Source organism: Paenibacillus sp. 01T424 (genome assembly GCF_056398745.1).
Window position 1 is genome coordinate 57,672 of record NZ_JBFTPZ010000015.1, and the last position, 57,671, is coordinate 115,342.

The window sequence follows — 57,671 nt, forward strand, 5'->3', positions numbered from 1 at the left end:
AAAAGCAGCAGCAGCGGCTGTGCTCGATAAGCTTGGTCCATGCGATATATTAATTAATGGTGCAGGCGGCAATCATCCTAGCGCGAATACGACGAACGAGACCTTTAAGCCAGAGCATCTTCACGCAGAAAATACAACGACGCTGTTTAATTTGAGCATTGAAGGATTCCGCAGCGTCATGGATCTCAACTTTATCGGCACACTTATTCCAACGCAAATCTTTACAGAGCAAATGCTTGGCCGTCAGGGCGCAACGATCATAAATATTTCATCGATGAGCGCTCCATCGCCGATGACCAAGGTACCCGCCTATAGTGCAGCCAAAGCAGCTATCGTCAATTTCACGCAGTGGCTGGCCGTTCATCTAGCTGAATCCGGCATTCGAGTTAACGCTATTGCTCCTGGGTTTTTCCTGACTGAGCAAAACAGAAAGCTGCTATTGGACGAGGATGGTCATTTAACCGAACGCTCGGGCAAAATTATTTCCCATACTCCGATGCGCCGTTTCGGCAAACCCGAAGATTTGCTGGGCACTCTATTATGGCTCGCTGACGAGACAACGGCAGGTTTTGTCACTGGTACAACGATTCCAGTTGATGGCGGTTTTTTAGCGTATTCAGGTGTTTAGTTTTTCATAAAAAAATAGCAGGCTGCCTAATGGACTTATCGTCTGGGGCAGCCTGTTAATCTTTCTCCATACATTTGCTTAGAAAATTCAGCTTAATCAAGGGTATATTCAAGCGCTGGCATAAGCAAGGTCAAAAGCTGCTGCTGCTGTAAAATCCAGCTCCGTAAGGCCGCCATCATGCCATGTCGTCATTCGGAGCGTTACCATTTTATAATCGATAGCTATGAATGGATGGTGGTTCAGACGCTCGGATGCTTGCGCTACCTCGTTTACGAAAGCGATAGCGCTTGGAAAAGATTTAAAGCGATATTTTTTGATTATCCATTTACCATCCTCCCGCTTCCATCCTTCACATGCCGCCAAGCTTTTTTCGATTTCGGGCTCCGTTAGCTTCATACATTCCCCACCTTCGTTTCATTATGGCCTTACTCCTTTGTAAGGCCTATCTTATTTCATCATGTTATAGCAAGGAAAAGGATTGAACAAGTTTGGCCACACGAATTAATGAACATATTGCACTTGCGAACCCCTGCTATTAATTTGAGAGAGCTGCAGCAAGAAAAACGCCGCCCAGGGAGCTGGACAGCGTTATTTATTAAGGCTTATGCTGTTAATTGGATGAACAATACTTGTGCCCCTTAACACTACAGCTTTGGGCAGTTGGTGCAGTATTCTTTGTCGCTTGTGACCTCATAATAGAAGCAGCAGGTTTTGCGAACCCGCATAGGTGTATTAGAAACGGATGAGCAGGTCGGTTCGATATAAAAGCGGCTTAGCGGATTTTGTTTTTCCCCAAATAAAGCACCAGGAGCCTGATGAATCACATACTGAAAGTCTGCTCGGGCTCGGGATTGCTCTTGCTGTTCACCCGTTAATCCGATTCGTTTCTCGTAGAGCGAGAATATACGAACCGCAACATTTTCCCATAATATCGGTTTTGGCACGTTCGCTGCTCTAGACATGACCGCAACTAATTTTCCTAAATTCTCAGCAAAAAGAGCTTGCATAACTGTATTGCGCCAAACATGCCGCTCGCTGGCTTCAGGCATTGCAGCATCACTATCGGCAAGACTGACATGCTCCAGCCAAGAGTGGCCCGGTGACGATCCAAGAATACAATTACTTGCAGATAAATTCAGTCCCTTGTTGTAAACTGTCATGGCGTACAGCAGCGGTGCTGTAGTTAAGAAGGCATACCTTTTAAAAAACTGCGATGCTGTGACCATCCTCGATGGGGAGTGTAGAATGACGGTCAGCCTGTCCAAATAGTCGGAGCACATCTCCATGTCGAGCAAATCCAAAGCCCTCACCGATCCGACGGAGCGGGTTCCATCATATTCACACAAGCCAAAATGTTGGCTCAAATAATCCCTCTCATTCTGCGCGAGCTGCGACTGCTTGTTCATACACAATCCCCCTCTGGCATTTTCGTTCAAAAAGGTTTTAATTGAGCGCCTCCGCGATCTGATCAACAATCAAATTGATGGCAATCGGTCCATAATAACCAATCCACTGCGCTGTGTTTTCCTCATATACCCGATTTTCCTTAACCGCACTCATGCTTTTCCAGATCGATGTGTTCTGAAATTCAGTCGTTAGCTCCAAATTCGTTTCATCCTGAAGTAAAAATAAATGATCGGCAGCCAGCTCTGGGATAACTTCAAGAGAAATCATCATGCTTGAATCCTTGCTGTTAACTGCCATTTTAGGTGGAGTCAGACCTAGATCGTCATACAAAATCTGTGAAGTTCGATGGGATGTCGTTTGGAGACGAATCATTTCATCTCTAGGCCTAATCAAGGCAACCGTTTGTCCCTTCATTTTATCTGCCAATGCTGCTTTCAGATCGCTTATCTTTTGCTTGTAACCATCAACCAGCGCCTGCGCCTCTTGCGGCTTATTCAAGATTTGCCCAAATTTCAAAAGTACGGTCCGCCAGTCCTCATTGCGCTCTAGTGTGATCGTCGGTGCGATTTTAAGTAAATCTTCGTAAATATCATCATGGAATTCTGTTGCAATGATGAGATCCGGCTCTATCGCAATGATTCCTTCCAAATTCGGTTCTACATACGTCCCAAGTAACGGGATATTGCCCATCTTATCGCCCAGATAGGGAGGAAGTCCGTTGTCGGTTTCGGCTATTACGCTGCCCGCCGGCTGAAAGCCCAGCGCCAGCATTTGATCCGCGTACTGGACGTCCAACACGACAATTTTCTTAGGTACGCTCTCGAGTGTTAATTCACCCTTCAAATGTTTGATCGTGACTGGTGCTGCAAGGGCCGGTTCTGTTACGGAGCCGCTGTTAGCGGACTCACCATTTTGGGCTTGAGGCTGATTTGTCGTTCCTCCCCCAGCATTGCTGCTGCCATTGTTTGAACTGTCTGAGCATGCGCCCAGAATCATAACCAAACTTACTAACAGGCTAATGGTCCAAATCCATTTGATTTTTGAATACATATGTATAATCTCTCCCCTTTTTCTTGTTGAGAATGACAATCATCTTCACTTACAACACTATAACGACTCCCTCTGTTATCTTCAATGGATATTTGCGCCACTGCCCATGGATTGTGGCGACAAAAAAACACCGTTGCTCGAATACGTTGATTCGGATGCAACCGTGTTTATATAAGAAATGGAAATCGAAGCGCTAGTCATGCTTCACTATTTTAATTATTTGGCGTTTAAGAAAACCTCCGCCACTTGATCGACCACCTGGTTCATCGCGATTGGGCCGTAATAGGCAATCCATATGCTCGATTTGGCGTGGTAAACATGCTGCTGCTGCACGGCACGAAGGTTTTTCCATGTCGCAGTGGTCTGAAGCTCTTCCGACCAAGCTTTATATTTGTTGTCGGTCAATACGAAATAATGGTCAACATCCAGCTCCGGCAGCCCTTCCAAAGCTATTAAAGAGCTGGTCCTTTTGCGGTCAACCGCTAGCTTCGGCGGTTGAAGCCCCAGATCGCTGTATAGAATGGCTGCCGTACGATGAGCGCTTGTGTGCAGCCTAATGATATTATCCCGTGGACGAATCATCATAACTGACTGCCCATGCAGCTTGTTTGCCAGTGCCGATTTCAGCCCGCTTATTTTGTGCTTATACTGCTGTAAGACCTGCTCTGCCTCAAGCTTCTTGCCCGTTATTCGTCCGATGGTTCGCAAGGTTTCTCTCCAATCGCGATTTCGCTCTAGCATGATGGTCGGCGCAATATGCGTGAGGCTTCTATAAATATTCTGGTGGAACTCAGTGCAGATGATCAGATCGGGCTCTAAAGCACGCAAAGCTTCCAGATCGGGTTCAGCCATCGTTCCCAAGGACTGAATCGAACGCTGCTTGTCTATTAGATACTCAGGAACACTGCTATGATCTCCGTTTACGATGACGCTGCCCGCCGGCAGCTCACCTAGAGCCAGCATATGGTCCATAAACTGCGGGTCCAGCACAGCAATTTTCTGTGGCTGCCGCTGGAGCAGCAGCTCGCCTTTGAGATGAACAATCGTCCGCTGTGAGCGGCGAATAGCAGCATCCAGCGGATCTGATGCCGCCTTCTTTTCGCCACTTTCCAATTCCAGCTTAGCCACAATTACCGTGCCATTCTCCGAATCATCACCTCTGGCTTGATGCATCGTTTCTCGGTACATGCTTGGAGAAACGCCCGTATAACGCTTAAATAAACGGCTGAAATAATAGCTGTCCTCATAACCGACTGCTTCAGCAATATTTTTAAGCCCTAAATTCGTACGAGACAGCAGCTCCTTGGCCTTGTCTATACGAATCTGCATCAGGTAGTCAATCGGTCCAAGAGACAGCCGCTTATTGAACATCCGCTGCAATGTCCGAGAACTGCAATTCAATAATGCTGCAAGTGTGTCTGCTGTAATCGGTTCGGCATAGTGTGAATCCATATATCTAACAGCCTCAAGCACCACATCCGGAGAAGCCTGCTCCATCCGCCTGTGCTGCAGTTGCCCCATCAATTCGCAAATAAACTGATAAAATAATGATTTTACCTGCAGCTTCGCAATCGCTTCCGGCTGGTTCCACTCCTGCTCCATACGGGACAAGGACTGGAGCAGTGGAGCAGCATGACTCGCCGCAAAACCATATTGGATTTCAAATGGTTCCGTGCTAGCCAGCAATTGAAGTAAGTCTTGGCTGCATGGCAGCGGCAGAGTGGCTTTATACTGAATCATATAATATTCTAAATGGTCGGTGATATCACAAATTGTAACAACTGCGCCTTTGCCGGCGTGGCATACATACCCACTCTCCAATTGATGCCCAGCCCCGTCCAGAAGGAGCCGAGCACGGCCATTTATCGCGTATAATAGAGTACTCGACGTAAGCTGAGAGGTGTGTAAATTGCCGCCAATCGTAAGCTCGGCTCGCTGCACATCCCATATTTTCAGCGAAACAAGGTTCCACAGTATAAGGTGATTTTCCATATTCATAATATGATGTCAGCTCCTAAGTTTGTCGCCTCCGTACAATATGTGTGAATTATATCATGAACATCAGAATTTGAGATCAACCCAATCATTCAGACCATTCTTCATCCAGCAGTTATTATATAACGTAAATAGCCCGGCAGGTCGTAGAAGACCTACAGGGCTATTTTTCTTTGGATCATTATTCTACTTCGTTGGATGTCCGCAACTCATAGAGTTCGGGTACAGCACATTTAATCGTTGCAGCTATCGAAATCGCTACCTTAAGCGGCATGATTCGTTTGTTGTCGATATAGTCGCCGATCCTCTCGGGTCTCACCATCAGTGCATCTGCAAGCTGTGCCTGCGATAACCCGCGTTCGCTTAATCGCTGCTCCAGCAGGCAATCGCCCAATTCGTATTTCATCGTATTGCACCTCCATTTAACGGAACGCACGATACAAGTCTACCCAAGCAGCCAGCTCTATACCCTCTTAAGACTTTTCATTATCTCAACATAAAATGAAGAACCCTTATTGTAAAATCAATTAGCTATTCACTTTCTCTTTCGTATAGCGATTCGCCGGAATCTGTAAGCCGAGATTGCCGCGCAGCGTATCCGATTCATAATCAGTGCGATAAATGCCGCGCTCTTGGAGAATTGGAACAACCAGCTCAACAAAATCATTCAAGCCGCTTGGAATCGAAGAATGAATAATGAAGCCGTCTGCTGCTCCCTCTTCATGCCACTCCTCAATCAGATCTGCAATTTTCTCAGGCGTACCAATGAACTGCGGACGCGGAGTCGCGGATTGAAGCGCAACCTGGCGCAGCGTCAGATTTTTCTCTTTCGCTACTTTTTTAATTTTGTCCGTGCCGCTGCGGAAGCTGTTTTGACCGAGGTCACCAAGCTCTGGGAACTGCTCATCAAGCGGATATTGAGAGAAGTCATGATGCTCGAAGAAACGCCCTAAATAGTTCAAAGCATTCTCGATCGTCACTAACTCTGCCAGCTCTTGGTACTTGCGCTCAGCTTCCTCTTCCGTGCGTCCAATAATCGGACCAATGCCAGGAAGAATAACGATATCATCCACCGAACGGCCTTCAGCCACCGTACGATCCTTCACGTCTTTATAAAATGCTTTGGCATCTTCGATATTGTCATGGCCTGTGAATACCGCATCTGCTGCTTTGCCAGCCAGCTTCTTGCCGCTCTCAGAAGAGCCTGCTTGAAAAATAACCGGATGCCCTTGCTTCGAGCGAGCAATATTAAGCGGACCTTGAACGGAGAAATACTCGCCTTTATGATCTAGACGGTGCAGCTTAGACGGATCAAAAAACACACCTGACTCTTTGTCTCTGACGAAAGCATCGTCCTCCCAAGAATCCCACAAGCCGCGTGTCACTTCCAAATACTCTTCGGCAATTTTGTAGCGCTCATCATGTGTCGGATGATCCGTTTTGCTGAAATTACTTGCCGAGCCCTCAAGCGGAGATGTAACGACATTCCATCCAGCACGACCGCCGCTAATATGATCTAAAGAACCAAATTGTCTTGCAACCGTAAACGGCTCACTATATGAGCTCGATAATGTGCCAACCAATCCAATTTTGGACGTAACAGCTGCCAGCGCGGACAAAATCGTAATCGGCTCAAAGCGATTTAAAAAATGCGGAATCGATTTTTCATTTATATATAGACCGTCAGCGATAAATACAAGATCGAACTTACCCGCTTCAGCAGTCTGTGCCTGCTCCGTATAAAATTTAAAGTTCACGCTCGCATCAGCCGGCACTTCCGGATGCCGCCATGCCGAGATATTGCCTCCCACACCATGAATCAATGCGCCAAACTTAAGTTGCTTGCGGTTCGCCATAATAAACAGCCTCCTAATGAACATAGTATGATTGATCTTTTGACAGCAAAAGCAGCAGTCCTGCTAAGTTACCTGCAATAATGATGCTTCCTTTAATTGAAGCCGGTAGCTCTTAACGAGCGTTTCCCCGTTCATTAAATCCTTATCGAATGCGCGCTCGAAGCCGAGGCGCTCGTACAGCCTTACAGCTGAATCCATCATGTCTGAAGTATGAAGATGCAGCGTCTCCGCTCCCCATTCCTTTGCAAGCTTTGCACTGGCACGGATAAGCTCCGTCGCTACGCCGAAGCCGCGTGCTGCCTGTGATACAGCGAGCAGGCGAATAATCGGTGAATGAATTTGAAGCTCCGGCCGTCCATAGGCCGCTTCAGAGGAATCAAACAAGAACACACTTCCAACGATCTTCCCGCCCAGCACCGCGACTAAACGCGCCTTCGTTGCTGCTCCTTCAACAGATTCCAGTATGCTTTCTTTATATTGATTCCATGCCGCTTCAGACAGCACTTGCTCATATTGGCCATAAGCATCAATAAGTACTTCCCGTGTAGCATCTAGATCCTCAAGCTCAGCATTACGAATAATGACAGCTGTATCAGACATGCTTCTTCACCTGCTCTCCCTTTATATGATCACAATGGCTATACCTTAAAAAATGGCATTAATCTAATTGCGAGAGTCCAGCTCTCCCTGCTTGATTCGACGAATTTGACCTAAGTGACCTTGCACGTGCTTCACAAATGCCGGTACGATCACAGCTATTGATACGGGCTCACCTTTAAAGTTAATGCCGGTCTTGCTCCATTCTTCCTCAGTCAAACGATTAAACAACAGGCTGTTATATTGAACAAGTGAACGTGCAGCAAGCAAAATATCTTTAACATCGCCTTCATTTGCCCTTTGGCCAGACACCCAAGCATCCTGTTTAAAGGAAGGCAGCCTTATCTCGGAGCCAGACAAGATTTCACGAATGCGAAAGGATACGATAATGCTGTGATCAACGAGATGAGCGAGCACCTCGGTCACACTCCATGACTCAGGGGCAGCCTTCCATTTCAGCTGGTGATCCGACAGCCCTTCCAATTCCTGCTCAATTTGATCATATACGTTCACAAATGCATGAATATCGACAATGGGTTCGCTCATTTAAAATCCTCCTCGTGAATAACAAAAGTAATAGCGTTATGCCCTGCTAAAACGATCAAGCTCGAATAATCTCAGATCATAGCCTGTATTCTTTTTTTGTATTTTGTCAGCCAAAATCTCGCCTACCACGCTCGCAAATTTAAAGCCATGACCGGAAAAACCGCCAGCAAGCAGCACATTATGATGCTCAGGATGAGCATCAATAATGAAATCCTCATCAGGCGTAAACTCGTATTTGCATACTGCACCCCGCAAAAGCTTGCCGGCCGCATCCGGAACAAAAGCGGCAAGCGCGCGGCGAAGATCCTCTTCATCTTCCGGATAAGCACCAAATGGAGCAATCGGCTCACCTGGCTGCCATTCCACGCCTGTATCGTGTCTGCCAATTTTAATTCCTGCGCCGCCAATGCTCGGAAAGCCGTAGTAGCCTCCCATCGCTCCTCCCCAAGTGAAACCGGGAAATACGCCTGCATCAAAAGCGGGTGAACGCGTTTCAAACCACCCAACTACTTTGCGAACTGCACGAATGGGAAGCTTAACATGCTTCGCGAGCATGCCAAACCATGCGCCGGCGGTAATAATGATTTGCTGTGCGGTATAAGCAGCTTCTTTCGTATGAACGGTGACGCTTGAAGCATTCGCCTGAATATCTGTAACGAAGCTGTTTACCAGAAGCTCCGCTCCGGCTGCTATAGCTTGCTGCTTATAAGCAGCTACACATTTTTCACTGTATAAGTAACCCGCATTCGGCTCGTACATCCCTTGGAAGGAGTCAGCTAATTGAACACCTGGAAAACGCCGATTAATTTCTTCCGCACGCAGCAGCTCCACTTGAACGCCATTCGCAATAGCATCGCCTAATCTGCCTTCATAATTGTAAAAGCTCGATTCTGCCATATTGAGCACGCCCGATCGCTCCAGCAGCTTTTCCCCCGTCGCTTTCTCGAGTGCCAGCCACCTCTCATCAGCACGAAGCGCCATCTTCACATAAGTATCGCCGCCATGATAGGCATGCCGGATTAGACGCGGCTCGCCGTGATGGCTTCCCATATTATGCGGCGGATCAAAAGCATCAATGAGCAGTACCCTTGCTCCGCGGGCTGCGAGCTCATAACCTGCGCTCATCCCCATAGAGCCTGCCCCAACGATGATCACGTCATATGATTTCGGAATGTTGTCGTCCTCCCAGCGTATTCTCGCTCGTCAGCTTGCGCAGAGCATCCACAGCAAGGGAAGCAAAAAAAGAAGCTGCAATCGGCAATGCTTTCTCATCTAAATCAAAGGCTGGATGATGCCATTCCTGTGAGCCGGCTGTGCCAAAAAACACAAACACCCCTTCGGTTTCCTTCAAATAAAACGCAAAATCCTCGCCTGCCGGAGAAGGCGTAGGCTTCACCACTGCAAGGCCAAGAGCATTCGCTGTTATCGAAGCTTGATCGGCCCATTTCTGATCATTGACAACTGCCGGCGGCCCTTCCAGCCACTTCACTTTCGCACTCGTTGCAAACGCCGATGCTACACCATTTACGACCTGATCAAAGCGCTCGCGCACTTTCGTGCGGACATGCTCTTCAAACGTACGCAGCGTACCGTCAAATACCGCTTTGTCCGAAATAATATTCCAAGCGGTTCCCGCATGAAGCCTTGTCACACTAACAACCGCACTGTCCAGCGCACTTACGCTGCGGCTTACAATCGATTGCAGCGCCGTAATCATATGCGCCGCGGTTACGATCGGATCAAGACCCGCTTCAGGTACTGCAGCATGACTGCCGCGGCCTTCCACTTCAACGACAAAGCCATCAGCTGCCGCCATGATTGGCCCGCCTGTAATTCCAATCGTTCCAACTGGGAGATCCGGCTTGTTATGCATGCCGAACACCGCGCTCACGCCTTCCAAAGCTCCGCTTGCAATAAGCTTCTGAGCGCCCTTTGCTTTTTCTTCCGCAGGCTGGAACAACAAGCGCACCGTTCCTTGCAGCTCCTGCTCCCGTTCCTTGAGCAAAAGAGCAGTTCCTATAATCGACGCCGTGTGGAAATCATGTCCGCAGGCATGCATTTTACCCGGAATTGTTGAAGCAAATGCAAGACCCGTCTCCTCCTGTATCGGCAGTGCGTCTATATCCGCGCGAACCGCGACAATCGGGCCGCCATGCAATCCACCAATCTCTGCAATGACACCGGTTTGAAGTCCATAATCAACAACTCGAATGCCCGCCTCCGTTAACCAGCCGCGTATGGAAGCCGTCGTCTCAAACTCCTCATGAGAAAGCTCAGGATGCTGATGCAGCTGCCTTCGAATGGCTATCAACTTCTCTTCTATGAATTCAGCTGAGAAATCGCTCATACCAACTCTCCTTCAAAGGCTTCCTTAAGCAGCTCGAAGGATCGTACACGCTTGGCGAAATCAGGAATAATCGTCGTAAAAATAAACTCATCCACGCCATACTGATCCCCAATTTCAAGCAGTCGTTTGCGAACCATCTCCTTGGTGCCGCGGGTAATATCCGCATCCCTTTCCTCTGCTGTAAATGTCTCTCCCGCCTGCCTAGCAAATTCCTTCGCTTGTTCCAGCGTGCCTACGTTTACAGTCTTGCCGCTTGCCAGCGTAACTCTCACATTTTTAAAATGACCTGCCAGCTCATTCGCTTCTTCTTCCGAATCGGACGCTATTACTGACAATGCTAGAATCGCTTTAGGCTCTCCGCCAAACGACCGATTAAATTTATTCCGATACGTATTTATCGCCTTTTGAGCCGTATCCGGATCGTTATTAATAAATAATGCAAAAGCATACGGATAACCCTTCTCCGCAGCCAGCTCCGCGCTTGATAAGCTTGTGCCAAGCAAGAAAATGTCAGCAGGCTGCTTCGGCAGCGGACTTGCAACAAGCCCAGCCAGCGGATGCTCTTCGCCAGTCTTATCATGGAGCAGCTGCTCCAGTTCTGTCAGCTTCTCAGCTAAAGTATCGGCTTCCGCTACGCCCTTCTGCAAAGCTTTCGTAGAACGCGGCAATCCGCCTGGCGCTCGCCCGATGCCAAGCTCAACTCTTCCTGGAGCGAGTGAAGCAAGCACATTAAAATTTTCTGCCACTTTATAAGGGCTGTAATGCTGGAGCATTACGCCGCCTGAACCAATGCGAATGGATGATGTTTGAGCCAGCAAATAAGCAATAAGCACCTCTGGCGAGGACCCCGCCATCCCGGGAGAATCATGATGCTCAGATACCCAGAAGCGCTCGAAACCAAGCGTTTCTGCCAATTGCGCCAGCCTCACGGTATTCGCCAAGGCTTCAGCAGCAGTTTGACCGGGAAAAATTATACTTTGATCCAGAATGCCAATTTTGAGTGACATATTGATTCGCTCCTCTATGTGTTAGATGGAATAGACACCCTCAGGTGTGATCCGTTTCAAAAATTGTTTGGTTCGTTCTTCTTTTGGATTAGTGAAAATATCGTTAGGCCTGCCCTCTTCAACGATCGCTCCGCCATCCATAAAGACAACATGGCTGGCAACATCCTGCGCAAAGCTCATTTCATGGGTCACGATAATCATCGTGATGCCTTCTTTTGCGATTTTGCGAATTACGCTAAGCACCTCGCCAACCAGCTCTGGATCAAGCGCCGAAGTCGGCTCATCGAACAAAATAACTTCTGGATTCAGCGCCAGCGCGCGAGCGATGCCTACACGCTGCTGTTGTCCTCCAGACAGCTCGCTCGGATAGGCATGCAGCTTATTGCCAAGACCAACCTTTTCAAGCAGCTCCTCGCTTTTTTGCCGCGCCTCTTCCTTCGGAAGCTTCTTAACGATGAGGAGACCTTCCATTACATTTTCAATTGCCGTCTTATGCTTAAATAAATTATATTGCTGGAAAACCATTGCGCTTTTTTGCCGAAGCGTATGGATTCCTTTTTTATCGGGACGCTTGCAATTAACGGTGAAATCACCAATCGAAATTTGACCGTCGTTAGGCTTCTCTAAATAATTGATGCAGCGCAGCAGCGTTGTTTTCCCGGAGCCGCTTGGCCCGAGTATCGCAACGACCTCGCCTTTTTTGACTGTAAGATCGATTCCTTTGAGCACTTCATTGCGTCCAAAGCTCTTCCTAATTTGCGTCAGCTTAATCATGAGACACCGCCTCTGTTGTACAGGTTAAAGCGCTTCTCGGCTAACGCGGTCAGTCGCTCGATGAAAAAGGTTAATCCCCAGAAAATAAGAGCTGCGGCAAGGTACGCCTCAAAAAACTTCCAGTTTGTTGAAGCAACGATTTGCGCTTTAGCATTAATGTCAACGACAGACACTGTAAAAGCCAGCGTTGATCCGTGCAGCATGCCAATTACCGAGTTCGATAAGTTAGGCAAGCTGGCAGCAAAGGCTTGGGGCAAAACAATTCTGCGCATCGCTTGCGAGGTCGTCATTCCAATGGAATACGCGGCTTCCATTTGTCCGCGGTTAACCGCAAGCAGTCCCGATCTGACAACCTCAGACATGTATGCGCCAGCCGTAATCGAGAAAGAAATATAAGCGAATCCTATCATGGGAATCGAGACCGAACGGAACGATAAGCCTAACGCCTCAGCTATACCATCTACGATAATCGGCAAACCGAAATAAATAAGCAATAAATGCGTTAGCATAGGAGTTCCGCGGATGACGGTAACATAGGAAACGGCGATAGGATAAAGGACTGGAATCTTATAAAGTCTAATGACAGCTACAGATGTCCCAATGAGGAAGCCGCAAAAAACAGAAACGAACGTAATCGCCAAAGCCGTTGGCACCGCGCTCAAAAGCTGAACAAACGCCGTCCATATGAATGCGAAATCAAGCTTCATTTTCCCTTCCTCCTCTGCCAAAGCCTATTCCGGCTGCAAACCGCCTTGATTTATCTTTTTTGATAAGAGGTTCTTTGTCTTCTGCCGCGATGCGGCGCTCATGCTTCAATAACCTGCGTTCGATCAAATGGAACAGCTTCTCAAGCCCAAAGCTCAAAATAAAGTAGATAATCGCTAGCGAAACATACGTTTCAAGGAAATGCCTGGACATAACAGCCAGTGTCTGTGATTTTCCTGTTAATTCCATAATACCTAACGAAAAGGCGAGTGATGTATCCTTCAAATTTGCAATGACAAGATTAGAGAATACCGGCAATGYAATCGAAACGGCTTGAGGTAGTACAATTCGGGTAAAAGCTTGGAAACCCGTCATTCCTACCGCATAAGCTGCTTCAACCTGCCCCCGATCCACTGCCCCGACAGCCGCGCGAATCATCTCCGCTATATAAGCTCCGCTGTGCAGCGCATAAGTAAGGATGACAAAATATAATGCCGGCACTTTAGCTACATCCAAATGAAAAAGCTTCAAAACCTCAGGCAAGCCGTAATAAAACAGAAATAGCTGAATGAGTATAGGCGTCCCTCTAAAAAAAGATAAATACACCTGCGAAAACCGTCTTAGAACCGGAATCTTATAAAGCTGGGGAAAGGCGACGATAAATCCGACGCCAACCCCAAGTACGATGGAACTCACCACAATAAGAAGAGTGACTTTCAAGGTAGGCAGCAGCTTTATTAGATACTCGAACACATAGCTGATATCAAAAGGTTCTCCCACCTTAGCCATCTCACCTTTCAATTGGGTTTATTTTTCTTGGGAAGTAAAATCATCGCCCAGCCATTCTGAGCTAAGCTTAGCCAGCGTACCGTCTGCTTTCAGTTCTTTGATTACCACATCAACTGCATCAGAAAGCTTTTGCTGCTCCGGATCGTCCTTGCGGAACATGAACAAGATGTCTGCTTCGCTCAGTGCCGGTCCTACTGCTTTAAGCTCTTTCTTCGGATCAACTAACGATAAAGTAAAGTCAGCAGCGAGGAAGGCATCCACTCGGCCTGAGGTTACTTGCGATACGTTGTCGTTTGCACCGCCATTTTGATACACAAGCTCAAGCGCGTTTCCGTTTTCCTTATTGTAATTCTCAAGAATCGTTGCCGCTGCGCTTGTTGCCGTTGTTAGCACTTTTTTACCTTTTAGATCAGCCAACGTTTGAACTGAATTATTGTCCTTGTCTACTATGATCTTGTTTCTCCAGTGCGCATAAGGCTCTTTATTAAAGAGGTACTTCTGTACGCGTTCCGGATTTTGCTCCATCTCATGTGCAATCATGTCAATTTTTTTCGTTTCCAAGCTTAACAGCAGGTTCGTAAATTCAAGCGTTTGAATGTCAAATTCATAATCTGGAAGACGTTTATCAATTTCTCTTACAAGCTCTACATCGAAACCAGTAAGCTTACCATTCTCATCTATAAAGCAAACTTTAGGGAATTGTGTTCCTGTGCCAACAACAATTTTTGTTACGGATTTGGAAGCCTCTCCGCTTCCTGTTTCCGCACTGCCGCCGGTGTTGTTTTTATTGCTTCCGCAGCCAGCAACTGTAAGGGCAAGGACGAGTGCAATCGATAAAACGAATCGTTTTTTCATTTTCTTTTTCCCCCAAATCATCAAATGTTTAAATCCTTATAATTCCTACCTGTTAAGTAAGGATTATGTTGAATTCACTTTACCACCGGACTGCCAGCTTCGTCAATCCTCTAGCTTATAGAGATCTTCTATAAGAAAATTGAATAATCCAATGATGCTTTTATCAACAAAAAACGTCCGCTGCTTCAGTAGGAGCAGCGGACGAATGTGATTAAGTGCACTATTCATATCGGCTTAACTGTAATTATGAATGTACCATACCCATCGCTTTTCGAATAATAGAGTTTTTGTATTACAGATTTATATTTGCTGATAAGCTTAGCTCCGCATCTGCTAATTGCTTGCCTATTTCGGTAATGGCATGTACAAATTCCAGATGCTCTCCATGATGCGAAATGAGGTTCGTCTGTAAAAAAATGCCTTCCGTCTCCGGGACGCGTATCGGATAAAGCTTCCCATCCTGCAGCTCCTGCTGGGCGCATAAGCCTGGAAGAAACGCGATGCCTGCTTTCTGAATGACAAGCTTTTTGGCCATCTCAGAATTATCCGTCTGAATTTGAATGTTCGGCGGCAGCTCCAAATTCTCGAATATACGATGAATGCGAAGCCAATCCAATGAGCCGCATTCAAAAAAAACGAGCGGCTGCTCAGCGATCGCCTCAACCGTCAGCTTTTCCGTTGTTAAGAACGGATGCCCATGATACACATGCAGCCGTATTGGATCTTCATAGAACTTGGTCGACTGCAGGTTAGGATGATTCACCTTGCGAACAAAGCCAATATCTACTTCCTTGCTCAGCACTTTATTCACAATCTCATCCGTGGTGCTTGTGACGATTTTATAGTGAGTGTGTGGGAATTTCTTCTTTAAGCGAGGTAATAAGTCAGGAATAATATAATTGGAGACAGACACGGTACAGCCAATTCGGAACTCGTTCGGCAAAGACTTCTTCTGATTAATATGCTGCTTGCCCTTCTGATAGATGAGCAGCAGCTGTTGGGCATAAGGGAGAAATCGTTTACCGTCTTCCGTTATTTGAATCTGTTTGCCATTTCGATCGAACAGCTTGCAGTCGAGCTCCTGCTCAAGGGACTTAATTCTTGCTGTTACAGAAGGCTGAGACAAATACAACGCGTCAGCTGCTTTATTAAAGCTTCCACAATGGATGACATAGACGAATGCTTCTATATTCTCAATGTTGATTTGACACACCTCCACTCACTTAAATCCAACTAAACCAATACGAATATATATAATTAAAGTAACAAACTAAAGAGTTCATGTCAATCGAGCAAAAAAAACGGGTTGCCCCAAAAGTAGATACCTACTTGAGGAGCAACCCTTATTCCTTACATTCGTTCCGCTCTAACGAGGGATTGTCTTGTTGTCAGCATATCCGCTATCGCCGCGGTTGCCGAATTTTTTAAATAGTTTGCGCAGATAAGGAAGGGCAAAGTAATCAATACCGAATTTACCTGCGTTCGTGCCAGCGATGAATACGATAATTCCGATCAGCAGCATCCAAGGGTTAGTCGATACCGTACCAGCAAACATAAACATGAAGTTCATTAATAATCCGAAGAATGCTGCAGCTGTCGTAAGTGCGCCAACGATAAGTCCAAGCCCTACCAAACATTCACCAACGGGAATGAGAAAGTTAATGATGCCTGCATTCGGAAGAGCAACATGTTCTAGAAATGCAGTAAACGTCGGATAAACTAACTCGTTTGTCGCTTTATCCATTACAGGGTTGCCGATAGCTCCTTTTAAAAATCCGCTGGCATCAAATCCGCCAAGCTTATGCCAACCAGCGCTCAGCCATTGCCATCCCAAGTACACCCGCAGCACAAGCATTAAGCCCGCTGCATATTTGTTTTCGCTTAGCCATTTGGTTACCATGACGATCAGCTCCTCTTATTTTTGTCTAAACCGAGATCGTTTCAATCAGTTCCTTCAGCTTGTTCGCCGAACGGTGCAGCAGCGCTTTTTCTTCCTCTGTAATCGGAATGTCCAGCACCTCTCTTACTCCATTGCGATCAACAACGCACGGAACACCCATGTATACATCCGATATGCCGTGGTAGTTTTCAACTAACGTGGATACATTGAGTACAGCCGACTCATTGGACAATATCGCAGTTACAATGCGATCCAGTGCTAACGCAATAGCGTAATAAGTGGCACCTTTCGCTTCTATGATTTCGTAGGCTGCATCTCTCGTATGCGTAAAGATGTCTGACTTTTCTTCCTCGCTAAGCGAGATGGACGAACCAGCTACGTTTGCCAAGCTCCATAATGGAAGCTCGGAATCCCCATGCTCCCCAATGATATGGGCATGTACGCTGCGCGGGTCAAGCTGCAATCGCTCGCCGATCAGGTAGCGGAAACGAGCACTATCGAGCAATGTGCCTGAACCGATTACACGGTGAGTTGGCCAGCCCGACTTTTTCTGGCAGAAGTAACTCATAATATCTACCGGATTCGTCGCGATTAATAGAATGCCGTCATCATTGTATTTCAATACTTCGGATACGATGCTTTCATAGATGGCAATGTTGCGCTTTAATAGATTCAGCCTTGGCTCCCCAGGCTTCTGAGCTGCTCCAGCTGTAATGATGACGATATCCGCATCCTTGCAGTCCTCATAAGTGCCTGCCCATACTTTAGTCTGACCAAGGAATGGCATCCCGTGATTCATATCAAGCGCATCCCCAACTGCTTTGCCTGCATTCGCATCTATTAACACAAGCTCATCCATCCGGCTGCGAAGCAGCAGCGTATAGGCTGTTGTGGATCCTACTGCTCCTACACCAATAACGACAACTTTTGATTTTTTCATTGTTATTCCACCTCTTCAAATGGTTTGTTTACGAAATAATACATAACGCCCATAAGGACGGAGCCACCGATTAAATTACCTAGTGTTACAGGTACAAGATTATGAATCATGCCTTCGAGTGAAATGGTTCCCGGATGATTCAGCACAAGCGCAATGGCAAAGGTGCAAAGATTAGCGATGCTGTGCTCGTAGCCTGAAATAAAGAAGCAGAATACGAATAGCATCATAGCGAACAATTTCGGCCCATCTCCGCGCAGTGACATCGGAACAAAAAACGCTAAGCAGACCAGCCAGTTACACAATACACCTCGGAAAAACAATTCCCATACCGGAGCGTGAAGCTTCTTCTCTACGACACTGAGTAAAAATCCATTAACGGATGCATCGCTGAACAATCCGGTTGCCCATATGAGAAGGGCGAAAGCAACTGCACCTAGAAAGTTGCCTGCGTAGCTTGCACACCATAGCTTTACAACGTTTAGCCAGCGCATTTTGCCCCTAAGAGCTGCAAAGGTGAAATAGAAGGTGTTTCCTGTAAAAAGATCTCCTCCGCCATATGCGATTAGAATGATTGCTGCACCAAACGTTATCGCCGCCATTGGATAGGTTAGCGGACTATGTGACTCATAGAAAAAACTGCCTGTCTTAAACGCTACGATTACGCCAAATCCGATAAACATACTCGCTAACATGGCTCGCAATATATATCTCAGCTTGCTTGTCAGAAACACCTTTTGCTTCTTCAAAGCAAGCTGTTCAACCCTTCTCAAAGGAGCATGCTCCATATGAAATCCTCCTAATGTGTGGTGTTAATCGTTTATGCTGTGCTCGCTTTCGTTTGCTACACCTTTAGTTTAGGGGATTCTCTTCCATTTGTATGTCGGGGAACTCCCTGAACTATAGCTAAGGGTTTCTAAGCGAAAGCTGATTAGCAAATAGGGAGGTTCCCCGATGTGGCCTCCATGATCATTCTTTTATAATAGAAATAAGTGATCGGCAAATGAGAGGATGGCGGTAAACAAAGTGGACATACAGGCATCTTTAAATGAGGATAACAAGGAGAATACAGAAAACGGAGCACCGCATGATAAAGACAAGGCAGCTGGTCATCGTCATAACGGCAAATGCTGCAATTGCTCAAAAAGCTCATGCCAGGACAAAACTGAAGCAGAATCGCCTCTTGATAAGTAGCAAATAAGCGCCAACACGCAAAAAAGGAGCAGCTCCTTAAGGTTTATGACCTATTGGAGCTGCTCCTTTTTTGTTGTCCTGCTATGCCATGTGGTTATTCCACAACCATTTTAATTTCTTCATACTTCTCGTCAAAAGAAATGCGAAGCGTCTTATTATCCAAATACCACAGATTATCATCTTCTATAAAATAGGTAATACCTTCTACGACATCACGAAGTCCCGCTGTCTTGGGCTCATCCTTCATAATGCCAAGTGAAAGTCCTGGATGAACGCTGCCGCAGCCGCCCAGGCGAACGTAAATACGAATCGCTTCACCATCGGAAAGACCCATTTCTTTTTTGTACCAGCGAGCTGCTGGTTGTTCCACTATTAAATTCATCTCGGTCAGCTCCTTCCGCTACATGCTCTACTCCATCATCACGAAATCGCTTAGCGGTGTCAACCCTTACGTACCAAACCATCATCAAAAAAGCGCCCATCTTCATATAAGAAGGAAAGGGTTATATAATCCCATACTTTTTGAGCGAAAACTCAATTCCGTCCTCGCTCGACTTTTTGGTAACAAAATCAGCAGCTTGGTGCGTAATCGTTCCATCTACATCGAAAAAACAATTTTGTAATCCATAAGCATCTCTTACTTGCTTTACTTTACCTTTGCAATTGAGATCTAGCAATAAATTACATAATAAAAAGACTGCCCATTCGGCAGTCTCTTATCTAATCTTTCATGTTTATTTTTTTGGCTCCGAACCGCCAGCATCCATCTCCAGCTTGATTTCCTCAGGCAATTTTTTTGAGGCGCTGGGCACTTGTCTCGTTTTTGCATTAACGTCTTCCGAAGAGCAAATAACGATGCTGACCTGCCCTCCTTGCGCATAAGCACGAATGAGTACAGGCTGATCATATTTATTTTGAAACACAAAGTCCGGCCCATACCAGCTTACCGTCGCATCGCGTCCTGGCGGAACATATTTGACATGCCGGCTGTGTGAATAGCGCTCAACAATTTTGAGTCCTGCCCGATCCACTGCATTAAAGAGGGTAGATGAAATTTGACAAATACCACCGCCGACGTCTTCCGAAACCTCTCCCCTCACAATGACTGGAGCACGCAAATACCCTTTTTCCCTTGTCCGCATGCCAACAACCTCATTAAAAGAAAACCGTTCATCCGGGAAAACGACATGGTTATTAATTGCTTTCGCAGCTAATTCAACATTATGAGAACGGTTTTTGTTGCGTGAGTTGTAGTATGTAGCATAGAGTCCAATTTTTTTGGTTTTGATGTTCGAGAGCAGCTCACTGTCTACTTTCGGATAAGTCGTTAGCAGAGGAGCCTCAAGCTTTAATAGTTCCCCTTCATAAATAAAGCTGTAAAACAGCTCCTCGAACGCTTTCCGATTAAGCTTACTTCCTGTCTGCTCGGACATGATTCTCCCCGCTCCATCAAGCGCTGCGTTAATAGGAGGCTTCTGCACTCGTTTATCAAGCTCATCCATAAATTTATCAAGCTTCTCTTGATTAACGAGCGGAATGCCAGTCATCGAATCGCTATACTGTGCACGTTTCATTTCCGAAATCGCATGGCCTTCATGCTCGATAACTAAAGAATCAGAATATGCTCCTTGCTGGAACAAAAACAATATGGCCAGAATCCACGGCAATCCCATTGTCGTTAATCACCCCTATACGGTAGTATCCGTGCTAGTATGAATCATTTTAGGCAGAAGCATGCATACGCGGTGACCACATAATTAACGGGAAATTGGCTGAATATAAAGATAACGACAATTGTGATTGGAGGAGGACAACTTATGACCCGGATCTGGAGAAAAGCAGCTGTTGTTATATTCGTTCTTATATCGCTGTTAACCTTACAAGCCAACGATGCCGCTGCACAGACGTTGATGTTGAAGCCCAAAAAATCAAATGAGCAGCAGCAGCAACATATAATGATTATGACTGTCCGCTCTGGCCAACAATCCTCATTTATGAGCGAGTTGCAAATTGAAAGCCAAGAAATAAATGCCGCTTTGCGTCAATCCAAGCATGTTCCTGAAGCTGAGATAGACTATTACTCCGATATAGACATCGCATTAAAGTCTGCTGAAACGGTACATTATCGCTTGGATCGCTCAGGACAGCTCTGGAACGAAGCAAAAGCAGAAAAAATAATTTTGCCTGACAAGCTAGCTAAGAAGCTGGTTCGGTTAGCCGAAGGTTTGCGGACACAGCATTACGGGAAATTGTTGACATGGCAGCAAGCAACGGAGCTTTTGCCTAAAAAAAGCATGTTTTCCGTGACGGAGCTGGAGACGGGATTAACCTTCCATGTACAACGGCGCGCAGGCAGCGATCATGCAGATGTTCAGCCGTTAACGAAAGAAGATTCCCGTGTTATGAAGCAAATTTATAATGACAAATGGAGCTGGAAAAGAAAGGCCATACTCGTCCACTCCGGCGACACCTGGATCGCTGCTTCTATGAATGGCATGCCGCATGGCGGAGACGGCATTCCGGAGAATGGCTTCTCTGGACACTTTTGCATTCATTTTCTAGGCAGCTCCACCCATAAATCAGATACTCCAGACCCTGCGCACCAAATGATGGTACATAAGGCTGCTGGACAAATCAAACCTTATTTCGAATCTGTTCCGCCGAGCGTTCTGGCTAGAAGCTTCGTTGAAGCGATGTATCATCAAGACCATGAGTTGTTGCTTCCGCTCGCCAAAGAAATGCCAAAGGAAAAGCTCGCTTCCATCTTACATGTTATGGAGTCACTCGTTTCCATACGAGAGCAAATCCCGCCAAAATCCAAAGGTCAGATCCACACCGATGAGCTTGGTGATGCTTTAACGACCGAAATAAGATTGCCTGTATCCATCCATCAGCTGAATAAGCCTCGCCGAAGCAGTGTTTATACCTTTATGTTCAAACGAGAAACCGCTAAGTCCCCATGGCATATTCAAGATATTATTGAATAAAAAAATCCCTATAGCTGCGGAATCCGAATCATTCGGCTTTCCTTCGCTATAGGGATCTGCTCAGTTGACATATTTTATTCGAGCATGCTCATCATCGAATAAATGACTTTTGCTGCTTGTGCTCTTGTACTCCATCCATTTGGCATAAATGTATTACCCGACATGCCGTTCAGAATGCCTGTCGACTGCATTTCCTGAACAGCCTTGGCTGCATAATCGGCAATCTCCTCCTGATCGGTGAAAGCAATTGCGCTTCCACTCACAAGCTTCAAGCCAGCTACCTCAGCTGCACGGTAGGCCATAACGGCCATATCCTGCCGTGAGATAAGCTCGTTGACGCCAAAGGTTCCGTCAGACTTGCCTTTTATTATGCCAAGCTTCTCAGCTGCGGCAATTGAGCTGGCGTACCATGCGCCTGCTTTCACGTCGTTAAAGCTGCTTACTTCTTCACTGTCTTCTAGCTCTAATGCCAGCATCAGCATTTTCACAAATGCTCCTCGTGTCACCTCGCCATTTGGCTGAAAGCTGCCATCTCCATAGCCATTAACAATGCTGCGCGCTGCCAATGCTTCAATCGGATCGATTGCCCATAAAGCTTGATTCTGATCCGTGAATGCAGATGCCGCGTATAGGCTAGAATAATAGCTGAAATGATTCGTTTTGAAGGTGATCATCCCTGTTTTTGCATCATACTTTCCATTGCGAATGATTTCGAATTTGCCATCGTCTGCGATATAATAAACGACCACATTGCCCGGCTTCTCACCTGGCTTAAGCACATAAGGAACACTTATCTCAAGTGCATGCTTGCCGCCCGCGAATTCACTTATTTTCTTATCGCCTACATATAGATTGAAATCATAGACGGTTCCATCGCCAACTTTCTCTCGAATAGCCTCGGAGAGTCCAGAAGTATCCATCCTATCGATTGATAGTTTTAGCGTTTCTGTACCTGCGCCAAGCGCACCCTTAAGTGCTTTGTTCGAAAGGGTTACTTTTGCCGAGCCTGTATCAATTGTTAAAGATAATTCATCCTTCGTATTCCAGCCCGCAAACGCACCGCCACGAATGCTGATCTCTACTGATTTGGCAGAACCTACCGCATTCACCTTAATGGTGAGCGATTTCGCTGCTGCTTCGATCACTTTTTGGAGATCCGCAGCTTCTACCACCGCTGTCGCTTTTCCGTTCACTGTCACTGCTTCAACCGTTACTTGATTGCCAGCAGGTGCTGGAGTTGGCGCTGTTCCACCCGACGATGAATCCGGTGTTGGACTTGGAGTTGGTGTTGGTGTCGGTGTTGGACTTGGTGAAACGACTGGATCTGCAAGCAGGGTAATTTTTTTCTCCCCTTTTACACCCGATCCATCCGCAGCCGTCGCTACGACGGTTACCTTTCCTTCCGCTGTCGCATGAAGCAGGCCATCTGTTCCGATTGCTGCCAGAGCAGTAGGGCTGCCATCCTCATTCACAACTGACCAAACAACACTTTTGTTAGCCGCAGTATCCATATGAACCTCTGCATTCATCTGGAGCGTGCTGCCTACCTTAACAGAATCGGCTTGCCCTGCCGCTGTTACCGTTATCGAGGTAACTAGCACTTGAATATATTGAATATTTGGAGCTGCTGGCATCGCCATTCCGTCTCCTAAATAGAAGCTTGGATGCGGCGGCTGGTTATAAGCAACATTTTGCCAAGCTACTCCTAAACGATAGTTCGGATCATGCATCAGCGTATGAATGCGATATTCAGTTTCATCCACAGTAGAGTAGATTCTAAATTCGCTGCTGTCTTCTGAACGCCACATGATCTCCTCACGCCAGTCGCCGAACAAATCAGCCTGCAAGCTAGAGTTCGCTTTCGTCGAGTTATTTGTAGAGGAGCCAACTGCGGTCAATAAATTAACCGTTTTTGCATTCATATAATCCCATTTATCGATGCGATTATAATCCTGCAGCTCGCGCAGCAGATCGCCATCCCACCATACGCCAAAGTTTGTCGAGCTTGGGATGCTCGTCGTTATTTTCTCGCCTTTGGCGCTGTACAATCCTGTAACCGGGATATGCTCGCTACTTACAATATTGGCGCTCCACATCTCTTCACCCAAATATCTTGGATCGAGATCCGCTGACATCCCGCGACCGGTATCTACGCCGGTATGAATCCCCCAAATAATTTCGCCTGTACGCGCATCCTTCAAATCCATCCCGTATGGGGAGTCGCTATGCTCTTGTACAGCGAATATTTCCAGTCCCGGACGTTCAGGGTCAAGGTCGCCAAAGTGCATCGCATCACCGTGACCAAGTCCCGTATTGTAGAGCGGCTTGCCATCGTCATCAATACCCATCGCGCCAAAATGAATTTCGTCTTTGCCGTCGCCGTCCGAATCGCCTATCGATAAATTGTGATTCCCCTGGCCTGCAAAGGAGCCGTTTCCTTCATCGTTAGAGTCAAATACCCACCGCTTCGTCAGCTGACCATTGCGATAGTCATAAGCAGCAAGCACCGTACGTGTGTAATACCCTCTGCTAAAAACTAAGCTCGGCTTCTCGCCGTCAAGATACGCGACCGCTGCTAGAAAACGGTCTACCCGATTGCCGTAAGTATCTCCCCACGCTGCAACATCACCGCGAGGCGGATCATATTCTGTTGTGGCAAGCGCTTTTCCAGTTAAGCCCTCGAATACGGTTAAATATTCATTGCCTAGCAAAACATATCCGGTACTGTTGCGATAATCCTTGCTAGGATCACCGATGGCTTTGCCCGTTCCGTCAATCGTGCCATCTGCTGTCTTGAACGTTACTTCCGCACGTCCATCACCATCCAAGTCATAAACCATAAACTGCGTATAATGCGCTCCTGCTCGAATATTTGGTCCGAGATTAATGCGCCATAGCCGCGTGCCGTCTAGCTTATAAGCATCCATATACACAATGCCCGTATAACCGGCTTGGGAATTGTCTTTGCTGTTGGATGGCGACCATAACATGACAATCTCATATTTACCGTCACCGTCGAGATCCCCAACGCTAGCGTCACCCGCTGAATACGAGTACGGCTGTCCGTCCTTCGTATAATCATCGGCTGGCTTCTGCAGCGGCACTGATTTGTACTGCTTTTGCCAAACGCCGAAGCTGCTTGTCGCCGCCTGCTCAACACCGCTCAGCACCGATCTAATATGGTACGAGGATGTATCTGTACCCACCGTATCCACATAGTTCGTGCTCTTCGTGATTAGCTCATCGTTAAGCTTGACGCCGTCACGATAAACATTGAAGCCGATTGACTCTGGATCAAGTCCTAACATACGCCATCCCAAATAGTTGCCGTTCTCCGTCTTAATGGCGACAGGCGAACGATCCAGATACTCCATTGCACGAACAAGCGTTGTAATTGCCTGCGTCTCCAAAGCACCCGACAGCTCAGAAATGCCGCCCTCATTGACAGAGGCCACTTTATAGTAATAAGGAATCGTCGTCAAAACGGTGTTGTCGGTATAAGCTGCCGTAGATGACTTTCCAATCAACGTATAAGGGCCATTCGCTTCTTTGGCGCGATACACATTGTACATTCTTGCCTGTGGAACGGCATCCCAAGTGAAGCTGATATCGTTTTTGTGAATGGAAGCAAGCGCAAGGCCAGATGGAATCGCTGCTTTCTCCACATTCGGATCAATCATGGACACCTGTAGGAAATTAGATGTCACCGACTCAAATCCGGTATTGTCTATTGCCGACACCGAATATACGTACTCAAGGCCAACATCCGCGCTTGTATCAATAAACGTTGGTTGCGTCGTCACGCTTAGCAGCTCAGCGCTGCTTGCGACAGTAGCCTTGCGATAAACATGATATTTTACAGCATCCGCAACTCCCGTCCATGAAAGCTCCGCCTTAATTGGATTGCTGCTCAAATCAAGATCGTTTAGCTCTAGCTTCGTAGGCGCTAGAAGCAGCGGTGTTATTTCAACTCCATTCAAATGAGCAGTCTGGCCGCTGAGGATCATGTTCAGCTGGCCGTCCTTAACGGCAATCATGTTGAACACCCGTTCAGCAATATTTTCCTTGCCCGATGATACCGTGCCATAATCCTTATTTTCAATATAAATATTCGTTTTCGTTGACCCGATCCAGTCCCCCGTATAGGTTTTGACTGAATAATAACCGTTTGGCAGGTCTACTTTGAATTCATAGCTATTGCCAAAATAAGCAACAAAGTCTCGTCTGAGCGCATCCGTACCCGCTCCGCGGTCGCGATCTATCATACCTGTGCTGTCCGTTATGCCATATCCGCGTTCAGCGGTGTAAATCGTATTGCGAGTAACCTCGGTATAACCGGCCTCAACTACACCGCCAATCGTTCCGAAATCATATTTGTACAATGCCGATTTCGTTTGAATAAAGATGGAATCGGATGGCGCAGACTCTCCTTTGCCATTCACTGCTGTCACATAAACATGATAGCTGTTCCCTTCAACAAGGCCGCCCATATTCAGCGTCGGAAGTGTAGAAGTACCAATCATGGCATACGCGCTATCCGGCTCTGAGGAAAGCTTGCGATAGATTTTGTAAATATCAGCTGTTGCTGTTTTGTCCCATTTGAGCAATGCTCCTGCATTGCTTATGCTTCCAGCGACAAGGCTGGTCGGCTTAGCTGGCACGTTTGCTGGCAATTCAATTTCTTTTACGGATTGAGCCAGAGGCAAATCCAGCTGCTTGATCGCTGCCGAGAGCATACGCGCGAGCTGGATGGCGCCATATTCTTGGAAATGCGTATCATCAGCGGAGCCATTCGGGAATGCTCCGTATACACCAGCTGGCGTATGAAGGAACACGGATAACGTTGCTGCTGGACCGATTGAATCGTAATACGCAATACTCAGCGTGCTCAAATCAACCACGTTAACGTCAAGCTCCTGCCCCACTTCCTTCATCGCTTGCACGTATTCTGGGAAGCTGACGTTAAACTTTCCAGTCTCGGCGTTGAAGCTGCGCCTGCCCATCGGCGTCACAAGAATTGGCGTTGCTCCGCGCTGCTTCGCGCCGTTTACATACGTTTTCAAATAGTTTTTGTAATCAGCTGGAGATGCATAACGATCCGGAACGCTAATCGTTGCATCATTATGACCAAATTGCACGAGGAAATAATCGCCCGGCTTAATAGCTCTCAGCACCTCGTCCAAGCGGCCTTCGGATATAAAGTTTTTGGTGCTACGACCGCCGATCGCATGATTTTTGAAAATAACATTTTCAGAGAAAAAGCTTGGAATCATTTGTCCCCAGCCCGCTTGTGGAAGCCAGTACGGATCGTACGTTTGTACTGTAGAATCACCTGCAAGATAAATAGTAGGCAGCTCGCCTGGTGTACGCTCTGCTTTTTTCGTAATGACGAGCGCGTTGATTTTTGGAGCAGTACCCGCAAACTCGAAGTTCAGCTGCCCGTCTACCAGCGCAATATCAAAGCTCATTTCAAGAAATTGACCTGCTGGCCTAACCGCATTGCCGTCCAGTCGTTTTACCTTTTCCATGTTCTCGACCGTAATTGAAATATCTGTTACGTCATTCAGATCCCCTGCAATAAGAGACACGGTGTAATCTGCATTCGGCAGATCCACAATGAAGGATGTGTCCTTTACGATGCTGAAGTCCGAGCGCAGCGCATCCGCTGTGCCGCGGTCGACGAAGCTTACCTTTGCCGGATCACCGAATCCGTATTTTCGCTCCGCAGAATAAGCAGCAGCAGAGGAAACGGAAACATAACCATCGGCTGCCCAACCTTTTCCAAAATCAAAACGTTTTACATCTCCATCCGGCAAGACAACCGGCGGCACATACACGGTGCTTGCCGCGTAAGCCGAGAAGTCGGACAAGACTTGTCCATTCCGTGCTTTTATTTTGTAATATTGCACGATAGCGGTATTCGCTGTTTGATCGATATACGACGATGCTGCTGATTGGCCAATCTCAGCATACGTCCCATCCACTGCATCCGAACGATATACGACATAGTCCGCCGCTCCAACAGAAGCGCCCCAAGCAAGCCGAGTAGAGGCGGCATTCACTTCGGTAACTGCTAGATTGGTGGGAAAAACAGGAGACTGCGGCATCGGAATCAAGGCAGCCTCGCTAGCTGTACTTAAAGGCGACTGCTGGCCAAAGGCATTGACGGACGAAACATAATACGTATAGCTGTCCCCAACACTTACATTAGCATCGGAATAGCTCGTTTCTTTGATTTGCTCAGCAATTGGCTCACTTGGCTCACTGCCGCCAGTCGTACGGTATACATGGTAGTAAACTGCATCCGTGACAGCTGTCCATTTCATTGAAACTCCGCTTGCGCTTATACTCGTCAGCATGAGTCCTTCTGGCGCAGAAGGAAGTACTTGCTCGATAATAACAGCGTTCAATACACTGAATGTTCCATCGCCTGTCAGTTGAATATTTAGTTGTCCATCTGCGACTGAAGCATTATAAACCTTGCTCTCTACAGCTCTGCGAGAGTTGATAGATTCCCCGGCTACATCCTCAATCGTTACCTTCGTTTTGTAGGTAGAAGTCGTTTGAAGAAGATCACCGGAATAAAGCGTGACCTTATAGTTGCCATTAGGTATGTCCGCTTTGAATACAAAAGGAACATTTGTTCCTCCCAAAACAAAATCATTAATTACGTTATCCGGTGATTCTGCCCCTCGAAAACGAGAAGCAAGATTCATATCCAAACCATAGCCCTTCTCAGGTGTATAAAGCGTCGTTCCAGTAATTCCGATATAACCATCCGCAACAGGACCGCCTGTACTTCCAGCAGGTGCTGGCGCTGAACCAAAATCAAACTTCCACATCTGCGGCTGTGCAGTTTGCGCGGCCTCTGCTTGCTCATTTGTAAATCCAGCAAAAACCGTGCAGAAAACCATAACTACTGCCAACACTAACGACATGCTCCGTTTCAATCGCTTACTCATTCAGCATTTGTTCCCCTTTCATAAATGGGCTAAAATAAGCTGTAAACGTTTCTAGCAATCATGCAAAATTTTTGGCAAGAAATATTTACCTCTTAATAGTACTCTTATAAAGAATGCGCTTTCATTAGAAAAAACCATAATGATTGTTCAAATATCCGTGTATTTAGGCAGCTTTTGCAAAAACGACAGACTTCGGCGGCGGCATACAGGGTTGTTGATTAGTGAAGGCGACTGTAAGCAAGTCGGTGTTCTAAAAGCCTTAAAGTTATGTTAGTTTGGTAGCTGTAGGTACATATATGCGCTTATAGAGTTAGGTGGGCCGTTGGAGTGGGGATTTATGGTGGCTGTAAGCACGTATATGTTCTTAGAGCCTTGAAGTATCATGAGTTTGGCGGCTGTAAGCACATATATGTGCTTATGGAGTAAAACCAGCGTTGAAATAGTGATCTAAATTGGCTGTTAGCACGTATATGTTCTTAGAGCCTTGAAGTATCATGAGTTTGGTGGTTATAAGCACATAGATGTGCTTATGGAGTCAATTCGCAGTCGGAGAGGGACTTTTGGCGGCTGTAAGGTTGCTTACAACAAGCTAGTGTTCTGATTTGTACATGCAATTGGAAAACATGATATAATTATGTGTGCATTTACCTTGCAAGCAATATGATCATTTAAAATAGACTTTGTGACGTTGGAGAGGGGGATATTGATGTTTGCGAAGCGCCTTAAACAGCTGCGTAAATCGAGGAAATTAACGATGCAAGAAGTTGCTGATTATTTAGGAGTTGCGAAAAGCACCTATGCAGGCTATGAATCCGGCTATCGACAGCCGACTCTTGAATCCATTCAAACTATTTCACGCAAGCTGCGCACTTCCGCTGATTATCTTCTTGGGCTTACTGATTATCCTGAGCCGCCAATCGAGCTCAATCATAATGCGAAGGAATATTTGAATTATGAACAGCTGCACTGGGATGGGGTTCCTTTGGAAAAGGACGATCTGGATTTAATTCGCAACTTGCTCGAACGTGTACTCCGTGATCGCACCTTGCCAAAGGATGGATGATCTATTCACTATATCTATATTTGATTAAAATAAGGAACTCCAAACGTTCTTAGCTTCAACCGCCCATCAATTGCAGCAGCTTCGCCTCGAATTGCCCTTGAAGCTGCAGCATGAGATCGCTGAACGTTTGCTCCCACTTATCCGTAATTTCTGCCTCCACATTATCCTTTTCTGCTTGTGCAATAATTCCCTGCATTTTCGTACTGCATGTCGCTTCCACCTTCGAAAGCCCATCCATCCATTTCTGGCTTAACTCCTGAAACGCGTAAGGATCAGACATATCCAATTGTGCAACACTTGTTTCCGCCCCTGCCAATACATCATTCATATCCTGCGTACACTTAGCTTGAATCTGAACAATCTGCTGCTCATACTTTTCTGTTGACGTAATTGGAGCTTCCGTTTCCGGCACATTTGGCTGATCAGGCGAAGGCGTTGGCTTTGGTTTTGTCGTTGGCGTTGACGTTGAACCATCATTCGGCTTCGTCTCCGTCCCTTTGTTCGGTTTAGTTGTACTTGATGGCTTCGTCGTCTGAACGGGATTTTCATTTTCCCCAGCCGGCTTATCCGCCTCTTTCTCCGGCAGTACAGCTTCCCCTCCACTTCCAGCAGGCTTACCTGCCACCTGTTCCACTGGTTTGCCGGTTTTGTCAGTCGTTGGCGGTACGCCATCTACAGTTGGACTCGTTTTCTCAGGCGCTGTCCCATACAGTTCTTCCTCACTCAGCTGTGCTTGCTCGTTTAATGCTGCGCCATTCGCATTCACAATAAGTGATTGTTGTGAGGATTCATTCCAATAGAGACCGCCCCACACAAATAATAGAATAAGCGTTAATGAGCCTAAAATAATATTAATCGTATCCGGCTTTTGAAGCCGCGGACGCCGTTTCTTCCTTGCATGATGCTTGCTCATATTATGCTCATACCACCTTCCGTTTTGAATAGAAAGAAGCCAGTCTCCTTTCTCTTAGACGAGAAGGAAGACTGGCTGCTTTTTGTTAAGATCGCATGATTTCCGTAATAATGGTAGTAAGCAATTTGTTGACCTTGCTTTTCGTTTCGTTTATCGCCTTATTTTTCAGCGCATTCGTTGTTTTTACTTTATTGATCTCATCAACAGCTACATTTCTAGCCTGTACAACATCCATGATCAGTTGTGCCTTCTGCTCATCGTTAGTCGCTGCTTTCAGCTTTTTCTTAACCTCGTTCAGCTTGCTATCCAATTCTTCAGCTATTCTCTTAAACTCTGCCTTAGGATCAATTTCGACATCTTCATTAACGAGCGTCACCTCTTGCTGGAAAATCACTTTAGCAGAGCCGCCGTATGGATTCACTAACGTCGCTTGAATAACAGCCGTACCATTAGCAACCTTTTTCGGAATCGTTACTTTCCCTCGCGAATCGACTGTGACATCTTTGCTTCCCGATACTTTCTTCCATTTCAAGAACGAGGATGGCAAAACAGTGCCAAGCAGCTTCAAGCTGTATTCATGCTGCCTTCCGCTAGCCGTAATCTTCACCGCCGAAATAACTTCTGAACGGATATAAGCAACTGTTAATGCGTTAAGGGCCCGCTCATCATATTTAAGCTTTAGTTGGAATTTAAAAACAGATAGTCGTACATCAGCCGATTTAACACCTAAGTTGTTCAGCGCCTCGCTTAATGCATAATCATCCTTTTTGGATAAAATTTCACCCATGGCTTCCATAATAACCGCATTTATTTTTTCCTTGTTGCCGAGCAGCTGAGCGATCTCCTGCGGCTTCATATCCGAGATAATTTTGCGAACGGTCCCTTCAACACCAAGGCGGTCAGCTCCATCACCGAACAACAGAACGAGGAAATCATCCATGCTGAGGCTTGTTACCCCGCCTGCAGCGGCAATCGTCTTCAGTGCAGCACGGAATTCTGGATTCGTTCGAATCGCTTCAAGTCCCTTCGCTTCTGGATCATATTGCAGGGAGCCTACAGACTGAATGATCTGGAACACAGTCTTCTTCAGCTCCGCTTGATTAACCGATGCGGGAAGCTTAGGAGCAATCTTGACCCAGACAGGATCAATAAGGGATTGATCCTTGGCAAAATCAAGCTTGGCGATCTCATCGCGCAAATTGCGTACATCCTGCACATCCGAAGGATCTCCAGCAAGCAGTGCCGCGTGAAGCTTATTCATTCTCTCAAGGAATTCTTCTGCTGGGAAGTGTTCTCCCTCTCCATTTGTAGCTGTTAACGTAACCTCTTTCTCAAAAATAACTTTAGCTTGTCCACCATATGGGTTAATCAACGTCGCTTGAACAACCGCCGATCCGCTGGCAACGCCTCGCGGAAGCGTAACCGTACCGCCAGTAGATACTTTCACATCTTTGCTTCCAGATACTTTGCTCCACCGCAGCGCAAGCGGCGGAACATCCACGCCGAACACCTTCAAGCTGAATTTTTGCTCACGGCCGTCTTCACTGATTTTAACAGCCTCGACAGCTTCGGAGCGCATATGAGCGATAATTAGCGCTTGAATTGCTGGCTCATCCATCTTCAATCGAGCTTGGAAGTTAAGCATGGTTGCAGCAGACTCCTCCGCCGTTACACCCAACTGGCTTAAAACGGAGCTGAACTTATAATTGCCGGTTTCACTTAGCAGCTCCTCTGTCTTCTGGAGCAGCAGTGTGGAAATCGCTTGCTTATCTCCAATCAACTGCAGCAGCTGAGTCGGTGACAGGCTGGCAAGCTTCTGCCTTATAGCACCATCTACACCTGGAATAACACCACCATCGCCAAATAAAAACATGAGAATATCGTCTATTACAAAGCTAGTTTCGCCGCCTCCGGCTGCTCCAAGCTCAGCTAACACAGCACGATATTCTGGATTTTTGCGAATCTCCTCTAAACTTGCAGCCTGCGGGTCATATGGAATCAAGCTAATTTCCTTAACCATATTGAATAAAACAGCCTTCAGCTTTGCTTGGTCTGCTTCTGCGGGCAGCTTAGCCGTAATCTTCTTCCAAATCGGATCAATTAAATTGTGATCCTTAGCAAAGTCCAGCCCGGCAAGCTCATCACGCAAATTGCGAACAGCCCCAATATCTGCTGGATCTCCTGCTGCTAGAGCAGAATGCAGCTTATTCATCCGCGCAAGGAATGACTCTACAGGAAATTCGGTCTCATGCGAAATTGCAGCGTTTAAGGTTACCTCTTGCTCAAATATGACTTTCGCCGAGCCACCGTATGGATTAATAAGCTTAGCCTGAATAACAGCTGTGCCGGTTTTCGCAGCATCCGGTATAGTTACGACACCCGTAGGCAATACCTTTACATTAGAATCGCCGGATACCTTTGACCATTGCAGCACTTGTGGGAAAAGATATACGCCGAACACATTTAAACTATACGAATGCACACGACCGGTGTAGTCTATTTTCACGCTTGACTTCACGCTTGATCGAATATACGCCACAGTCATCGCGCTGATCGCAGGCTCGTCCTTCTGAAGCTTCACCTGGAAGTTTTGTACGGTCGCTCTTACATCCTGCGGCGTCACGCCTAAATTTTTCAAAATAGAGCTGAACTTGTACTCCTTTGTCTCACCCATCAGCTTCTCCATCGCTTGAAGAAGAACCGTTACAATGCCCTGCTTATTGCCAAGCAGCAAAATCAGCTCCTCCGGAGACTTCTCCGCGATCAGGCTGCCAATCGTTCCTTCCACGCCTTTACGGTTGCTGCCATCGCCAAACATAAAGACAAGAAAGTCTTCTAATCGGATGTTCTCGTCACCGCCGGCAGCTGCAATCGTCTTTAACGTTGCACGAAACTCTGGATTCGTGCGAATAGCCTCCAAATCAGAGGCTTCAGGGTCGTAACGGAAGGAGCCTACAGCCTTGATCAACCGGAACAGGCTCGCTTTAAGTTCTGCTTTATCGGCAGACTCAGGAAGCTTCTCGCTAATTTTGGTCCAAATCGGATCGATCAGCTGCTGATTTGTTGCTTCATCCAAACCGGCAATTTCATCTCGCAAATTTTTAACCTCTTGCATGTCCTTCTTGTCCCCAGCTGCTAGTGCTGCATATAGAGCCTGCATACGCTCCAAAAACACGCTTGAAGGCAGCGCAGCTTCTGCGGCACTCGCCGCTTGAACAAATCCCAGCTTCTCGGTCAGCCCTTTCTGGCTGAGCGGCAATCCGCCTAGCGATGCTGTAAGCATAGAGATCGCCAGCGCAGATAAGGTTACTTTTTTTCGAAACGTCATTTCATTCACCTCTGGTCATTAGTTTGGTTTAAAATTGTAATACAGGTATTTGCTGCTTTACGCCTTGATTAAGGCTAGGGCGGCCTACGGAGTAATAAACAAATTCAGTACCAACCAAATGCTCCTCTTCGAAAACATTGCGGCCGTCAATCAGAATCGGACTCTTTAATACTTGTTGAAGCAGTCCAAGGTCAACATGCGAGAACTCCTCCCACTCTGTCAGCAAGCAAAGCGCATCCGCATCTTTTGCCGCTTCCATCGCGTCCTCGCACCATTCAACACCGCTAATTTCATATAAAGTGCGGAAGTTGTCAGTCGCAATAGGGTCATAAGCCTTGACCTTAACGCCGTTGTCCACCAAATGTTGAATAATTTCCGATGCTGGCGAATCGCGCACATCATCGGTATTCGGCTTGAATGCAAGCCCCCATACTGCAATCGTCTTGCCTGAAAGCTCACCTTGAAATATCGTCTCCAGCTTRCGAATGACGTTAAAGCGTTGATCCTGATTGACCTCTACTACCGAGCGCAGCAGCTTGAACTCATAATCAACATGTCCGGCAATTTGAATTAAGGCGCTTGTATCTTTAGGAAAACAAGAGCCCCCGTAGCCGATTCCCGCTTTTAGGAATGATGGGCCAATTCGCTTGTCATAACCCATTCCTTCAGCTACCTTCGTTACATCTGCGCCTACCTTCTCGCAAATATTAGCGATCTCATTGATAAATGATATTTTGGTAGCTAGAAATGCATTGGACGCATATTTAATCATTTCAGCGCTGCGAATATCCGTAATGACGATTTGTTCCGTTAAGGGAATATGAAGCAGCTTCATAATTTCTGCTGCGCTTTGTGAGCTGGCTCCAATAATAATGCGATCGGGATGCAGCGTATCTTGTATCGCCGAGCCCTCGCGCAAAAACTCTGGCAGCGAGATACTGTCAAACAACTCACTCGTGTGGGAGGCGATGACGGTTGCTAGACGTTCATTCGTTCCAACGGGTACAGTGCTTTTTACCGCTATGATTTTATAACCGTTCATCGCCTTAGCAATCTCTATGGCTGCTTGGTCAATGTAAGATAGATTAGCCTCGCCATTTGGCAGCGGCGGTGTTCCTACCGCCAAAATGATAATGTCCGATTGCTGTACCGCGCTTCGCAAATCAGTCGTGAAGGTCAGCATTCCTGCTGCTCGGTTCGACGCTGCGAGCTCCTTGAGGCCTGGCTCATAGATCGGAATGCCGCCAGCGTTTAGTGTCTCAATTTTGCGCGGGTCCTTGTCTACGCAAATGACGCGATTGCCAAGCTCCGCATAACAAATGCCCGAGACGAGCCCCACATAGCCAGTTCCAATAACCGTGATGTTCATGCTATTCGCTCCTTCATTGAATGATTTATTTATACGGTGCATATTTGCATAATCTCATTCCAATCGAAGGCAAGCCGGACGATGTCCTCTTCTATAAGCTCCGTCCCTGTCTGAATTTCGATAATGTCCATTTCTGTTTCTGCGCGCAGACTATGAAGGCTTTCTTTCGATATCGTTAGCACATCGCCTGATTTCACTTCAAAGCTTCGACCATTCAGCACCATGACGCCATGTCCGGCAACAATCGTCCATACCTCGTCTCTCAGCAGATGATATTGATAGCTTAAGTTACGTCCTGGCGCAACGCATATTCGTTTAGTCAGCACTTCCTTGCCGTCGGGATATTTCAAATAATCAAGCACACGATAGCGGCCCCAACGACGCTCCTCATACATCGGACGCTGGTCGGAATGCTTCATGACCTCCTTGATCATAGGACTAGCCGCTTTATCCGACACCAAAATTCCGTCCGGACTCGCCGCTACAATGACATTCGATACATTCAGCAGCGTAATCGGGATGTCGAGCTCATTAATGACATGCGTGTTCGTTGAATCTCCCGAAATAATCCCTTTTCCAATAAGCGGCGTTTCAATTTCCTCGGTCAAGGTGTTCCAAGTTCCAAGGTCTTTCCAATCGCCCTCATATGGCAATGCCACGATATGATTGGACTTTTCTACGATTTCATAGTCAAAGCTGTTTTTCGGCATCTTCCCGTATTGCTTCAGCATCTCGTCGTATTGAATCGGCAGTTCATTAGCAATCAGAATGTTAATGAGAAAATCAAGYTTGAATGCAAAAACCCCGCAGTTCCAAAGTGCAGCCTGCTCAATCATGGCTGCCGCTTCTTCTTCGCGGGGTTTTTCTCTAAAGCTGTTTACATTGACATAATTGTTCGCCTCAGCTGCAAGCTCAGGAACGATATAGCCGTATTTTTCCGAAGGATATGTTGGCTTCACGCCCATAAGCGCTAAATCTGCTCCCGATTTATTCAAAACCAGCTCAAGCTCCTTCGTCTTATGGAAAAACGATTGCTCCACGTAGGGATCAACTGGCATGACAACGATTGTTTCATTCAAGCTTACGCCTTGCACCGAATATAAATAGGTTGCTGCGAGCGCGATAGCAGGGAAGGTATCCCTTCTTTCCGGCTCGACGATCACTTCAATCTCGCTTCCGAGCTGGCTGTGAATCATATCTACCTGCGGCTTGCTTGTTGCGATGTAAGCATGCTCGCGTAAACCCGCCTTCGTGATTTGTCCCCATACGCGCTGAACCATCGATTCACGCTCGCCGCTCTCGTCTTTTAGCACCTTCAAAAACTGCTTGGATCTCGATTCGTTCGACAACGGCCACAGCCGCTTGCCCGAGCCTCCGGATAGAAGAACAATCTTCATGTTGATTCCTCCTAATCGTTTTTATGATACGGTGATTCGATTCGCACTTACTCTCTTCGATATGCCAAGATCATTATGCTTCGTTCTTCACCACCAGCTGCGCTGACTTGATCCCGCTGGTCCATGTATTGTAGTAATTCGAGTTTTTGCCATATGAGTTATCGAGCAGCGTATTAGGCTTGTCCATCAAGCAGGATAATATATGCCCGTGCAGCCTAGAGGTTTGCACGATGCGATAGCCGCTGAAGCGCTTGACCGCTTTGTCTACGAGATAGTCGGAGTACTTGCCCCATATCGCCTGCATCGGCAGAGGGACACCGCTTTTTGTCATCATTTGCCCGATCATCTTAATTGATTTTTTCTCGACGCGATTGTATAGGGAAGCCCAGTCCAAATAATCGCCTCTCCCTGCCAGTTCAAAGCTCGCCTGCTCGCTTGTCTTCTCGATGTCGGTACGGAAGAAGCAGAGCAGCTCCTTGCCGGGGCTGCTTTTGGGCAAAATCGGCCACAGCTGATGTGCCATATCCGGCGATAAGTATACGCAGCATTTATCAAATTTTTGAGCTGCTATCCCATAGGACAGCGTATCCCGTACAAAAAGATGAACATCCTTATGCGCGTTAAAAATACGCGCCGTGCGATCATACTCCGCTTCCTTCTCGAAGAAAATCGTCTGCGGCAGCAGTACAATTCGGTGATTAGGATAATCCTTTACGATTTTCTCCCGCAGCTTCTGATGAACCGGGTACAAATCACCAAAGTTGCCTCCGCCTTGAAGCACGATAATTTGATCATTCGGAATGGTCAGCTTGTCTGGAAAATCAAGAACGCTATAACGCGCAGCCACGCGGATATGATTGTCTTTAAAAAACGCCTCTGCACCCTTCATAATGAGCAAATCGCCGCCATTGTTGTAAACGGGATAATCGATATAATAAATGCTTGAACCCGGTGGTATCACCTTCGTAATTCGGAGAAGCATCTTTTTGAGCCCCTCCATCGGATGTACCTGTGCTTCAACTTGCATATCAACGCGCTCCTTTACGTTGTTTTTTGTCTTTCAAACGCTCAATTAAAAAACGGAAATCATTTTTATCAAACAACATCCCTGATAGCTTTACTTGGAAAATAATTCTCATCGAGGCCAACGTCACTACTAAACGAATGACTGCACCGATTAATAAAGCAAGTGCAATTCCATTTAGCCCATACAAGGGTGTAAACAGAAAAAACAATCCGATGGTTGCCGCTAAGGCAATAAGCTGGCGGACAAGCACCAGCCCTGGACGGCCCATCGCATTAAACGAGGATGCCAAGATCCATGAGCCCCCGCCGAGAATGCATTCGAACGACAGCAGATAGAAGGCCCCGCTTGCTTCAAGGAACGGCGCTCCGAACAGGATGCCCATCAGATAACGCCCGATGAACATGCTCGGGATGACGACAATCGTCATCAGCAGCATCGATAACCGAAAAGCCCTGCCTACCGTTGCGATGATGGCTGACTTCTCCATGCCGGTAACCTTCGGGAACACAACGTTCGTAATCGCCATCTGTACGACATTGAATACGCGGGACAGCGCATAAACGACCGTATACAACCCCAGTTCTCTAGCTGTCAGCATCGATAGAATGACAAGCTTGTCAAACTGTGTGTAAAGCGTGCCGAGAAGCTCCACTCCGAACACTTTGCTGCCATAGCCAAATAACGCTTTCGCTGCCAGCCGATTGCCGAGTCCCTTCAACCAGTTCATCTGAAGCGTTTCTCTTAAACTATAGAGTGACCATGAAACGACAAGCACGCTGGTTACGAGAAATACAAGCGAAGCATTATGCAGGCTTAAATCACCAATCGCCCATAACCCCAAGAGCCCAACCAGATTGCACAGCGGAACCAATAAGCGCACACCGTTATAAATGTTAAACTTGCCAGTACTTTGCGCCAGCGCAGATATTAAATTGATAGCGAGCAGAATCGGCAACATGAGTACCGTATACCATCTCGTAATTTGAATGATGTCAGCAGGATAGTTGCCAAGCCATACCGGCAGCCATACCCACGCGACCACGCCAATGATGATGCTGACCGGAATTTGAAATAGAAAACCCGCTCTAACAAAATCGCTGCCGCTGCCTTTGTTTTGCTTCATATTATAAATAAGAGAGGTCGGCAGGCCGAAGCCAACAAGACCCGCGAGAAGCGTTGGCCAAAACAAAATGGCTGAAAATTCGCCCTTGCCAACAACACCGAACATACGCGCCGTCACGATGGACGTCAGCGTGCTGATAACCATGACTAGCAGGTTCGTTGCACTCGTGCGCATAATCGTTTGAACGAGGCCGTTGCCTCTCCACGCTTTTGAAATAGCAAGCTGTGCCATAGCTTTCCGTCAACCCCTACCGTTATAGCGCAGAATGCCGACTAATGACCCGTTGCGATAACATATTTTCACGACTTGACTGATGAATTTCTTAAAATGAAAAATCGACAGCAAGGATGTTCCGATTGCCTGAATCATTCGGATCACATGTTTTACGATAGCAAAGAGGCTTCGATCCTGCCGCTTAACCGCATCGCTCACGCCTTGCCAGAAGATCCGCTTCAAAAACCATTTTTTTGTCGTTCTCTCCTTGGCAATTTTGTGTTGAACGGATCCATATGGCGTATAAAATACTTTGTAGCTTTCACGAATTCGTGCGATAAGCTCACTTTCCTCACTTGAAAGCAGGTTTGTGCCTACCCGCCCAAGATCCTCTCGGAACGGCTTATATTTATGAAAGACGCTTGCCCGAAACGCAACGTTTGCGCCATATGGAATGGACGGTGCAGGCATTTCCTTCACAACGTTTGCATAATCAAGAATCGTGAATACCGAGCGATGCTCCTCTGGAATCCAGTCCGGCTCAGCCGCTTCCCAGATCGGATCAATTTTGCCGCCTACACAGCCAATCGCCGGATCGCTTTCGAATACGTTCACAATATGCTGCACCCAGTCCCGCGAAGCCAACGCATCATCATCCAAAAATAAAATGAATTCACCGTTTGCTTCCTTAATCGCTCGATTGCGGGCTACCGACAAACCAAGCTTGTTCTCAAAAATATACCGAATGCTTGGACCATACCGATATGCAAGCTTGCCTACCACTTCAGCCGTATTGTCTGTTGATCTGTTGTCGATTACAACAATCTCGATTTGTTCCCGCTCAAAGCTTTGAGCGATTACGCTCTCTATTGCCTCTCCCGTATCCTTCGCCCGGTTATGGGTGCAGATGGCCACCGTTACCTTCATCCTTTATCCCCATCCTTGGTAAACATTTTTTATCCTCTGTGCGATCGCGCTCCAGTCGAGCTCCTTAAGCACTTCTTCGTACTTAGGCGTCTTATGCTCTCTCTTCACATTTAACGCGGCTTTCATTGCATTTTCGAGACCGTTATAATCGCTTGGGTTGTAGCTCACGACCATATCCTCCATAAAATACTCATCGATAAAATCATTGTCAGGCATGACGATCAGCTTCCTGAACGAGAGGCCAAGTATCGCAGAGCCGGAGGTCGTAATTTCCTTGTACGGCATCACCATCACATCAACGGCGCTAATCAAGTCAGCCACTGCTTCATTTGGAATGAAGCGCAGGTCCAAAATAATGTTTTCCTTATCCTCTACCCGCTTCAAATAGGATTCCATTTGCTTGTCCGCTTTGCCCGCAATGATCAGATAGGTATTTCGAGTTTTGAACGCATTAAACGCTTCAATTAAATCCTCGACACCCTTATACGCTTTGATTGCCCCTAAAAACAAATAAACATCAGCTTCTTCGCTGATGCCATAAGACGCTCTGAAGTTGAAGCCTGCAGGCTTATACACGCCAAGATAATGACCATGCTTTACAACAAAAAGCTTGTTAGCCGGCACTCCGAATTCCATCATAACCTTACGTTTGATCGACTCCGAAGCAATCAGCAGCTTGCTGCAAAATTTGCAAATGATCGTTCGCATGTAACGCTCCAGCCGCTTAAACTTAACCTGATGCGGATACAGGTTATGAATCGTCCAAACCAGCTGCACTTTTCGCAACTTCAAATAAATCATCGTCATTATAAATATGATCGATTTCACCATGAACAACAGCAGATTATCATTCTGATAGGCATGATGCATCCAGTGAATATGGACGATGTCGCCAGCTTTCGCTTGCCCGACCTGAAGCGCTAGCTTGCCATGCTGCAAATCCTTCACTTCCATGCCTGCACTGCTGAGTGAATCGGTCAATAAATCATTGTAAAAGTTCAATTCGCTTGATTTTGGCCACATCCATACTTTCATCGCCGTACGCTCCCTTTAGTTATATCTGCGAACCCATTCCTTCGTAATCTGGAGCTCGCGAATAATCTTTGCGGGTGCACCGCCTGCCAGCACATTATCCGGAATATCCCGCGTTACGATGCTGCCTGCAGCTATGACTGAACCGCTGCCAATCGTTACGCCAGGCAAAATAACAGCTCCGCGTCCAATCCACACATTGTCCGAAATGACGATGTCCTTGCTGCCAGCTCGGTCTTCCATATCTACGGGGTGGAAGTTCGTATCGATAATGTTCACCATCGGACCGATAATCGTGTTGCTGCCAATTCGGATCGACTTCGTGCAGCCAATGTCGAGGCCATAATTAAAAAACACATTATCCCCTACCCAAAGCTCCGCCTGCTTCTCTACGGTAACCGAAGAAGGCAGCGGCTTCGCATGGAAGGAAACATTTTTCCCAACGATGAACCGCCCTTTGTTTCGCAAGGCCAGCTTTCCGGAAATACGGCCAAGCCTGCCAACTGAACTCGCCTTGATTGGCAGTATGGCAGCCCCTTTTAATACAGCCATGAGCTTGCCGAAGCTTAATCGATTATATACGGTGCTCATCTGACCATCCCGCCTGCCGCTTCCGATTTTAAGTTTGGCGCAAGCAGCTCACGATATGTCGACTCCACCTTCTTCGCAATGGAGCTCATATTAAAGTCGCTCATTACGCTTGCATAACCTTGGCTTGATAGTTCCTCATAATCAACTTCCCCATCGTAGACGCTTCTCATCGTCTGATACAGCTCTTCCACATCGCCGTCCTTCACGATGAAGCCGCCTCTCGTATGATGGATAATTTCTGGCGCTCCGCCCGAATCTGCAACGATAACTGGCGTTTCAACGAGCATCGATTCAATAATGACTCTGCCAAACGGTTCGTTAAGGGAGAAGTTTATCGTTAAATCACATTCCTTCATCACATCTAGCGGTTTTTTGCTGTAGCCATAGAAGACCACATGATGCTCCAAGCCGTAGGTCAGCACCTTTTGGATCATGTCATTGTAATAGTCATCCGATCCGTCAACGGATGCATCGCCCACGATGAGCAGCTTCCAATTGTTCCGATTGCTGTCGCTCAGTTTCTTCACTGCCTCGATCATGAGATGGTATCTTTTCCATTCCACAATCCGGCCGAACGTGCCGATGACGAGTGTATCATCCTCCATAAAGGCTCTGCTCTTTCTCGTCAAAGCAAGCTCTGGATCAACACCGTTATAAATGATCGTCTTGTTGCTGCCCTGAATCGAATTGGCTACAAAATGCGAAATGCATATTACCTGATCAAAAAATTTAGGCAGCACTTGGTTGAACATACGCAAATGGGTATAGTCGCGATGATGCCAGATCAGCTTTGACTTCGTCATAAACTTTAGCGGAGCTGTGTACCAAGGTGCGCGCCAGCCGTTGGCATGAACGATGTCGATGCGATTTTTACGAACAAAGGACTGAATCTTAAGCACCGTTTCGATATAACCTAAGCCTAGTTTTTTCTTAATGCTGCCCAGCTGCAGCGGAAAATGAACATAATCCGATCTAATTTCATTTAGATACGCCGCATCGCGAGGGCTTAACAAGAAAATCCGATATTTTGACGTGTCCAAATAATTGATGAGATGGATCAGGCTTTGCTCAGCGCCGCCCTTCTTATCCGCGTGGGTAACAAACAACACATTCGTTTTACTTCGACTCATATTAGAGCACCTGCTTTACTGGATAACTGACGTCCAAGGATTGCATATAGGTTTTCAATACTTCTTTGTGATTGTAATGGGTGCGCAAGAAGCTTTGCGATGACTCCAGCAATGATTTTGCCCTGTGCGGATCATCGAATAACTGCTTGATTTTCCCATAAAATTGCTCCGGCCGATCAGCGACCATGATATGCTCGTTATCTACAAGTCCTGTTCCCTCGTAGCCGATGGAGGTGGAAATAACCGGCAAGCCGTTCTGAATCGCTTCAATCGTCTTCAGCTTGACGCCCGCTCCGTTCTGCATCGGGTTAACGAATAAATAGCCGCTTCGGTATATTTCATCCAAACTCTTTGGCGTATCATGTACAATGACATTCTTTAGGTTGTAGCTCTCGAGCCAGCTGAGGCTCTGTTTTCTGCTGTTCCCTGCTATTATGAACTTATAGTCCGGCTCCTTCAGCATCAGCGGGTGGATATGCTCCAGATACCACTGAATTGCTTCTCGGTTGTTCGGCATAAATAGGGAACCAATGAACACGACATGCTTACTGCGAAAATCACTAGCTTCGAAGTTGACCTTCGTAACCGGAGGCGGAAGGAACAAGCTTTTTGCAGCAGGATGCTGTTTGCGGAAGCTTTCAAATTCCTTGCTCGATATAAACAAGTATTTATCCACCTTCTCCAGCATTTTTTTTTGCAAAATCGTGAATTTGCGGCTCTCCATGTGGTAATACATTTTGTGAACGACGTTTTTGGTGCTATTGGCTAGCGCCTTGAAATAGACCGCTTCATCGTTATGCACCCGCAGGATAACCGTATCATGCTTGATCTTTGGATTTTGCAAAACCGGATACACATAGTCGCCTTCAAGAAGTACATAATCGTAATCTCCTGCCAGCTCTACATTACTTAACTCGCTGCGCGACTGCACCTGCATCGGAATAACATGCAGCAGATCAGCCAGCTTGCTTCTTCGATCACATAACGTGATCTCTTCCACGTAATTATATACTGTGTCCATATCTTCCTTAGATGGCATCTGCTTGCCGCAAACGAGCAAGTGGATCTTCCAGCCAAGCTCCGCGAGCACCTTGATTCTCCCCCATGTGTCTACCCTTCCGCCATGATCGGCGGGATAGGGAAAATCACTGCACACCACAAGCATCTTCATTTGGATACCCCCGACCTTTTTGGTTGATCTATATCGTTTTTGCCTAAATAAAGGCTAATAAAAGCAAATAGCAGCCATATCTCATATTTAATCTCCAAGGAAACAAGAAGCATTGAAAATAAGATAAAAACTAAAGCAAGAAATAATATAGAGCTGGATTTCACTTTGACGATCAGGTTTTTGGCAAGCAGATAAAAGAACACAACTGCGAAGAGCCCGCCAAACATAATCCATTGGAAAAAGCCCGATTTGACGCCTAAGTTTTTGTCCGAGCCCGAATATTGCAACAGCTCCCCCGCATTAATTTGGCTGATGCCAAATGTATTGTAATAGAAATGGGACATCATGCTGATCGAATCATTCACATACTTATCGAAATACATGAGATATGCTCCTGTGCCAACCCCGAGCGGATTGTGAAACACCGTAATCAGCGCGATGATGATCGTTCCCATACGCGTGTAGGAAGATGTGTAGTTTTCGATGTCATTACTGAACGAGCTGACCAGCCCCGCAGAAAAATTAGTGATGAACATATACATGGCCAGAACGACTGAGATGAGCAAAACAAAATTTTTCTTTTTTCGAAAATCCAAAAACTTAATCATCGTCACGACTAACGTGAACAAGCTGATAATCATAAACCCTTTGGAGCCTGTAATAAATAAGTAAAACAGAAAAAAACCTGAAGCATAAACGATCGTTAGCGTCTTGCCGAAGCTGTTCAAATACTTTGTCAGATATACCAAAATGGATGCATATACGACCACGATGGAGCCCGTCGTGCTGCTCTCCGAGGTCAACATCCGAACCCTCCAATAAGGGCTGCTCCCTGCATGCAAATACGTGAAGGCGTTCGGCATACTCATAAGCTCCAAGATCATAATGACCGTCAGCAGCGTAACGATTGCAAGGAAGCAACCATACAGCGTCTTAAAGCTTGTAATTTTGGAAAAAACGAGCTGCATATGCCTGATATAAAGCAGGATGAGCACAAAATAAATAAGTACCTTTATCGCTTTGCCAAGCAGACTCTCTGATCCGAAGCTGTAGCTGCCTTGAATGAATTGAATTAGCAAATAGGCAATGCTGATAAAGCACAAATATAAAATAAATCCGAATATATACTTCTGCAGCATGCTGCCATGCATCACCCGCTTATGCTTCGCCAGCAGCCCAATTTCGCATAACACAAACAGCGGAACCAGCAAAATAATGGGTGACCTGCCAATCTCGCCGATTATATTGACTAACGGGAAATCCTGGTAGACGGTCAGCACCAGCAAGAAGCATAAATAAATCGCCAAAAAGATTTGCTGCTTCTCTTCTTTTTTGGCTAATTTAGCTTTAATCACTAGATTGCTTTGCAAGATTTGGCTCATCTTCTCTCCATCCCCGTAAATCTAGACGTATTTTTTGACGGCGGAGGATAACGGTTTGCTTGATTTCTGCAAGGCTTCCTCGTAAAGCCGCTCGATTTGGTCGTTCATTTTATCCGAATGGAATTTCTCTTGGAAAATGTCCCATCCCGCTAAGCCAAGCGCTCTCAGCTTCGGCTTGTCCAGCTCATGAATGATGTCTGCCAGCTCCTGCTTATTATCGAAGTCGAATACATACCCGTTAACGCCATCGCTAATAATTTCCGGCAGCGCACCTCGATTGCTCGCAATAACCGGTTTCTTATTCCGCAGCGCTTCAATGGCGACGATGCCAAAGCCTTCCCAGCGTGATGGAATAATGACCGCATCACAGGATTGCATATAACGATCGATCTGAGAATTATCCACCCAGCCGATCTTAATTGTGTTCTCAGGAAACTTGTATTCAACTTCCTTCAGCACCGTATCGCCAACCAAATATAGGCGAACGTTTGTAAACTGATGCTTGTTGAACACCTCAAGCAGTAGATCAAACCCCTTCTGCCGATCGAAGCGTCCTACATAAAGTAGATGAATCATGTCAGGATCAGTCTCGAAAGGCGGGGTGCTTACTTCCGACGTATCCGAAACGCCGTTATAAACGACTACCGACTTGGCTGCTGGCAGTCCATAATGCATGGCCTTCTCATATTCATGCCTCGAAATATTGATAATGAAATCAGTCCGAAGTGCGAGCGTCTTCTCAACTAAGGCGAATATCCGCTGCTTCCACGGCTTTATATCCATCAGAAAAGCCCAGCCATGCGCATTATAGATGACGATCGGGCGCTTGCTCTTGAAAAAAAACAACGTCCGCAGGAAAACACCTGCGAACGTTCCGTGTACATGTACAATATCAGGCTTGAAGTCCTTTACCTTACGATGAATAGCTTTCATGGCTTTCACAAAATAAGCCGGCTTCCTCTTGTAAGGGTACAAGCACAATCGATCTTGGCTAATTTGAAGCGACTCAGGGCTCGAATTCTGCTCAGAAGCCATAAGAAAAATATCATGTCTGCTCGCTTGGTAGCTCAGCACCTCGTTCAAGTGCGTCTCGATACCGCCCTTCGTAAACTCCGAAATATGCAGGATTCTTGCCATTTTTATCAACTCCTTAAGTTTTGCGTAGCAAAACTGACTTCGTAAGCATTAGCTTAGTTTTGCGTAGCAAAACTGACTTCGTAAGCATTAGCATAGTTTTGCGAAGCAAAACAACTTCGAAAGCTTTCACACTCTAAAAAGCATCCTGAGAGCCGACTAACGTTTTCACCGTTCTCAGCATAATTTTGAAATCGAACCAAATGCATCGCTTCTGAATATAAGTTAGGTCAAGCTCAACCATTTGCTTAAAGCATAGATTGTTTCTGCCGCTTACCTGCCAAAGTCCCGTGCAGCCTGGCGTTACGGACAAGCGCTGCTTGTCGTACTCCGTATATTCCGCTACCTCCCTTGAAAGAGGCGGCCTTGGACCAACCAAGGACATTTCGCCCCTCAGCACGTTCAGCAGCTGAGGCAGCTCATCGATGCTCGTTTTGCGAATGATTTTACCGATCTTTGTAATGCGCGGATCATCCTTCATCTTGAACATTGCACCGCTAATTTCGTTCTTATCCAGCAGATCCTTCAGCTTGTCCTCGGCACCCGTCAGCATCGAGCGAAATTTGTACATGCGAAACGGCTTCTCATCCTTGCCGATCCTTGTTTGATAGAAGAAGACAGAACCTTTAGGGTCCTCCCACTTAATAAGGATAGCGATGATGATAAACAGCGGGCTTAACAGGATTAAACCGACTAGCGAACCAACAATGTCAATCGTGCGTTTGATAATCGAATACATGCTTACCGTTTGCTGAGCGCTGCGCCTATTCGAATAGTAATCAGAAACGCCGATTACCGCTTCATCCTGATATTGTGGAGGTGTCATCTTCTATCACTCCTTCCAGCTAATAACTGCTTGCTAAGCTCCCGTTCCATTAATTCCTCAAGCTCAGTCATCAACTGATACTTAATTTCATTATTTCTTAAGGCAAAGTCAAGCGTCGTCATAATGAAGCCTAGCTTCTCTCCGACATCATAACGAATGCCTTGGAAATCAAAGGCGTAAACGCCTTTTTCTACGTTAAGCTTTTGAATCGCATCGGTAAGCTGAATTTCGCCTCCAGCTCCGCGCTCATGGCGTCCTAAATATTCAAATATATCGGGAGTGAGCACATAACGGCCCATGATGGCTAAATTAGAAGGCGCTTGTCCTTGCGGCGGCTTCTCTACAAAACGATTGACCTCATAAAGATTGTCTACCCGCTGTCCTGGGTCAACGATACCGTAACGATGCGTCTGATCAACGCCAACCGTCTGTACGCCAATAACCGAGCGGCCGGTTTTCTCATATTGCTCAATAAGCTGCCTAGTGCAAGGGACTTCTGCTTCTACAATGTCATCCCCAAGAAGCACTGCAAACGGCTCGTCCCCAATGAAGTTGCGAGCGCACCATACCGCATGCCCAAGCCCCTTCGCTTCTTTTTGCCTTATGTAGTGAAGATTCACATTTGATGATTTTCTTACCTTTTCCAATATATCCAGCTTGCCTTTTTCTTCTAATATATGCTCAAGCTCAAATGCGATATCGAAGTGATCTTCAATCGCCCGCTTTCCTTTACCCGTTACGACGATGATATCCTCAACGCCTGATTCAATGGCTTCCTCTACAATGTATTGAATGGTCGGTTTATCGACGATCGGAAGCATTTCTTTTGGCATCGCTTTGGTTGCCGGTAAAAACCGTGTTCCAAGTCCTGCGGCGGGGATAATGGCTTTTCTCACTTTTTTCATTTGATTTCACCCTATCCTATTATTTTTTTTGATTGTTAAGGGGCATCTAACCCCTCCTCACGTCACACCCTTGACGATTAACGTCTAAGGTCGGCTGACCCACAGCATGACCGAGTGCCTCCGGTGATAGAGGTGCAGGAGACATTACCTATCTATTTCTTGCTTCTATGAGCTGGAGCAAAGACGATTAAGCTTCTGTCTTTTCTCCGTAGTAGTAAGAGTAGATATCTGAATGATTTCGATTGATCTTATTAAGCACGACGCCGATAAGATTTGCTTTCACATGTTCAAGTGACGCTTTTGCTTTAAGGGCAACATCTTTTTTCACTTTTCCCGAGTCGATCACAAGAACGACCCCATCGCTTTGCGTTGCTACAATTTGAGCATCCGTTACAGACATGATCGGCGGCGTGTCGATAATGACGACATCGTACCGCTCTCTAGCTGTCTTAAGCAGCTCCGCCATTTGCTCCGACGAGAGCAGCTCGGAAGGATTGGGAGGCGTTGGCCCCGCTTGGATAATGGACAGATTGTCCGTATTCGTAAACTGAATGATGTCCTCAAGCTTCAGTTGGTTCAATAAAGCCGTCGTTAAGCCGCTGCGGTTGGACTTCCCAAAGATATGATGCTGCGAAGGCTTGCGGAGATCCGCATCAATCAGAAGCACCTTTTTGTTTGCTTGTGCAAACGCGACTGCCATATTGGCGCATGTCGTGCTTTTGCCCTCGCTTGGCTTGGAAGAGGTGACCATAATAATTTGCAGCTTTTGATTAATTGTCGAGAACTCAATGTTTGTCCGCAGCATCCGGTACCCTTCAGAAATGGGCGATTTGGGATTAAGCTCCGTTATCAAGTTCCATTTAGGAATCAAACGAGACATTTTGTTCCCTCCCTGCATTCGTCTTTAGCGTGGCGTTGCTGCTGTGTTCTGTCGCATCCCGCTCTTCGAACTTCGGAATCGATGTTAGTACTGGTACTTCCAGCAGTGCCTCGATGTCCTCTTCGGTCTTAATTGTGTCATCCAAGTAATCCAGCAGGAAGGATATGCCTACACCTACCATCAATGCCAGCATGAACGTGACCGCAATGTTCATCTTAGGATTCGGAGCAACGGGCCCGTGTTGTTCATGCGGATCAGCTTGGTCCAGCACGGAAACATTATCTACCTTCATCAGCTCTGGAACCGATTTTTGAAAAACGATGGCGATCGCATTCGCGATTTTTGCTGCTTGCTCATAGGAGTCATCACGTACCGATATGGACATGACCTGTGTTTCATTCACTGAGCTTACGCTTACCTTGCCGATGAGCTCGCCGTATGTCACACCGAGATCCGGGTATTGCTTGACAACTCGCTTCATCATTCGCGGCGTTCGCAAAATCTCTTTATAGGTTTTGATAAGTCCGATCGTGGAGTTAATCGATCCAACATCTATGCTCGGAATGAGCGAGCTGCTGTCCTTATACTGGTTAACGATTAACTTTGCGGATGCTTCATACTGTGGTTTGATAAAGTAGCTGGAGTAAATGCCGATGGTTAGACAGCTCACTGAAATAATTAAAGCTATCATCAATAGCCTTCTTTTCACGATGATCCAATACTGTTTTAATTCCAAATCATTTCCTCCATTGCTTTAAAATCATCCGTTGCCGAACTTCACGAAAGTTGTTCTTAATGAATATTAAAATTCTCTCATTATTCAAAACGCGAACTTTTGGGCATCATTTGTTTACAGGAATAGGCTTACCCATGGATTCCTGCTTAGACATAAAATGTTATCATCTCGTGTTATTAATGAACTCATCCACGGTCCCGCCATTCATTACATGCTCCATCATATCGTTAGAGCAGGCTTGCAGGCCGATCTTACCGAGCAGCTGAGATATCAGCTTCGCCATGTCAATCGGTTCATTATGGATTAGGCAGCCAGTTGCCATAAGCAGCTCAGGCAGCGACCTCGCTTCCGATTGACCGTCTTTCTGTAATAGAGAAGGATCCTCGGATAGTATTTTCAAAAACTGCTTCAGCTTTATCTGCTTCTGCTCCTGATTTGAAACATTCATCTCTGAAACCTCCATTCATCAGCTTGCTCATACATTTTGAGTTTTGGAAAGCTTCTTGTCTCTCTTTGCACTCTAGTATGACACAGATGATAATAATTCTTGAGGGAATAAAGACATGGTCACACTTAGACAATCTTGCTCATTTTCATTATGGTTTTCATAAGTACGGACTCCTAATTGATGCGAATAGTGGGATATGCCATGTCATGTTTTTTATCGCCAAATTGATAATTCTGACTATTGAAAGCGCTTAATAAATAATAGGTGAAAGTCCCACTTGGGACTCATGTTTTCCCGCATACTTTTTCCCTCTAACCCATGTAAAATAAAGGTTTTTTTCCTGCTTGCCACTTTCCAACGAACGAAGAATCCAATTAAAATTCCACTAATTTAGCGAAAAAATAAGGGACTATTGACCAGCATCCTACCTAAGCAGCAGTAAAACACCATTCGACATATTTCGCATTCCTCTTTTTCCTGTACGTTTTAACCCCTAACTGCCGCAAATTTACACTTAAAAAACAAAAAAAAGCGGGGTTTGAATTGAAAAAGGGACTATTCGGAGCCTAAAAAGCGGATATTCCATCGTTCTCAGCTAATCGATCATACGTTTCAGCAATCTATATTTTGCACCCTGTCAGGATAAACCAACATCATTCGGGATAAATATAAAGCTTCTAAAGCACTGAAATCATAGAGCATTCCCTATCTTTTTGTCCCAAAATAACGCTTGGCGCTCTTCTACTAACGTCCTACTTCATTGTCTTTCTGACAAGTTTAGTCATCAAAAAAAAGAAGAGCATCGATGTCATCGCCGCTCTTCTTCGCATTTTTTCTACCTATTGTATATTAACTAGAAATCTTACTCCATGACATAAGCCAGAAGCAAAGCAGACGTGCCAACGATGGCATCTGCGTGTGTGCGTTCCATGCCGTGGGAAGCGTGAACGCCCGGTCCGATTAATGCCGCACGAATATTGCTTCCGCCGCGCAGCGCAGCCGATGCATCGGAGCCGTAGTGCGGGTAAATATCTACAGCATAAGCTAGGTTCTCACGCTTCGCTAATTCAATTAACTTAGTCGTCATATTATAATCGTATGGTCCAGTCGAATCCTTGGCGCAAATGGATATATCCTGCTCTGTCGCAGAAAGATCATCTCCCAGCGCTCCCATATCCACCGCAATCATCTCCGTTATATCCTCAGGAATATAAGAACTTCCGTGTCCCACCTCTTCGTAGGTCGAGAAGATCAGCTTGAGTGTATGTGCAGGTGTGTTCCCTTCACGCTTGAACCATTCCATTAATCCAAGCAGTGCTGCTACGCTTGCTTTATCGTCCAAATGCCGTGACTTCACCCAGCCATTCGGAAAGATGCGCACTCGCGGCTCCCACGAAATGATATCGCCTACGGAAATGCCCAGCCCCTCTGTATCTGCTTTGGTTTTCACCAGCTCATCTATGCGAATTTCCATATTCGCTTCTTCGCGCTTCCACTCCCGCGAATCGGAGTATACATGCACAGAGGCTTTCGTAGACAACACCGTTCCCTCATATTTCCGGCCGTCACGCGTGTGAATAATGCAATACTCCCCTTCGACCGTTTGCATATTGTAGCCCCCGATCGACGTGAAGCGAAGCTTCCCATCAGACTTGATCGAACGAACCATCGCTCCAAGCGTATCCAAATGCGCGGTTATGCCGATCACCTTCTCTGAATTGACGCCTGGAATGGTTATCATTCCGTTGCCTTTTGGCGTTATTTCGAGCGAATAGCCAAGCTTCTCTGCTTCCTCTCCTAAATGCTTTACAATGTCCATACAGTACCCGCTAGGGCTTGGAATGTTCAGTAAGGCTTCGAGCTGGCTAAGAATAAAATCCCGATTAAGCTGTTTCGAAAGTGGCAATGACATGATATTGTGCTCCTTTTAAAGCTATATTTTTTATTAGACCAGACTCAAACTCTGTTATGTTAGATTCAATACGATAGCCTACAACATGTAATAAAGGTAATGTTATTACTTTAGCTTCCATAAGCTCTCCTCCATTAGCAGCATTGATCCTTCTATTTTACGCGATTGCGCGTCAGGATCAAAGTCTACCCTCTAATCATCCCGCTTTCGTTATCTTGCTTTTACATTCTAAAATACGTACATACGTTCACTTTCGAGGTTATACTAATGATGGAGGTGAGCAAAATGGTGAAACAACACTCAGAAACATTGACCGAGGAACGGTGGCATGCCATCTTAAGCAACAATGCTGCTTATGACGGGATCTTCTTTTACGCGGTGAAAACGACAGGAATATTTTGCAGGCCATCCTGCAAATCCAAACCGCCCAACAAAGAAAATATTGCTATCTACTCTACGGCCGAGCAAGCTTTATCTGCCCGCTTTCGCCCATGCAAACGATGCAAGCCTACCGGGATGCGCCTGCCTGATGATGAATGGATTCATTTAGCTGCCGAATATATCGACAGAAACTATATGAACAACTTAACTTTACAAGTCGTTGCCGATCAATGTCACGGCAGCCCCTATCACCTGCATCGGACCTTCAAAAAAATCAAACACATGACACCCGTTGAATATATACAGCAATTACGAGTCGATAAAGCGAAGGAGCAGCTGACATCATCCGATTTGTCCATTTCAGAGATCGGTTCAAGCGTCGGCATGCACAACACGCCGTATTTTGTAACGTTGTTTAAGAAGAAGACGGGCTGCACACCCGCAGCCTATCGGCAATTGCACAAACAGGAGGCTGATTCGAATGACCAAACACAGTAAACCGCCCATTTATTGGACATTGCTCACGTACGAAACTTGGAGCCTATACGTTGCAGCCACAACGGAAGGACTCTGTTTTATCGGCTCTCAGAATGAACCGATAGACGAGCTGGTCCAATGGGCAAATACCCGCTATCCAGGCAGCCCTTTACTAGAGAATGTTGAGTTGCTCCAGCCTTATACAATTGAAATAGCTGAATACCTTCAAGGTTCCCGCAAGCAATTCAGCATCTCCTTCCACTATCAAGGAACAGCCTTCCAACAGGAAGTATGGAAAGCACTTTGCGATATTCCTTATGGGGAAACGAAGTCTTATTCCGATATTGCCCATCAAATCCAGCGGCCCGCAGCTGTTCGCGCTGTGGGCACGGCGATTGGCGCTAATCCGATCTTAATTACAATTCCCTGCCATCGCGTCATTGGAAAGAACGGATCGCTGACAGGCTACCGCGGCGGCATAGAAATGAAAACAAAGCTGCTACAGCTGGAAAAACACTAATATGCCGATCGAATATTTATATACACAGCCCAAAACCTTATTGAATAAAGGAACCGGCTTTCTTACCGGCTACAGCCATTCTTTAAATCCTTATACAGGGTGTACGTTTGGCTGTTCCTACTGCTATGTGCGGAAAATGCCTGTTTCTTTATTTCGAGGCGCCGAATGGGGAACATGGGTCGATATTAAGAAAAATGCTGCTGAAGTTTTTCGCAAACAATTTTTAAGAGAAAAGTCTAAAGGTCCGGTTACTATTTTTATGTCATCCAGCACTGATCCCTATCAGCCAATTGAATATAAGGAACAAATTACTCGCTCCTTGCTCGAGGTGATGGTTGATGACCCGCCTGATTTTTTGTTTGTGCAAACGCGAAGCCCGCTTGTTCAGCGGGATATTGATCTGCTCTTGCGACTTGGAGAGAAGGTTCGCGTCAGTATGACAGTCGAAACAGATCGCGAGGACATTCGAAAACATTTTTCACCGAATGCCCCACCGATTAAGGCTAGGCTAAAGACGCTTCAACTGCTAGCTGATGCGGGCGTTCCCACTCAAGCGACGATTGCCCCCATGCTGCCAAGCAGTGAGCAATTCGCCGAAATACTGCGCCCGCTCGTTGAACGCATCTGCATAGACGATTATTTTATGGGTGACGGAAGCAGTGGAAAACGAACGCGACAACTAGGCATCAATGCTTTGTATGAGCAGCTAGGTCTTGAGGAATGGTATCATCCGGCTGCTTATCGCGTCGTTTACGAGCGGTTCAAGCAGGTTTTTTCGGAGGATCGCATTTATGTAAGCCAGGAAGGCTTTGAGCCTTAGCTTTTTTTTCGTTTCATACCGCGTATTAAGATTTTGGTTTCTTGATCGACGCGGTATGATTCTATTATTTTTTGCAGAGCTTTGTTATAGGTGAAATCATCTAAAGAATTAGCACCGCTTTTCAAATAATTCATAGTAGCCTCTGGCTGCTTAATATAACAAATTGACAATGCCCAAGCTACCGCCATCTTGACGTAATACGTCTCTCGTTTCGTCTGATCAAGCAGCTGCAAGAGGCGCTCGATATAAGTTTCTTCAATATAATAGCCAAGCAGCATAACGACGCCAAAGCGTATCTCATACTCTTTGTCACATACCAAATACGGCTGTATGAAATCCCATACCGCTGACTTATTGTCCGTTGTAAATTTCAGTCCATTGCAAAAGCTGTCACAGACTGACCAATTGTCTATCTTCGGAACAAATTCAGCGACAATGTTTAAACGTTCTGTGATATCCGCTTGGGCATAACCAATGACCATCCCCTGCAGCATCACTTCCTCAAAGTACTCGCTATCCGCATCTTTTAAATAGGTACGCCAGTCATCACTTGCTATCGACTTGGCCAGCTGGCGCAGCTTCGGCAGCCGAACGCCTAATACATTATTAATTGTAGGAATAAGCGCAGCCGTAAATTTCTGAAAATCGTCTTCCTTCAATGCTATGAGCTGTTCTTTTATTGTTTTCTCCATGTTGTTGCTCCTTTTAGCTTACTCCATTGACAAGGTCCACAAATAAATCGAAGCCACTGAACCATAGGGCGAATACCTTAGCCGGTAGGTATCGAACTGTTCTTTGGTTAAATCTTGAAGACCATACAGCTTCATCATCCCGCGGCGAATGGCAATATCTCCCCAGCTCACGACATCTGGGCGCTCCATCGCATGAATGAGCAGCATTTCAGCCGTCCACTTGCCAACTCCCTTTAAGGACATCAGCTGCTTGATTACCTCTGCATCCGATAAGCGGTTCAGCTCTTCCAGCCGGATTTCACCTTGCATAATCGACTCCGCAATGCTTTTTATGCAAACGGCCTTCTTCATCGTTATCCCGCAGCTTTGAATCTGATCTGCCGTTTGATTAGCTATGTTCGAAGGGGATATTTCGCCAAGCCGCACCTGCATTCGCTCCCATATGGTGTGCACTGCTTTAGCTGAAATCAGCTGGCCTACAATCGCATAAACGAGTGAAGTGAATAAGTCCGGCATGATGATACGTTCGACTTTTCCGAGCCGAGACATGGCAGCACCAAGCCCTTCATCTACGCTTTTCAAATAATCGATCTCTGCTTGCCCATAGTCAAAAAGCTTTGTTTGTATCGTTTGCAGACGGCTCGCCCCCTGTAAATCGAAATAAATAGCTGTATATTCTTACTATACCTCATCGGGCTTTGTATGTTTTAATTRCCGAATATAATCGCAAGATAACGAAATCGGCGATGATAGAAATAAAGGACATCAGATGCCTTATTTGCTTTGATTTCCTCTTTTTTCAGAAGTAACGGACATAGGGTACGCTATTAGGCTCCAAGCGTTATGATTTAACTTGATTTCGACTAAATAGCGGAATCTATGTCCGTTAGATGCAAATTAAGCCCAAATTATGAAGAATAGCGGTTTCTATGTCCGTTAGCATCAAGCCTGAGTCACAAATGAATAGGAATGCTTAGAAGGAAAACGACCATTTCATAAAACAGCGGCAGTCTTGGACTGTTTCATCTCGTCCATCGCTGCCGCTGTATTTTAAATGGGATAGGTTTAATCGTTCTACTCTACTTTTATTTCTACTGCAGCAAGCGATAGTTGTTTTTGATGTAGTTAGCTCCGGATAGGATGGTCAACACTAAGGCAACATACATCAAAATTTGATCAACAGGAATCGCTGTCAAAAAGCTGAGCGGACGATGGTTTAACAACACCGCTGAAATCGCAACAACTTGAAAGACCATCTTAATTTTGCCGAATTGGTCGGCTTGCAAGGCGATTTTTTGAGATGAGGCAACAATTCGAATGCCCGTTATAATAATCTCTCTTCCGATAATCACTACTGCGATCCAGCTGTAAATCATCTGCTCGCCTACCATTAATATTAACGCGGCGGATATTAGCAGCTTGTCTGCCAGCGGATCGAGCAGCTTGCCAAGATTCGTAATCTGATTATATTTTCTTGCGATATGTCCATCTAATTTATCCGTCGCTGAAGCGAGTATAAATAATGCTGCGGCATAATAAATGCCATAGGTATCTATATGTAGAAAAAATTCTGATTTGCTGATTAACCACTCGGGGTATATCGGAAAAAATAAAATAAACACAGGTATTAATAAAATACGAGCAATCGTTATTTTATTCGCTAGATTCATATGGTTCCTCCTTCGCATTATGCTAGTCATTATACCATATGTTGGTAGGCTTCTGAAGAAGCTACCTGCGCGCCTCCATAACCTATCCTTTATTCTTTCTTTAAAGACTGATTAAGCATATCCCAATCGGCATGCGAGGCGTCAAACAGCATTAGCCCGTCTGTGTACCGGAAAGCCGAACGAAATACCTCACCCTGCCGCTCGGCGCTATTCATCTGATTAAGGGAAATGCCCGCATATACCGGAACTTCTCCACCTGTGGCAATGTTGCCAAGCGCCATATATTTCTCCACCTCGGCCAGCGTATCCTGATACGTACCAATCATGAGGAAATCCAAGTGCCTGACATAGCCAGTGCCTCGGTAGTCCTTGGTATAGACGGAGCCCTCCTGAAATTGAAGGCGGCTGTCATATTGAAAATCCGGGCTGGCCCAGTTTGCACCATTGACATAATAGGTATCAAACCAAGACCCCACGTAGGCAGATAACAAAACATCGCTTCCCGTTTGTCGATTATGACCGTCCACCATCTCCTTGACCTCCGCAACAAAAGAGGTAATGACGCCTGCACGGAAAGCCCACCAGTCCAAAATCAACGGACCATCTATTCTCGTATTGCCTTGATAATCGAATATGTCCTCTGGCCAACGATGAAGCCGCTTGCCCCTTTCCGCCAAATATGCCTCAAAGCGGCTGCATGCCAAAGGACTGAAATCCGCCGTTTCATTGTCGTATCTGCCCCGGTCCAAAATAATGCCGTCCACCTGATAGCCGGCCATCACTTCCCGGAAAGCAGCCAATTGATGCTCGCGCACCTTCTCATGAAGCGGGTTGGCAAATGCAACCAAGCCCGGAGCCGAGCTGTCTCGCTGCCGCTTGATCACGCCTTCATCTTGATGCTTGTAAACCATTTCCTCCCATTCAGGATGCTCATTTAAAATCGCATATTGACCACGTACAATGGAGCCTTCTGCAAATACATTCATGGATGCATGAATAGCTAGACCAAGCTGATGCCCCTCTTCTATAAAAATCTGCAGCAAATCCAGCTTTGGATAAGGAGTACTC

At 46.3% G+C, this 57,671-nt stretch carries 53 protein-coding genes (2 of these 53 cut by a window edge); 7 read left to right on the plus strand and 46 right to left on the minus strand.

The genetic code is table 11. The features are described 5' to 3' along the window. Nucleotides 1-628: the 3' portion of an SDR family oxidoreductase gene (locus tag AC1DPK_RS13870; protein ID WP_477510672.1), read on the plus strand. The gene continues 227 nt to the left of window position 1, outside the view; only the last 628 of its 855 coding nucleotides appear in the window; the start codon falls outside the window, past its left edge; it ends in the stop codon at nucleotides 626-628. A 108-nt stretch (nucleotides 629-736) separates the two neighbouring features. On the opposite strand, the gene AC1DPK_RS13875 is transcribed toward AC1DPK_RS13870, so the two are convergent. The 19 genes from AC1DPK_RS13875 to AC1DPK_RS13965 form a co-directional block, all read right to left on the minus strand. After that, the gene (locus AC1DPK_RS13875; RefSeq protein WP_477510673.1) at nucleotides 737-1,024 is read right to left on the minus strand and encodes a 4a-hydroxytetrahydrobiopterin dehydratase; all 288 of its coding nucleotides are present in this window, start codon (nucleotides 1,022-1,024) and stop codon (nucleotides 737-739) included. 248 nt (nucleotides 1,025-1,272) lie between these two features. Continuing rightward, the gene (locus tag AC1DPK_RS13880) at nucleotides 1,273-2,034 is read right to left on the minus strand and encodes an IucA/IucC family C-terminal-domain containing protein (RefSeq protein ID WP_477510674.1); all 762 of its coding nucleotides are present in this window, start codon (nucleotides 2,032-2,034) and stop codon (nucleotides 1,273-1,275) included. A gap of 37 nt (nucleotides 2,035-2,071) precedes the next feature. Then, on the minus strand, nucleotides 2,072-3,085 hold the full coding sequence (locus AC1DPK_RS13885; RefSeq protein WP_477510675.1) for an ABC transporter substrate-binding protein: 1,014 nt from the start codon (nucleotides 3,083-3,085) through the stop codon (nucleotides 2,072-2,074). A 216-nt stretch (nucleotides 3,086-3,301) separates the two neighbouring features. Further along, complete coding sequence (locus AC1DPK_RS13890; RefSeq protein ID WP_477510676.1) at nucleotides 3,302-5,083, minus strand: ABC transporter substrate-binding protein; 1,782 nt, start codon at nucleotides 5,081-5,083, stop codon at nucleotides 3,302-3,304. Between the two features lie 178 nt (nucleotides 5,084-5,261). Next, complete coding sequence (locus AC1DPK_RS13895; RefSeq protein WP_477510677.1) at nucleotides 5,262-5,486, minus strand: helix-turn-helix domain-containing protein; 225 nt, start codon at nucleotides 5,484-5,486, stop codon at nucleotides 5,262-5,264. A 121-nt stretch (nucleotides 5,487-5,607) separates the two neighbouring features. Beyond that, nucleotides 5,608-6,936, minus strand: a complete 1,329-nt coding sequence (locus AC1DPK_RS13900; protein WP_076269071.1) for an LLM class flavin-dependent oxidoreductase — start codon at nucleotides 6,934-6,936, stop codon at nucleotides 5,608-5,610. A gap of 63 nt (nucleotides 6,937-6,999) precedes the next feature. Next, nucleotides 7,000-7,536 carry a GNAT family N-acetyltransferase gene (locus tag AC1DPK_RS13905; protein WP_477510678.1) on the minus strand — a complete coding sequence of 179 codons (537 nt, stop codon included), beginning with the start codon at nucleotides 7,534-7,536 and terminating at the stop codon, nucleotides 7,000-7,002. 63 nt (nucleotides 7,537-7,599) lie between these two features. Next, nucleotides 7,600-8,079 carry a DinB family protein gene (locus AC1DPK_RS13910; protein WP_477510679.1) on the minus strand — a complete coding sequence of 160 codons (480 nt, stop codon included), beginning with the start codon at nucleotides 8,077-8,079 and terminating at the stop codon, nucleotides 7,600-7,602. 36 nt (nucleotides 8,080-8,115) lie between these two features. Continuing rightward, nucleotides 8,116-9,252 (minus strand): N-methyl-L-tryptophan oxidase, encoded by a 1,137-nt coding sequence (gene solA / locus AC1DPK_RS13915; RefSeq protein WP_477510711.1) that lies wholly within the window; start codon nucleotides 9,250-9,252, stop codon nucleotides 8,116-8,118. Then, nucleotides 9,236-10,426 (minus strand): amidohydrolase, encoded by a 1,191-nt coding sequence (locus AC1DPK_RS13920; protein WP_477510680.1) that lies wholly within the window; start codon nucleotides 10,424-10,426, stop codon nucleotides 9,236-9,238. Before AC1DPK_RS13920 ends, solA begins: the two co-directional genes overlap by 17 nt. Then, a complete protein-coding gene (locus tag AC1DPK_RS13925; RefSeq protein ID WP_477510681.1) occupies nucleotides 10,423-11,433 on the minus strand; it encodes an LLM class flavin-dependent oxidoreductase in 1,011 nt (336 codons plus the stop codon). Before AC1DPK_RS13925 ends, AC1DPK_RS13920 begins: the two co-directional genes overlap by 4 nt. A gap of 21 nt (nucleotides 11,434-11,454) precedes the next feature. Beyond that, the gene (locus AC1DPK_RS13930; protein ID WP_477510682.1) at nucleotides 11,455-12,207 is read right to left on the minus strand and encodes an amino acid ABC transporter ATP-binding protein; all 753 of its coding nucleotides are present in this window, start codon (nucleotides 12,205-12,207) and stop codon (nucleotides 11,455-11,457) included. Beyond that, complete coding sequence (locus AC1DPK_RS13935) at nucleotides 12,204-12,914, minus strand: amino acid ABC transporter permease (RefSeq protein WP_076269077.1); 711 nt, start codon at nucleotides 12,912-12,914, stop codon at nucleotides 12,204-12,206. The genes AC1DPK_RS13930 and AC1DPK_RS13935 overlap by 4 nt, the downstream gene beginning before the upstream one ends. Continuing rightward, a complete protein-coding gene (locus AC1DPK_RS13940) occupies nucleotides 12,904-13,692 on the minus strand; it encodes an amino acid ABC transporter permease (protein WP_477510683.1) in 789 nt (262 codons plus the stop codon). The genes AC1DPK_RS13935 and AC1DPK_RS13940 overlap by 11 nt, the downstream gene beginning before the upstream one ends. A 27-nt stretch (nucleotides 13,693-13,719) precedes the next feature. Beyond that, nucleotides 13,720-14,556, minus strand: coding sequence for a transporter substrate-binding domain-containing protein (locus tag AC1DPK_RS13945; RefSeq protein ID WP_076269079.1), 837 nt, complete (start codon nucleotides 14,554-14,556; stop codon nucleotides 13,720-13,722). Between the two features lie 292 nt (nucleotides 14,557-14,848). After that, complete coding sequence (locus tag AC1DPK_RS13950; RefSeq protein ID WP_477510712.1) at nucleotides 14,849-15,760, minus strand: LysR family transcriptional regulator; 912 nt, start codon at nucleotides 15,758-15,760, stop codon at nucleotides 14,849-14,851. 162 nt (nucleotides 15,761-15,922) lie between these two features. Then, nucleotides 15,923-16,456 (minus strand): DoxX family protein, encoded by a 534-nt coding sequence (locus AC1DPK_RS13955; RefSeq protein ID WP_477510684.1) that lies wholly within the window; start codon nucleotides 16,454-16,456, stop codon nucleotides 15,923-15,925. A gap of 25 nt (nucleotides 16,457-16,481) precedes the next feature. Continuing rightward, nucleotides 16,482-17,396 carry an L-lactate dehydrogenase gene (locus AC1DPK_RS13960; protein WP_430059526.1) on the minus strand — a complete coding sequence of 305 codons (915 nt, stop codon included), beginning with the start codon at nucleotides 17,394-17,396 and terminating at the stop codon, nucleotides 16,482-16,484. Between the two features lie 2 nt (nucleotides 17,397-17,398). After that, nucleotides 17,399-18,181 (minus strand): formate/nitrite transporter family protein, encoded by a 783-nt coding sequence (locus AC1DPK_RS13965; RefSeq protein ID WP_076269082.1) that lies wholly within the window; start codon nucleotides 18,179-18,181, stop codon nucleotides 17,399-17,401. 238 nt (nucleotides 18,182-18,419) lie between these two features. Between AC1DPK_RS13965 and AC1DPK_RS13970 the strand changes: the two genes are divergently transcribed. Further along, the gene (locus tag AC1DPK_RS13970; RefSeq protein WP_477510685.1) at nucleotides 18,420-18,587 is read left to right on the plus strand and encodes a hypothetical protein; all 168 of its coding nucleotides are present in this window, start codon (nucleotides 18,420-18,422) and stop codon (nucleotides 18,585-18,587) included. A gap of 94 nt (nucleotides 18,588-18,681) precedes the next feature. Here the strand turns inward: AC1DPK_RS13970 and AC1DPK_RS13975 are convergent, their stop codons facing one another. Together AC1DPK_RS13975 and AC1DPK_RS13980 are read right to left on the minus strand one after the other, a co-directional pair. Then, nucleotides 18,682-18,969, minus strand: a complete 288-nt coding sequence (locus tag AC1DPK_RS13975) for a HesB/YadR/YfhF family protein (protein WP_076269083.1) — start codon at nucleotides 18,967-18,969, stop codon at nucleotides 18,682-18,684. 352 nt (nucleotides 18,970-19,321) lie between these two features. Beyond that, entirely contained in the window at nucleotides 19,322-20,260 is a 939-nt protein-coding gene (locus tag AC1DPK_RS13980; RefSeq protein WP_477510686.1) for a VanW family protein, read from the minus strand. Nucleotides 20,261-20,404: 144 nt separating this feature from the next. Here AC1DPK_RS13980 and AC1DPK_RS13985 point away from each other — a divergent pair, with 144 nt between their 5' ends. Continuing rightward, the gene (locus tag AC1DPK_RS13985) at nucleotides 20,405-21,574 is read left to right on the plus strand and encodes a hypothetical protein (protein ID WP_477510687.1); all 1,170 of its coding nucleotides are present in this window, start codon (nucleotides 20,405-20,407) and stop codon (nucleotides 21,572-21,574) included. Between the two features lie 74 nt (nucleotides 21,575-21,648). Here AC1DPK_RS13985 and AC1DPK_RS13990 read toward each other — a convergent pair whose 3' ends face one another. Beyond that, nucleotides 21,649-28,536 carry a rhamnogalacturonan lyase family protein gene (locus AC1DPK_RS13990; RefSeq protein WP_477510688.1) on the minus strand — a complete coding sequence of 2,296 codons (6,888 nt, stop codon included), beginning with the start codon at nucleotides 28,534-28,536 and terminating at the stop codon, nucleotides 21,649-21,651. A gap of 706 nt (nucleotides 28,537-29,242) precedes the next feature. Here AC1DPK_RS13990 and AC1DPK_RS13995 point away from each other — a divergent pair. Beyond that, entirely contained in the window at nucleotides 29,243-29,599 is a 357-nt protein-coding gene (locus tag AC1DPK_RS13995; RefSeq protein ID WP_477510689.1) for a helix-turn-helix domain-containing protein, read from the plus strand. Between the two features lie 55 nt (nucleotides 29,600-29,654). Here AC1DPK_RS13995 and AC1DPK_RS14000 read toward each other — a convergent pair whose 3' ends face one another. From AC1DPK_RS14000 to AC1DPK_RS14095, 20 genes are all read right to left on the minus strand, one after another. After that, entirely contained in the window at nucleotides 29,655-30,512 is an 858-nt protein-coding gene (locus AC1DPK_RS14000; RefSeq protein WP_477510690.1) for a hypothetical protein, read from the minus strand. Nucleotides 30,513-30,597: 85 nt separating this feature from the next. Further along, entirely contained in the window at nucleotides 30,598-33,840 is a 3,243-nt protein-coding gene (locus tag AC1DPK_RS14005; RefSeq protein ID WP_477510691.1) for a hypothetical protein, read from the minus strand. Between the two features lie 28 nt (nucleotides 33,841-33,868). Further along, on the minus strand, nucleotides 33,869-35,209 hold the full coding sequence (locus tag AC1DPK_RS14010) for a UDP-glucose dehydrogenase family protein (protein ID WP_076269089.1): 1,341 nt from the start codon (nucleotides 35,207-35,209) through the stop codon (nucleotides 33,869-33,871). Nucleotides 35,210-35,238: 29 nt separating this feature from the next. Continuing rightward, a complete protein-coding gene (locus tag AC1DPK_RS14015; RefSeq protein WP_477510692.1) occupies nucleotides 35,239-36,606 on the minus strand; it encodes a sugar phosphate nucleotidyltransferase in 1,368 nt (455 codons plus the stop codon). 73 nt (nucleotides 36,607-36,679) lie between these two features. After that, nucleotides 36,680-37,633, minus strand: coding sequence for a polysaccharide pyruvyl transferase family protein (locus tag AC1DPK_RS14020; protein WP_076269091.1), 954 nt, complete (start codon nucleotides 37,631-37,633; stop codon nucleotides 36,680-36,682). A gap of 1 nt (nucleotide 37,634) precedes the next feature. Further along, the gene (locus AC1DPK_RS14025) at nucleotides 37,635-38,987 is read right to left on the minus strand and encodes a lipopolysaccharide biosynthesis protein (RefSeq protein WP_339204772.1); all 1,353 of its coding nucleotides are present in this window, start codon (nucleotides 38,985-38,987) and stop codon (nucleotides 37,635-37,637) included. Nucleotides 38,988-38,996: 9 nt separating this feature from the next. Continuing rightward, nucleotides 38,997-39,896, minus strand: a complete 900-nt coding sequence (locus AC1DPK_RS14030; RefSeq protein WP_441884894.1) for a glycosyltransferase — start codon at nucleotides 39,894-39,896, stop codon at nucleotides 38,997-38,999. 3 nt (nucleotides 39,897-39,899) lie between these two features. After that, the gene (locus AC1DPK_RS14035) at nucleotides 39,900-40,931 is read right to left on the minus strand and encodes a glycosyltransferase family 4 protein (protein WP_477510693.1); all 1,032 of its coding nucleotides are present in this window, start codon (nucleotides 40,929-40,931) and stop codon (nucleotides 39,900-39,902) included. Nucleotides 40,932-40,946: 15 nt separating this feature from the next. Beyond that, the gene (locus AC1DPK_RS14040; protein WP_477510694.1) at nucleotides 40,947-41,519 is read right to left on the minus strand and encodes a DapH/DapD/GlmU-related protein; all 573 of its coding nucleotides are present in this window, start codon (nucleotides 41,517-41,519) and stop codon (nucleotides 40,947-40,949) included. After that, the gene (locus AC1DPK_RS14045; protein ID WP_477510695.1) at nucleotides 41,516-42,649 is read right to left on the minus strand and encodes a glycosyltransferase; all 1,134 of its coding nucleotides are present in this window, start codon (nucleotides 42,647-42,649) and stop codon (nucleotides 41,516-41,518) included. The genes AC1DPK_RS14040 and AC1DPK_RS14045 overlap by 4 nt, the downstream gene beginning before the upstream one ends. 1 nt (nucleotide 42,650) lies before the next feature. Beyond that, the gene (locus tag AC1DPK_RS14050) at nucleotides 42,651-43,820 is read right to left on the minus strand and encodes a glycosyltransferase family 4 protein (protein ID WP_477510696.1); all 1,170 of its coding nucleotides are present in this window, start codon (nucleotides 43,818-43,820) and stop codon (nucleotides 42,651-42,653) included. Continuing rightward, a complete protein-coding gene (locus tag AC1DPK_RS14055; protein ID WP_441884904.1) occupies nucleotides 43,817-45,202 on the minus strand; it encodes a hypothetical protein in 1,386 nt (461 codons plus the stop codon). Before AC1DPK_RS14055 ends, AC1DPK_RS14050 begins: the two co-directional genes overlap by 4 nt. A 21-nt stretch (nucleotides 45,203-45,223) precedes the next feature. Then, nucleotides 45,224-46,339, minus strand: coding sequence for a glycosyltransferase family 4 protein (locus tag AC1DPK_RS14060; RefSeq protein ID WP_477510697.1), 1,116 nt, complete (start codon nucleotides 46,337-46,339; stop codon nucleotides 45,224-45,226). A 133-nt stretch (nucleotides 46,340-46,472) separates the two neighbouring features. Then, on the minus strand, nucleotides 46,473-47,162 hold the full coding sequence (locus AC1DPK_RS14065; RefSeq protein WP_076269100.1) for a sugar transferase: 690 nt from the start codon (nucleotides 47,160-47,162) through the stop codon (nucleotides 46,473-46,475). Next, nucleotides 47,159-48,067 carry a UTP--glucose-1-phosphate uridylyltransferase GalU gene (gene galU, locus AC1DPK_RS14070; protein WP_076269101.1) on the minus strand — a complete coding sequence of 303 codons (909 nt, stop codon included), beginning with the start codon at nucleotides 48,065-48,067 and terminating at the stop codon, nucleotides 47,159-47,161. Before galU ends, AC1DPK_RS14065 begins: the two co-directional genes overlap by 4 nt. Before the next feature lie 187 nt (nucleotides 48,068-48,254). After that, the gene (locus tag AC1DPK_RS14075; RefSeq protein WP_339204780.1) at nucleotides 48,255-48,947 is read right to left on the minus strand and encodes a CpsD/CapB family tyrosine-protein kinase; all 693 of its coding nucleotides are present in this window, start codon (nucleotides 48,945-48,947) and stop codon (nucleotides 48,255-48,257) included. After that, a complete protein-coding gene (locus AC1DPK_RS14080) occupies nucleotides 48,928-49,683 on the minus strand; it encodes a YveK family protein (protein ID WP_076269103.1) in 756 nt (251 codons plus the stop codon). Before AC1DPK_RS14080 ends, AC1DPK_RS14075 begins: the two co-directional genes overlap by 20 nt. 163 nt (nucleotides 49,684-49,846) lie before the next feature. Further along, nucleotides 49,847-50,131 (minus strand): hypothetical protein, encoded by a 285-nt coding sequence (locus AC1DPK_RS14085; RefSeq protein ID WP_477510698.1) that lies wholly within the window; start codon nucleotides 50,129-50,131, stop codon nucleotides 49,847-49,849. 862 nt (nucleotides 50,132-50,993) lie between these two features. Then, nucleotides 50,994-52,043 carry a M42 family metallopeptidase gene (locus tag AC1DPK_RS14090; RefSeq protein ID WP_477510699.1) on the minus strand — a complete coding sequence of 350 codons (1,050 nt, stop codon included), beginning with the start codon at nucleotides 52,041-52,043 and terminating at the stop codon, nucleotides 50,994-50,996. Then, nucleotides 52,015-52,164 carry a hypothetical protein gene (locus AC1DPK_RS14095; protein WP_477510700.1) on the minus strand — a complete coding sequence of 50 codons (150 nt, stop codon included), beginning with the start codon at nucleotides 52,162-52,164 and terminating at the stop codon, nucleotides 52,015-52,017. The genes AC1DPK_RS14090 and AC1DPK_RS14095 overlap by 29 nt, the downstream gene beginning before the upstream one ends. 164 nt (nucleotides 52,165-52,328) lie before the next feature. Between AC1DPK_RS14095 and AC1DPK_RS14100 the strand changes: the two genes are divergently transcribed. Genes AC1DPK_RS14100 through AC1DPK_RS14110 form a run of 3 tightly spaced genes read left to right on the plus strand, consistent with a single transcriptional unit; the run spans nucleotide 52,329 to nucleotide 54,241 of the window. Further along, entirely contained in the window at nucleotides 52,329-52,922 is a 594-nt protein-coding gene (locus AC1DPK_RS14100) for a bifunctional transcriptional activator/DNA repair enzyme AdaA (RefSeq protein WP_441884915.1), read from the plus strand. Further along, a complete protein-coding gene (locus AC1DPK_RS14105) occupies nucleotides 52,906-53,421 on the plus strand; it encodes a methylated-DNA--[protein]-cysteine S-methyltransferase (protein ID WP_477510701.1) in 516 nt (171 codons plus the stop codon). Before AC1DPK_RS14100 ends, AC1DPK_RS14105 begins: the two co-directional genes overlap by 17 nt. Nucleotide 53,422: 1 nt before the next feature. Beyond that, nucleotides 53,423-54,241 carry an SPL family radical SAM protein gene (locus AC1DPK_RS14110; protein ID WP_477510702.1) on the plus strand — a complete coding sequence of 273 codons (819 nt, stop codon included), beginning with the start codon at nucleotides 53,423-53,425 and terminating at the stop codon, nucleotides 54,239-54,241. On the opposite strand, the gene AC1DPK_RS14115 is transcribed toward AC1DPK_RS14110, so the two are convergent. The 4 genes from AC1DPK_RS14115 to AC1DPK_RS14130 all read right to left on the minus strand — a co-directional run. Then, the gene (locus AC1DPK_RS14115) at nucleotides 54,238-54,933 is read right to left on the minus strand and encodes a DNA alkylation repair protein (RefSeq protein ID WP_441884919.1); all 696 of its coding nucleotides are present in this window, start codon (nucleotides 54,931-54,933) and stop codon (nucleotides 54,238-54,240) included. The genes AC1DPK_RS14110 and AC1DPK_RS14115 overlap by 4 nt on opposite strands. Nucleotides 54,934-54,951: 18 nt before the next feature. Next, nucleotides 54,952-55,569: a DNA-3-methyladenine glycosylase family protein gene (locus AC1DPK_RS14120; RefSeq protein WP_441884990.1), complete on the minus strand. Its 618-nt coding sequence runs from the start codon at nucleotides 55,567-55,569 to the stop codon at nucleotides 54,952-54,954. Nucleotides 55,570-56,024: 455 nt separating this feature from the next. Then, the gene (gene pgsA / locus AC1DPK_RS14125) at nucleotides 56,025-56,603 is read right to left on the minus strand and encodes a CDP-diacylglycerol--glycerol-3-phosphate 3-phosphatidyltransferase (RefSeq protein WP_477510703.1); all 579 of its coding nucleotides are present in this window, start codon (nucleotides 56,601-56,603) and stop codon (nucleotides 56,025-56,027) included. Nucleotides 56,604-56,692: 89 nt separating this feature from the next. Continuing rightward, a protein-coding gene (locus AC1DPK_RS14130) for a hypothetical protein (RefSeq protein ID WP_477510704.1) crosses the window boundary here: on the minus strand, nucleotides 56,693-57,671 show its 3' portion. 950 nt of this gene lie beyond the right edge of the window; 979 of the gene's 1,929 nt are visible here — the last part of the coding sequence; its start codon lies beyond the right edge, outside the window — the gene reads right to left on this strand; it ends in the stop codon at nucleotides 56,693-56,695.

Excerpts from the sequence above, each read along its gene's own strand:
- AC1DPK_RS14115 (WP_441884919.1), bottom strand. The coding sequence starts at position 54,933 with ATGGAGAAAACAATAAAAGAACAGCTCATAGCATTGAAGGAAGACGAT.
- AC1DPK_RS13885 (WP_477510675.1), bottom strand. The coding sequence starts at position 3,085 with ATGTATTCAAAAATCAAATGGATTTGGACCATTAGCCTGTTAGTAAGT.
- AC1DPK_RS13910 (WP_477510679.1), bottom strand. The coding sequence starts at position 8,079 with ATGAGCGAACCCATTGTCGATATTCATGCATTTGTGAACGTATATGAT.
- AC1DPK_RS13900 (WP_076269071.1), bottom strand. The coding sequence starts at position 6,936 with ATGGCGAACCGCAAGCAACTTAAGTTTGGCGCATTGATTCATGGTGTG.
- AC1DPK_RS13990 (WP_477510688.1), bottom strand. The coding sequence starts at position 28,536 with ATGAGTAAGCGATTGAAACGGAGCATGTCGTTAGTGTTGGCAGTAGTT.
- AC1DPK_RS13920 (WP_477510680.1), bottom strand. The coding sequence starts at position 10,426 with ATGAGCGATTTCTCAGCTGAATTCATAGAAGAGAAGTTGATAGCCATT.
- AC1DPK_RS14040 (WP_477510694.1), bottom strand. The coding sequence starts at position 41,519 with ATGAGCACCGTATATAATCGATTAAGCTTCGGCAAGCTCATGGCTGTA.
- AC1DPK_RS14085 (WP_477510698.1), bottom strand. The coding sequence starts at position 50,131 with ATGAATGTTTCAAATCAGGAGCAGAAGCAGATAAAGCTGAAGCAGTTT.
- AC1DPK_RS13905 (WP_477510678.1), bottom strand. The coding sequence starts at position 7,536 with ATGTCTGATACAGCTGTCATTATTCGTAATGCTGAGCTTGAGGATCTA.
- AC1DPK_RS14045 (WP_477510695.1), bottom strand. The coding sequence starts at position 42,649 with ATGAGTCGAAGTAAAACGAATGTGTTGTTTGTTACCCACGCGGATAAG.
- AC1DPK_RS13980 (WP_477510686.1), bottom strand. The coding sequence starts at position 20,260 with ATGGGATTGCCGTGGATTCTGGCCATATTGTTTTTGTTCCAGCAAGGA.
- AC1DPK_RS14060 (WP_477510697.1), bottom strand. The coding sequence starts at position 46,339 with ATGGCAAGAATCCTGCATATTTCGGAGTTTACGAAGGGCGGTATCGAG.
- AC1DPK_RS13890 (WP_477510676.1), bottom strand. The coding sequence starts at position 5,083 with ATGAATATGGAAAATCACCTTATACTGTGGAACCTTGTTTCGCTGAAA.
- AC1DPK_RS14055 (WP_441884904.1), bottom strand. The coding sequence starts at position 45,202 with ATGAGCCAAATCTTGCAAAGCAATCTAGTGATTAAAGCTAAATTAGCC.
- AC1DPK_RS13985 (WP_477510687.1), top strand. The coding sequence starts at position 20,405 with ATGACCCGGATCTGGAGAAAAGCAGCTGTTGTTATATTCGTTCTTATA.
- AC1DPK_RS14025 (WP_339204772.1), bottom strand. The coding sequence starts at position 38,987 with ATGGCACAGCTTGCTATTTCAAAAGCGTGGAGAGGCAACGGCCTCGTT.
- AC1DPK_RS14105 (WP_477510701.1), top strand. The coding sequence starts at position 52,906 with ATGACCAAACACAGTAAACCGCCCATTTATTGGACATTGCTCACGTAC.
- AC1DPK_RS14100 (WP_441884915.1), top strand. The coding sequence starts at position 52,329 with ATGGTGAAACAACACTCAGAAACATTGACCGAGGAACGGTGGCATGCC.
- AC1DPK_RS13995 (WP_477510689.1), top strand. The coding sequence starts at position 29,243 with ATGTTTGCGAAGCGCCTTAAACAGCTGCGTAAATCGAGGAAATTAACG.
- AC1DPK_RS13975 (WP_076269083.1), bottom strand. The coding sequence starts at position 18,969 with ATGAATTTAATAGTGGAACAACCAGCAGCTCGCTGGTACAAAAAAGAA.
- AC1DPK_RS14095 (WP_477510700.1), bottom strand. The coding sequence starts at position 52,164 with ATGGAAGCTAAAGTAATAACATTACCTTTATTACATGTTGTAGGCTAT.
- AC1DPK_RS14035 (WP_477510693.1), bottom strand. The coding sequence starts at position 40,931 with ATGAAAGTATGGATGTGGCCAAAATCAAGCGAATTGAACTTTTACAAT.
- AC1DPK_RS14090 (WP_477510699.1), bottom strand. The coding sequence starts at position 52,043 with ATGTCATTGCCACTTTCGAAACAGCTTAATCGGGATTTTATTCTTAGC.
- pgsA (WP_477510703.1), bottom strand. The coding sequence starts at position 56,603 with ATGAATCTAGCGAATAAAATAACGATTGCTCGTATTTTATTAATACCT.
- AC1DPK_RS13960 (WP_430059526.1), bottom strand. The coding sequence starts at position 17,396 with ATGAAAAAATCAAAAGTTGTCGTTATTGGTGTAGGAGCAGTAGGATCC.
- AC1DPK_RS13965 (WP_076269082.1), bottom strand. The coding sequence starts at position 18,181 with ATGGAGCATGCTCCTTTGAGAAGGGTTGAACAGCTTGCTTTGAAGAAG.
- AC1DPK_RS13945 (WP_076269079.1), bottom strand. The coding sequence starts at position 14,556 with ATGAAAAAACGATTCGTTTTATCGATTGCACTCGTCCTTGCCCTTACA.
- AC1DPK_RS14050 (WP_477510696.1), bottom strand. The coding sequence starts at position 43,820 with ATGAAGATGCTTGTGGTGTGCAGTGATTTTCCCTATCCCGCCGATCAT.
- AC1DPK_RS14030 (WP_441884894.1), bottom strand. The coding sequence starts at position 39,896 with ATGAAGGTAACGGTGGCCATCTGCACCCATAACCGGGCGAAGGATACG.
- AC1DPK_RS13955 (WP_477510684.1), bottom strand. The coding sequence starts at position 16,456 with ATGGTAACCAAATGGCTAAGCGAAAACAAATATGCAGCGGGCTTAATG.
- AC1DPK_RS14000 (WP_477510690.1), bottom strand. The coding sequence starts at position 30,512 with ATGAGCAAGCATCATGCAAGGAAGAAACGGCGTCCGCGGCTTCAAAAG.
- AC1DPK_RS14075 (WP_339204780.1), bottom strand. The coding sequence starts at position 48,947 with ATGTCTCGTTTGATTCCTAAATGGAACTTGATAACGGAGCTTAATCCC.
- galU (WP_076269101.1), bottom strand. The coding sequence starts at position 48,067 with ATGAAAAAAGTGAGAAAAGCCATTATCCCCGCCGCAGGACTTGGAACA.
- AC1DPK_RS14020 (WP_076269091.1), bottom strand. The coding sequence starts at position 37,633 with ATGCAAGTTGAAGCACAGGTACATCCGATGGAGGGGCTCAAAAAGATG.
- AC1DPK_RS13875 (WP_477510673.1), bottom strand. The coding sequence starts at position 1,024 with ATGAAGCTAACGGAGCCCGAAATCGAAAAAAGCTTGGCGGCATGTGAA.
- AC1DPK_RS13925 (WP_477510681.1), bottom strand. The coding sequence starts at position 11,433 with ATGTCACTCAAAATTGGCATTCTGGATCAAAGTATAATTTTTCCCGGT.
- AC1DPK_RS14110 (WP_477510702.1), top strand. The coding sequence starts at position 53,423 with ATGCCGATCGAATATTTATATACACAGCCCAAAACCTTATTGAATAAA.
- AC1DPK_RS14065 (WP_076269100.1), bottom strand. The coding sequence starts at position 47,162 with ATGACACCTCCACAATATCAGGATGAAGCGGTAATCGGCGTTTCTGAT.
- AC1DPK_RS13935 (WP_076269077.1), bottom strand. The coding sequence starts at position 12,914 with ATGAAGCTTGATTTCGCATTCATATGGACGGCGTTTGTTCAGCTTTTG.
- AC1DPK_RS13895 (WP_477510677.1), bottom strand. The coding sequence starts at position 5,486 with ATGAAATACGAATTGGGCGATTGCCTGCTGGAGCAGCGATTAAGCGAA.
- AC1DPK_RS13880 (WP_477510674.1), bottom strand. The coding sequence starts at position 2,034 with ATGAACAAGCAGTCGCAGCTCGCGCAGAATGAGAGGGATTATTTGAGC.
- AC1DPK_RS14005 (WP_477510691.1), bottom strand. The coding sequence starts at position 33,840 with ATGACGTTTCGAAAAAAAGTAACCTTATCTGCGCTGGCGATCTCTATG.
- AC1DPK_RS13930 (WP_477510682.1), bottom strand. The coding sequence starts at position 12,207 with ATGATTAAGCTGACGCAAATTAGGAAGAGCTTTGGACGCAATGAAGTG.